Source organism: Streptomyces sp. NPDC057963, assembly GCF_042887155.1.
GTDB lineage: Bacteria > Actinomycetota > Actinomycetes > Streptomycetales > Streptomycetaceae > Streptomyces.
In genome coordinates, this window is the sequence record NZ_JBHVPX010000034.1 from 1 (window position 1) to 57,654 (window position 57,654).

The window sequence follows — 57,654 nt, forward strand, 5'->3', positions numbered from 1 at the left end:
AGTGCGGGTCTTGAGGGCATGGAGGTGCCGTTGCGGGTGGCCGTGATGGGCTGTGTCGTCAATGGTCCGGGTGAGGCCCGTGAGGCGGATCTGGGTGTCGCGTCGGGCAACGGCAAGGGACAGATCTTCGTGAAGGGCGAGGTCATCAAGACGGTGCCCGAGTCGAAGATCGTCGAGACGCTGATCGAAGAGGCCCTGAAGATCGCGGAGCAGATGGAGAAGGACGGCATCGCCTCGGGCGAGCCCGAGGTCTCCATCAGCTGAACCACGACGTGCACGACCGCGCCCCGCCGGAGGACCACCGTCCGGCGGGGCGCGGTCGTGAGCGGCCTCACCGAGCGGTCCGGACGCCGATCCCGGGGACGGGCGGCACGCATCAGCCTCTTTGGGTACAGTGCGGAAATCAGCAGACCGCATGGTGAGGCCCCCTCGTGTTGACGCAGACCACCACCCGGGTCCTCGAACCCAGCGACCTCGGCGCCGCTCTCGCCGTCCTGGAGAGCGAACCCGTCGCCAACGCCTTCGTGACCGCCCGGGTCCGCATCGCCGGCCTCGATCCATGGCGTCTGGGCGGCGAGATGTGGGGCTGGTACGCCGACGGCCGGCTGCGCTCGCTGTGCTACTCGGGCGCCAACCTCGTGCCGATCTGCGCCACCCCCGAGGCCGTCAGGGCCTTCGCCGAGCGCGCCCGCCGGGCCGGCCGCCGCTGCTCCTCGATCGTCGGTCCCGCGGAGCCCACCGCCCAGCTGTGGCGGCTGCTCGAACCCGGCTGGGGCCCCGCCCGCGAGGTCCGGGCCCATCAGCCGCTCATGATCACCGAGAGCCCGTCCGTCGAGGTCGCCCCCGACCCCCTGGTCCGCCGCATCCGCAAGGACGAGATGGACGTCCTGATGCCGGCCTGCGTGGCGATGTTCACCGAGGAGGTCGGCATCTCCCCGCTCGCGGGCGACGGCGGACTCCTCTACCAGGCACGCGTCGCCGAGCTCATCGGCTCCGGCCGCTCGTTCGCCCGGATCGACGACGGCAAGGTCGTCTTCAAGGCGGAGATCGGCGCGGCCACCCCGCAGGCCTGCCAGATCCAGGGCGTCTGGGTCGCTCCCGAACACCGCGGCAGGGGTCTCTCCGAGACCGGCATGGCGGCGGTCCTGCGCTACGCGCTGGCCGACGTCGCCCCCGTTGTCAGTCTGTACGTGAACGACTACAACACCCCCGCGCGCAGGGCGTATGCCAGGGTCGGCTTCCGCGAGACCGGCGCGTTCATGAGCGTGCTGTTCTGACCGGGCGCGGGCCGGTGCCACCGACCCGTACCGCCCGCCCCGTCCGGGCCAGTAGGGTCGGCCCATGGCAGCAGTTTCCGGGGGCGGCCCCCACACTCCCAGCGTCCGGATCGGACCGGTCGATCTCGCCGCGCGCGTGGACGAGGCGCTCGCCGTGCAGGCCGTCGCCTTCGGCCTGGTCCCGGAAGAGATCGAGGTGCGGCGCCACATCGTCCTCAGACACCTCGACCACCCCTGCGCCCGCGCCCTGGGCGCCACCACCCCCGGCGGCCGGCTCGTCGGCTTCGTCTACGGCATGCCGAACGAGCGCGGCCAGTGGTGGTCCACCGTCGTCGAGCCCTACCTCCGCGCCACCGGCTCCGCGCACTGGCTCGACGACTCGTTCGTCATCACCGAACTGCACGTCCACCCGGCGTTCCAGAACCGCGGCATCGGCCGCGCGCTGATCACCACCGTCACGGACGCCGTCGACGAGCCCCGGTCGATCCTCTCCGCGATCGACACGGAGAGCCCGGCACGTGGCCTGTACCGCAGCCTCGGCTACCGGGACCTGGCCCGGCAGGTGCTCTTCCCCAGCGCTCCCAAGCCGTACGCGGTGATGGGAGCCCCGCTCCCGCTGCGTCGCGACGGACAGGCGGGGCAGGGCCGGCGCCCAATCGATTTCCGCCCACCCGCACCGCCCGGCTAACCTCCTGCACATCACCCTTCCGAGCAGGAGTTCATCATGGCCCAGGTCCAGCGCATGTCCCGATTGATGATCAAGACACTGCGCGACGACCCGGCGGACGCCGAGACGCTCAACCACAAGCTGCTCGTCCGGGCCGGTTACGTACGCCGCACGGCGGCCGGGATCTGGACCTGGCTGCCGCTCGGCAAGAAGGTCCTGGAGAACATCACCCGCGTCGTGCGCGAGGAGATGGACGCCATCGGCGGCCAGGAAGTGCTGCTTCCCGCCCTGCTCCCCAAGGAGTCGTACGACGCCAGCGGCCGCTACGACGAGTACGGTGACCTGCTCTTCAAGCTCAAGGACCGCAAGGGCGCCGAGTACCTCCTCGGCCCCACCCACGAAGAGATCTTCACCCAGGTCGTCAAGGATCAGATCACGTCCTACAAGGACCTGCCCGTGATCCTCTACCAGATCCAGACCAAGTACCGGGACGAGGCCCGCCCCCGCGCCGGTGTGCTGCGCGGCCGCGAGTTCCAGATGAAGGACTCGTACTCCTTCGACACCACGGACGAGGGGCTCGTCGAGGCGTACCAGCTGCACCGCGCCGCCTACATCCGGATCTTCGAGCGGCTCGGCCTCGACCACCGCATCGTCTCCGCCGTCTCCGGCGCGATGGGCGGCTCGGCCTCCGAGGAGTTCCTGGCCCCCGCCCCCGCCGGTGAGGACACCTTCGTCGACTGCCCCGCCTGCGACTACGCCGCCAACACCGAGGCCGTGACCTTCAAGGCCACCCCCGTGGACGGCTCGGCGCACGGTCCCGTCGAGGAGCTGGACACCCCCGACACCCCCACCATCGAGACGCTCGCCGCGCACCTGGGCGTCCCGGCCGCCGCGACCCTGAAGAACCTGCTGGTCAAGGTCGACGGCGAGATCGTCGCCGTGGGCGTGCCCGGCGACCGCGAGGTCGACCTCGGCAAGCTCGGCGAGCACCTCGCGCCCGCCGTCGTCGAGCTGGTCACCGCCGAGGACTTCGAGGGCCGTCCCGACCTGGTGCGCGGCTACGTCGGCCCGCAGGGGCTGGAGAAGGTCCGCTACATCGCCGACCCGCGCATCGCCGCCGGCACCGCCTGGATCACCGGCGCGAACAAGCCCGGCACCCACGCGAAGAACGTCGTCGCCGGCCGCGACTTCGAGGTCGACGACTACCTCGACGTCGTCGTGGTCGAGGAGGGCGACCCGTGCCCCGCGTGCGGTGCCGGCCTCAAGCTGGGCCGCGCCATCGAGATCGGCCACATCTTCCAGCTCGGCCGCAAGTTCGCGGACGCCTTCCAGCTCGACGTGCTCGGCCAGAACGGCAAGCCGGTCCGGGTCACCATGGGCTCGTACGGCATCGGCGTGTCCCGCGCCGTCGCCGCGCTCGCCGAGCAGACCGCCGACGAGCAGGGGCTGTGCTGGCCCCGCGAGATCGCCCCGGCCGACGTCCATGTCGTCGCGGCGGGCAAGGCGCTCCAGACGGAGCTGGCCCTCGACGTCTCTCAGAAGCTGGCCGCCGCCGGAGTGCGGGTCATGGTCGACGACCGGGCGGGCGTCTCGCCGGGTGTGAAGTTCACCGACGCCGAGCTGATCGGCATCCCGAAGATCCTGGTCGCCGGCCGCCGCTCGGCCGAGGGCGTCCTGGAGCTCAAGGACCGCCGTACCGGCGAGCGCGAGGAGCTCACGGTCGACGAGGCGATCAGCCGCCTCACCACCCAGGGCTGACACCGCAAGCGAACAGGAGGCCCCCGCGCACCGCGCGGGGGCCTCCTGCGTTCGCGGACCGCTACAGCCAGCCGGCGAACTCCAGCGCCACCTCGCCCTCCTGGCGACGGCCGACCGCCAGCGCCCGGGTACCCGACTCCACCGCACGGAAGAGCGTCCAGCCGTGCAGCCGTTCCCGGTCCACATCCAGCGAATCGGCGAGCTTCCTGATCCGGCGACGGGCCGTCACCGCGCCGCCCGGGGAGGCGATCAGGTCCTCGACACGGTCGCGCACCAGGCGCGCCAGATCGTAGGCCCGCTCGCCGACCAGCGGCTCAGGCCCGACCGTCAGCCAGGGCATCCGCTCGCCCGCAAGCACCTTGCTCTGGCGGAAATTGCCGTGCAGCAGCAGCAGTTCGGGGGAGTGGGCGACCAGTTCCTCGCGCGCCGCGAGCGCCGCGGAGACCAGCGGTTCCAGGCTCGGGTCGGCCGCGGCACAGGCGCGCATCGGCTCCGTACGGCGCCCGGTCCGTTCGGCGACCGTCTCGAATCCATGGCCGGCCGGCGGCTCGACCCACAGCCGGCGCACCGTGCCCGCCGCCTCCAGCAGCGCCTTCGCCTCCGGCAGCGAGCGCAGCGACACCTCGGGGTGCAGCCGCTCCAGCAGCAGGGCGCCGGTGCCGGAGGAGAGGAGCCGTACCGCGCCCCAGCCGTTCCAGTGCGCGAGCGCCGCTTGCTCCAGCTCGGGTGCGGCCCCGGACGGAGCGATCTTCAGCGCGGCCGGGGTGCCGTCGGGGAGCGTCACCAGCAGGACCAGGCTGCTGCGGCCACCGGGGGCGGCGACCCGGTCCACGGTTGATTTCTGCCCGGTCGAGGACAGCGCTTCCTCGGTCAGTGCGGGCAGCCGCGCGAGCCAGTCGGCGGCGTCGTCCCCGTACGACTCGCCGAGCGCTCGCACCAGACGCTGCGGCGGTTCGAAACCCATACGTGCTTTGTTCCCTTTCAGAGCTTCTTCAGTGCGTCGCGCCGGACCTGCCGTTCGCGCCGTTCGCGCCGGACCCGTGCTTCGCGCCGGACCCGGCCTTCGCCCCGGTCCCGTCGGCGGTCCGCTCGGCGAGACCGGGAAAGGGTACGCCGCTGCCCCGCCAGCGGACCGCGCGCACCGCGGCCTCCCGCAGCGCGTCGGCCGCCTCCCGCCTGAGCGGCCCCTCGGCGGCCCGCACGAGATCGGAGTACACGGCCGCGACCCGGTCCTCCAGCAGGGCGGCCAGCCGTACCGCCGCGGCCGGGTCCGGCACCGCGAACGGCAGAGCGTACGCGGCCTGGGCCGCCACCGGCTCACCGCCCAGGTCGCGCACGGTCCGCACCAGCGCGTCGCGCCGGGCCCGGTGCGCGTGGTACGCCGCGGCGGCCTCGGCCCGGCGGCCGTCGGCGACCCGGCCGCCGACCACCCCGTACCCGTACACCGCCGCGTGCTCGGCGGCCAGCGCCGCCTGCGCCGCCCTCTGTGTCCCGGCGCTCATGACGAGGTCTCCTTGGCCAGTTCGGTCAGCAGATAGGCGTGGGCCGCGCCCGCCGCCGCGATGGACGCCAGCAGCCGGGCCAGCTCCGGAGGGGCCTTCAGCAGCGCCGCCGTATGGATGTCGGCGGTGCGGCGCTCCGCCGCGGCCAGTTCCTTGAGCGCGGACCCGGCGTCGGTCGCGCGCGTCCGCGCGAACACGAGCGCCTTGCCGCCGTCGGCCGCCAGTGCCTCGGCATGGGCCCGTACGGCGTCCCGCAGCGGCGAGAGCCCCGCGGCGGTCGCCGGATAGGCCCTTGCCACTTGTTCGTACCGGGCGAGGAGCTCCCTGCTGGTACCGGCGGCACTCGCCCGGAGCGACCTCTCCGTCCGCATGGCCGCGGCCTGCTCCGCCGCTGTCGCCCCGTCGGTGCCGGCGGAGCCCTCCCGCTGCCCGGACCCGCCGCCGCAGCCGGCCAGCACGGCCCCCACGGCGAGCGCTCCCGTCGCGGTGAGCGCACCTCTGCGCGTCGTCCCCGTGCGCCGCACTTGTTCTCCTCCGGGCTGGACCTGTCTTGACTGGATCTGTCCTGAAGTGATCACCGCAGGCGAGCGTACCCGCGGTCGCGGAGCCGGCGGACGCCAACACCCCTCGGGACCGGATACCCTTTGACCTGACACGCGAGATCCCCACAACAGCACACGCGGCCGAGGAGTCACCCGGATGAGCACCACCCAGAGCGAGAGGCTGCGCGGACTGCTCGAACCGCTCGTCAGCGCCGAGCAGCTGGATCTCGAAGAGATCGAGGTGTCCCGGGCGGGCCGCCGCCGGGTGCTGCGGATCATCGTGGACTCCGAGGAGGGCGTGGAGCTGGACGCCTGCGCCGAGCTGAGCCGCGCGATCTCCGAGAAGCTCGACGAGACCGACGCGATGGGCGAGGGCGAGTACGTCCTCGAAGTCAGCTCCCCCGGTGCCGACCGTCCGCTGACGGAGCACCGCCACTACGTACGTGCCACGGGCCGCCTGGCCAAGCTGCAGCTGCGCGAGGGCGGCGACCTGGTGGCCCGCATCCTCGCCGTGGACGAAGAGGGCCTCGACCTCGAAGTGCCGGGCGTCAAGGGCCGCAGGCCCACGTCCCGCCGGGTCGCCTTCGACGAGATCGCCAAGGCGCGCGTGGAGATCGAATTCAGCCGCAAGGACAAGAAGGAAGAGGAGGCGTAGCCGTGGACATCGATGTGAAGCTCTTGAAGGGCTTGGCACAGGACAAGGAGATCCCCTTCGACGTGCTCGTCGAGGCGATCGAGTCGGCCCTCCTCATCGCCTACCACCGTACGGACGGAAGCCACCGCCGCGCGCGCGTGGAGCTCGATGCGCGCGGCCACGTGACGGTGTGGGCGAAGGAGGACCCGGCCGACCTCGAACCCGGCCAGGAGCCCAAGGAGTTCGACGACACCCCGTCCGGGTTCGGCCGGATCGCCGCGACCACCGCCAAGCAGGTCATCCTGCAGCGGCTGCGCGACGCCGAGGACGACAGGACGTTCGGGGAGTACGCGGGCCACGAGGGCGATGTCGTCACCGGCGTCGTCCAGCAGGGCAAGGACCCGAAGAACGTCCTGGTCGACATCGGCAAGCTGGAAGCCATCCTTCCGGTGCAGGAGCAGGTGCCGGGCGAGGAGTACACCCACGGCCTGCGCCTGCGCACGTACGTCGTGCGGGTCGCCAAGGGCGTGCGCGGTCCGTCCGTCACGCTGTCGCGGACCCACCCCAACCTGGTGAAGAAGCTCTTCGCGCTGGAGGTCCCGGAGATCGCGGACGGTTCCGTCGAGATCTGCGCGATCGCCCGCGAGGCCGGTCACCGCACCAAGATCGCGGTCCGTTCGACCCGTTCGGGGCTGAACGCCAAGGGCGCCTGCATCGGTCCGATGGGTGGCCGGGTGCGCAATGTCATGGCCGAGCTGCACGGCGAGAAGATCGACATCGTGGACTGGTCGGACGACCCGGCCGAGATGGTCGCCAACGCCCTGTCGCCCGCACGGGTGAGCAAGGTCGAGGTCGTGGACCTCGGTGCGCGGTCCGCCCGGGTCACCGTCCCGGACTACCAGCTGTCGCTCGCGATCGGCAAGGAGGGCCAGAACGCCCGCCTCGCCGCCCGCCTCACCGGCTGGCGCATCGACATCCGTCCGGACACCGAGACCGACGCCGAGCGTGACGTCGCCGACCGCGAGCGGGCCGAGCGGGCCCGCGAGCGTTCGGAGCGCGGCTGACCCGGCGATCGCCGGGCGGGCGGCCCGCGCCGGACCACGGGCGCGGCCCCGGAAGGGGCTCTCCCGGGGGCCGGCGGCGCATGCCGCAGGGAATACATCGCGGCGGCATGCCGCTGAGAACACGACAACATCCGTTCGATTTTTGCCCCAAAGGGGTGAGGTCGGTGCGGGGAGGTAGACTTAAACGTGTCTGGCCGGACGCACGCCCGCGCTTGCCCTGAACGAACCTGTGTGGGATGCCGGGAGCGAGCGGCCAAGAGCGAGCTGCTGCGCATCGTCGTGGACGGGGACGCCTGCGTTCCCGATCCTCGCGGTACGCTGCCCGGCCGGGGTGCCTATGTACACCCCGTCTCCGTCTGTCTGGACCTGGCGGTTCGCCGCCGGGCCTTCCCCCGGGCCTTCAAGGCCAAGGGGCCGTTCGACGCCGCCGCAGTGCAGCGGCTCGTCGAGCGGGTGACACCGTAAGAAATTGAACGGCACGGGTCCCCGTGCGGTCAGGTACCTCGCGAGTTGGAAGTAGGTCGAGATTGCGATGAGCACTCGATGAGTACGCGATGAGTACGCCCATGAAGTAGCGACGGTCCGGCGGTAACCCGGACCTAAAAGGAGCGAAGTGGCTAAGGTCCGGGTATACGAACTCGCCAAGGAGTTCGGCGTCGAGAGCAAGGTCGTCATGGCCAAGCTCCAAGAACTCGGTGAATTCGTCCGTTCGGCGTCCTCGACGATCGAGGCGCCGGTTGTACGCAAGTTGACTGACGCACTGCAGGGGCCCGGCGGCAACGCCGGCAAGTCCGCTGCAAAGCCTGGCGCGCCCCGCAAGGCGACGCCCGCGAAGCCCGCAGCGCCCTCCCCGGCCGCTGCGGCACGTCCCGCTGCCCCGAAGCCCGGCGCCCCGGCCCCCAAGCCGGCCGCCGCAGCACCGGCGAGCAGCACTCCCGCGGCGCCCTCCGCGCCGTCCGCCGGCCCGCGTCCGGGCCCGAAGCCCGCGCCCAAGCCCGCTCCGGTGACTCCGGTCCCCGCTGCGGAGTTCTCGGCTCCGGCTCCGGCCCAGCCCGCTGCCCCGCAGCAGCAGGCCCCGCGTCCCGCGGGTGCCACCCCGGGACCTCGTCCTGCCGGTGGCCACACCCGTCCGGCCCCGGCCGGCGGTCAGCGCGACGGCGGCCGTGGCGGCGAGCGCGACGGTGGCCGCGGTGGCGACCGTCCGGCACGTCCCGCGGGCCAGGGCGCGCCGCGCCCCGGTGGCGCACGTCCGGCGGGTCCCCGTCCGGGCAACAACCCCTTCACCTCCGGCGGCTCGACGGGCATGGCCCGTCCGCAGGCGCCCCGTCCCGGCGGCGCCCCGCGCCCCGGTGGCGGCCAGGACCGTCCGGGCGCCCCGCGTCCGCAGGGCGGCCCGGGTGGCGCACAGGCCGGACGGCCTCAGGGCCCCGGCGGTGCCCGTCCGACTCCGGGCGGCATGCCCCGTCCGCAGGCTCCCCGTCCGGGCGGTGCCCCCGGTGGTAACCGTCCGAACCCGGGCATGATGCCGCAGCGTCCCGCTGCCGGCCCGCGTCCCGGTGGTGGCCCCGGCGGTGGCCGTGGTCCCGGCGGTGGCGGTCGTCCCGGTGGCGGTGGCGGCGCAGGTCGTCCCGGTGGCGGCGGCTTCGCAGGCCGTCCGGCCGGTCCCGGTGGCGGTGGCGGCGGTTTCGCCGGCCGTCCCGGTGGCGGCGGTGGTGGCGGCGGTGCGGGTCGTCCCGGCGGTGGCGGCGGCTTCGGCGGTCGTCCCGGCTTCGGTGGACGTCCCGGCGGCCCCGGCGGCCGTGGTGGCACACAGGGTGCGTTCGGCCGTCCCGGCGGTCCCGCGCGTCGTGGCCGCAAGTCGAAGCGGCAGAGGCGCCAGGAGTACGAGGCTATGCAGGCCCCGTCGGTCGGCGGCGTCATGCTGCCTCGCGGCAACGGACAGTCCGTCCGTCTGTCGCGCGGTGCCTCCCTCACCGACTTCGCGGAGAAGATCAACGCCAACCCGGCGTCGCTCGTCGCCGTGATGATGAACCTCGGTGAGATGGTCACGGCGACGCAGTCCGTCTCCGACGACACGCTCAGGCTGCTCGCGGACGAGATGAACTACGTCCTGGAGATCGTCAGCCCGGAGGAGGAGGACCGCGAGCTGCTCGAGTCCTTCGACATCGAGTTCGGCGAGGACGAGGGCGGCGAAGAGGCCCTGGTCTCGCGTCCGCCGGTCGTGACCGTCATGGGTCACGTCGACCACGGCAAGACCCGACTGCTGGACGCGATCCGCAAGACGAACGTCGTCGCGGGCGAGGCCGGCGGCATCACGCAGCACATCGGTGCGTACCAGGTCTCCTCCGAGGTCAACGGCGAGGACCGCAGGATCACCTTCATCGACACCCCGGGTCACGAGGCGTTCACCGCCATGCGTGCCCGTGGTGCGAAGTCCACCGACATCGCGATCCTCGTGGTGGCGGCGAACGACGGTGTGATGCCCCAGACGATCGAGGCGCTGAACCACGCCAAGGCGGCCGATGTGCCGATCGTGGTCGCGGTCAACAAGATCGACGTCGAGGGCGCGGACCCGACCAAGGTGCGCGGCCAGCTCACCGAGTTCGGTCTGGTGGCCGAGGAGTACGGCGGCGACACGATGTTCGTCGACATCTCCGCCAAGCAGGGCCTCAACATCGAGTCCCTTCTGGAGGCCGTCGTCCTCACCGCCGACGCCTCGCTCGACCTGCGGGCCAACCCGGAGCAGGACGCGCAGGGTATTGCGATCGAGTCCCACCTCGACCGCGGCCGCGGTGCCGTTTCGACCGTCCTGGTCCAGCGCGGCACGCTGCGCATCGGCGACACGATGGTGGTCGGCGACGCGTACGGCCGTGTCCGGGCGATGCTCGACGACAACGGCAACAACGTCGAGGAAGCGGGTCCGTCGACCCCCGTCCTCGTGCTGGGTCTCACCAACGTCCCGGGTGCGGGCGACAACTTCCTGGTCGTCGACGAGGACCGTACGGCCCGTCAGATCGCCGAGAAGCGTGCCGCCCGTGAGCGCAACGCCAACTTCGCCCGCAAGGGTGTCCGGTTCTCCCTGGAGAACCTGGACGAGGCGCTCAAGGCCGGTCTGGTCCAGGAGCTCAACCTCATCATCAAGGGCGACGCGTCCGGTTCGGTGGAGGCTCTCGAGTCCTCGCTGCTCCAGCTCGACGTCGGCGACGAGGTCGACATCCGGGTCCTGCACCGCGGTGTGGGTGCGGTCACCGAGTCGGACATCGACCTGGCGACCGGCTCCGACGCCATCGTCATCGGCTTCAACGTCCGCGCTGCCGGGCGTGCCCAGCAGATGGCGGAGCGCGAGGGCGTCGACGTCCGCTACTACTCGGTGATCTACCAGGCCATCGAGGAGATCGAGGCGGCCCTCAAGGGCATGCTCAAGCCGGAGTACGAAGAGGTCGAGCTCGGTACGGCGGAGATCCGCGAGATCTTCCGCTCGTCCAAGCTGGGCAACATCGCCGGTGTGCTGGTCCGGTCCGGCGAGGTCAAGCGCAACACCAAGGCGCGCCTGCTGCGCGATGGCAAGGTCATCGCGGAGAACCTCAACATCTCCGGTCTGCGCCGCTTCAAGGACGACGTCACCGAGATCCGCGAAGGCTTCGAGGGCGGTATCAACCTCGGAAACTTCAACGACATCAAGATCGACGACGTCATCGCGACGTACGAGATGCGCGAGAAGCCGCGAGGCTGACCCGTACCTCAACAGTCGGGGCCGGTCGACGGGTCATATTTCCGTCGATCGGCCCCGGCCGTTCCGTGTACGGTTCTTGTGTCCCTGCCAAATGCGCAGGGACACGAACCCGAACCGGCGGGACATCCGGACATACATGTATGTGGGGACACTGTCCTTCGATCTGCTTCTCGGCGACGTACGGTCGTTGAAGGAGAAGCGCTCCGTCGTCCGTCCGATCATCGCCGAGCTCCAGCGCAAATACGCGGTGAGCGTGGCGGAGGTGGGCGGTCAGGATCTCCATCGCAGGGCCGAGATCGGCCTCGCCGTGGTCTCCGGGGACACCGGACACCTCACAGACGTACTCGACCGGTGCGAGCGGCTGATCGCCGGCCGGCCCGAGGTGGAGCTGCTGTCCGTACGACGGCGGCTGCACAGCGACGAAGACGATTGAGCAAGGCAAAGAAGGAGACGGACCAGTGGCCGACAACGCGCGGGCGAAGAAGCTGGCGGACCTCATCCAGGAGGTGGTGGCCGAGAAACTGCAGCGCGGTATCAAGGACCCGCGTCTGGGGACGCACGTGACCATCACGGACACCCGGGTCACCGGTGACCTGCGGGAGGCCACGGTCTTCTACACGGTCTACGGCGACGACGAGGAGCGGGCGAGCGCGGCGGCCGGCCTGGAGAGCGCCAAGGGCATCCTGCGGTCGGCGGTCGGAGCGGCGGCGGGGACGAAGTTCACCCCCACGCTTGCCTTCGTGGCCGACGCCCTTCCGGAGAACGCCAAGGCGATCGAGGACCTCCTCGACCGGGCGCGTGCCTCGGACGCGCGGGTGCGCGAGGCGTCCTCGGGCGCCGCCTACGCCGGTGGAGCGGACCCGTACCGCAAGGCGGATGCCGAGAACGACGAGGACACCGCCTCCGAATGACAGCGCAGAACAGGACGCCCGATCAAGGGAGCGGGAGCGCAGCGACCTCGGGCAAGGACGGCGGCTGGCGACGGGAGGGCGGCCTTGTCATCGTCGACAAGCCGTCCGGCTTCACTTCGCACGACGTCGTCGCGAAGATGCGCGGCATCGCCCGGACCCGCCGCGTCGGCCACGCCGGCACGCTGGACCCGATGGCGACGGGCGTTCTCGTGCTCGGCGTGGAGAAGGCCACCAAGCTGCTGGGCCATCTCGCACTGACCGAGAAGGAGTACCTCGGTACGATCCGGCTCGGCCAGAACACCGTCACGGACGACGCGGAGGGCGAGATCACCTCGTCCACCGACGCGTCCGGGGTGACCCGTCAGGGCATCGACGCCGGGGTCGCGGCCCTGACCGGACCGATCATGCAGGTGCCGTCCAAGGTCAGCGCCATCAAGATCGACGGCAAGCGGTCCTACGCCCGGGTGCGCGGCGGCGAGGAGTTCGAGATCCCGGCCCGGCCGGTGACGATCTCGTCCTTCAACGTCTACGACGTCCGCGAGGAGGTCGCCGAGGACGGCACGCCGGTCGTCGACCTGGTCGTCTCCGTCGTCTGCTCCTCCGGTACGTACATCCGGGCGATCGCCCGCGACCTCGGTGCCGGGCTCGGCGTCGGCGGGCATCTGACCGCACTGCGGCGGACCCGGGTCGGGCCGTACGGACTCGACGTGGCGCGGACGCTCGACCAGCACCAGGAGGAGCTGACCGTGATGCCGGTGGCCGAGGCCGCCGCCTCGGCGTTCCCCCGCTGGGACGTCGACGAGAAGCGGGCCAAGCTGCTGCTGAACGGGGTGCGGCTGGACATGCCCGCCTTCCCGCCGGGGCCGGTCGGGGTGTTCGGGCCCGACGGCCGGTTCCTGGTCCTCGTCGAGGAGCAGAAGGGCAAGGCCAAGAGCCTCGCCGTCTTCGCCTGACCGGCGTCCCGGCTCCCGGGGCCCATCGTGGAGCGGGCCCCCTGTACCCGCTCCACGATCCCCCACCGGTTTCTGTCCACCGGGCGCGATGAATTCACCCCAACGGGCAGGCGCTCGGAGTGAATCAGGGGTGCATTCGGGGGCGCTTTTACTCCGAGTGGGTTCGTGCTGATCATCTCCGACCTAACGTCGGACCATGGGAAGCGGGCACCGGACAGCGCTGGTACGTATCTGCGATCCGGCCGGCCGGCAGCGGGGGACCGGATTCGTCGCCGACGACCGGGGCACGGTGGTGACCAGCCACGAAGCGGTCGCCGGTGCCACCCGGCACGTCCTGTACGGAACGGACGGCCGCAGCTGCTGCGTCGAGGCCGCCGACGTCACCGAACTGCCCGAGCTCGACCTCGCCCTGCTGCGCACCGGGGGACTCTCCGTGCTCGGGGTGGAGCCGACGCCGATCGCCTCGCGGAACAGGATCGAACCCGGCGCGTATGTGACGATCGCCGCCCACGGCCGGCGCGAGGCGCGGGTGCTCGGCACGACCCCGGTGACATACACCGCGCACGGCCGCACCCACCGGATCGGCGCCGCGATGGAGCTGGCGCTCGGTACGGACGGCCGGGACGCGCTGCGGCTCGGCGGCGCGGCCGTGGGCGGGCCCGTCGCCGATCCGGAGAGCGGCGCGGTCATCGCCGTGCTCGGCACCGCGCTGCGCGCCGGGCATCCCGCCGCCGGGTTGGCGGTGCCCCTGCAGATCGCGGGCGCCGACGGTCCGCTGGACGCGCTGCTGAGGCGCAACGCGACGGGCGTTCCCGGATACGGCCGCGACCTGAACCTCGCGGGCGCCCTGCACCTCACCGCGATGTCGCTCGGCTCGGCGGACGGCCCGGCCTCCTGCCCCGATCCGGTCGAACGCCCGGACGTCGTCGCGGAGTTCACCGCCTTCACGGCCCCCGGCCACCCCTCGCCCGCGCCGCACGGACCCGCCGTGGTCCTGGGCCTCGTCGGAGCTCCGGGCACCGGCCGTACCACCGAACTGGCCGCACTCGCCGCCCGCCGGGCCCTCGGCTCCGTGCCCGCCCCCACTCTCTGGTTGCGCGGCGCCGATCTGCTGGCCGACGACACCTCGGTCGCCGACGCGATCGCCCGTGCGCTCCGGCGGTCCAGTCGGATCGCGGGTGCCGCCGGTGCGCGGGGCGACCTGGCGAGCGCCACTGCGGAGCGGGTGGCCCGGCTGGCCGAGGAGTCCGGCAGCCCGCTGCTCGTCCTGCTGGACGGCCCCGAGGAGATGCCTCCCGTGCTGGCCCACGGGCTGGCCCGGTGGACGGCGGGCACGGTCGGCTGGCTGCGGGGGAACGGGGCGCGGCTCGTGGTCGCCTGCACGCCCGAGCACTGGGAGACGGCCGGTGCGTTCTGTCCGCCCGGCGCTCTGCACCACCCCGTCCGGCCGGCCGGACGGCTGCCGTCCGCGGTCCGCCTCGGCGACTTCACCGCCGGCCAGGCGGAACGGGCCCGGGAGCGGTACGCCATCCCGCCGGACGCGCTCACCCCCGGCCACGACCGGCACCCGCTCACGCTGCGCCTCCTCGCGGAGGTGCGCGAGGCGCTGCCCGGGGACGTCGCCGGGCAGCCCGGCACGGACGATGTCTTCGGCGCCCACCTGGACCTGATGTGCCTGCGCGTCGCGGTCCGCATCGCAGCCGTATCGGGCACGGCGCCCGGGGGCACCGCGGTCCGCCGCCTGGCCGCGCGGGTGGCCGGGCAGATCCACGAGGCGGCCCGCCGCTGTCTCGGCCCCGGCCAGGGGGAGGTGGACGGGGCGGCCTTCGAGGAGGTGTTCCCCTGGCGCACGGGCTGGGCGTCGGCCGTCCTCACCGAGGGCCTGCTCGTCCCGGCGGGCACGGGCTACCGCTTCGCGCACGAGGAGCTGGGGGACTGGGTGCAGGGCGCCCACCTGGATCTGGACGCCGCCCTGCACGCACTGGTCCACCGGTGGCACGCGGAGGAGCGGGCGGGGGAGGGGCCGGCGTCGGAGACGGGGACACGGGCGTCCTCCCCGGCCTCGGAACCGCGTGTTCCGCAGCCGAGGAGGCCGCGTGCGGCGCGCGGCCGGGGGACCGCGACGGAGGCCGGGGCGGCGAAGGGGCTCCGGGTGGGGCGCGGCTCGAAGCCCGCGCCGGAGCCCGCCGCGGAGGCTGCGGCAAAGAAGCGGCGGGACGGAGGCAGCCGCGTGCCTGCGGTGGACGCCACGGCGGAGGCCGAAGCGGCGGCCGGGGCGCGAGGGGGATTCGGCTGTGCACCTGGGCTGGGCGCCGGGGCGGTTGAGATGTGGCGGGCGGAGGACGGTCGCGCGCTCGCGGCGGACGCCGTGGCGGAGGCCGAAGCGGCGGCCGGGACGCAGGAGGGACTCAGCCGCGCGATCGAGCCGCCGGTGGGGCGCGGCCGCGTGACCGTGCGGGATGCCGCGGCGGAGGCCGGCCCGGGGGCGGGAGCGGCGGCCGGGCCGCAAGGGGGGCTCGGCGGACTGCCCGCGCCGGCGGCCGGGCCGCGCGTTCTGCCCGTGCCGCGTCATCGGTCCGGCCCGGTGATCCAGGCCCTGCTGCTTCTGGGGCGCCGCAGGGGGCCCGGCGCACTGGCGCACCGGCTGGCCGATCTCATCGAGGCCCTGGACCGGCTGTCACCGGGGCCGGAGACGCGTGCCGACGTCCCTCATGACGCCCGCTGGTGGGCGGCCCACCTGCTCTCGGAGACCCTGCTGCGGGTGCCTGACGCCCGGCCCCACCTCGGGGTGCTGCGGCTGCTCGCCGGCCGCGTCGTCCGGCGAGCGGGCAGCCCGGGGGCGTACGCGGAGTTCGGGCCGTGGTTCTGGCGGCGGCTGCGGCTGCCGGAGGCGGACCGGATCGACCTGCTCCGGCGTCTGGTCCCCGCGGACGGCCCGCGCCGGGTCGACCCCCGCGGTGAGGGAGACCGCGTCTGCGACGCGCACGACGACGGCGACGGCCGTGAGCGGTTCCTGGATGCCGTCGCGCGACGGCTCGCCGCCCAGCCCCGGACCGTGCAGCCGCTGCTCTGCGGCTGGTTCACCGACGAGCGCCCGCTGCCCGCCGAAGAGGGGCTCGCGATGCGCCCGACGGTGGCCGACGCGGCGCAGGCGCTGCTCTACGCCCGCCGGGACCTCGCCGTCGACGATCTGACCGACGCGCTCGTCTCGACCGCCCACCCCCGGGCCGAGGAACTGCTCACCACGCTGGCCGAGGACGAGCCCTCCGCGCTGTGCCGCGCCGTCGACCGCTGGTCCCGTGACGAGGACCGGCCCGCCCGCCGGGCCGCCGCAGCCTCCTACGCGCCGGTCACCGCCGCGCACGTCACCCTCGACGCCGACCGCGGGCTGCTGCGCGGGGCGGCCCTCGCGCTGCTGTCCCGCCCGGCCGACGCCGCGCTGCACGGGGCCGCGCTCACCCTTCTCGTCCAGGATCCGCTGAGCCGGGACCGACACCTCCCGCAGGCTCTGCGGGCCTTCGTCGCGGGCGAGCCGCACCTGTCGGCCGAGGCGTTCGTCGGCGCGCTGCTCTCCCACTCGCGGCAGGTGCTCACCGCGCTCCGGGAGCGGCTCACCCGGCCCGACGACGGCGCGGGCGAGGTGCTGTGTTCGCTCGCCGGGATCGACGCCCCCGCGCTGGCCCTGCACACCGCCGGACTCGTGCGGGCGTACATCGACAGCCACCCGGACGACACCGTGCACGCCGCGGCGTACATCGACCGGAGGCTGGAGCGCGGCCCCGCCGCCCGCGCCCTGCTGCTGCCCCTGGTGACCGGGCTGCTGCGGGACCGTCCGGTGCCGCCGCCGGTGCGCGGCGCGCTCGCGGGGGTGCTTGCCGCGCCGGGCAGCCCCGCCTCCGGGCAGCTGAGGGGAGAGCTGCTGGAGGTCCTGCTGGATTTCGAGCAGGGCGCCCACCGCGATCCGGCCGTGCTCGACGCGTTGCTGCGGGCCGCCGCGGCCGGCTCCGGCGCCCGTGCACCGGCCCGAACCCGCGCCCTGGTCCACCGCACCGGGATGCTGCTGGTCCGTACCCCCGACGGCGCGGTCCGCTTCGACCGCGGACTGGTCGAACTGGCCCGTGACGTGCCCGGATTCGCCGCCCTGGTCACCGGATGGCTGGCGGAGGCCCCGCAGGAGTGGGCGGCGCTCGTCGGTCCGAGTGCGCGGCGCACGGTGGAGGCCCTCGCGAGCCCGAAAACGATGCCGATGCGGGCCGCGGGGCGTGAGCATGGCAGTCTTAGACCTGCGTAACAGGCAATTTCATGGACACGGGTTCGGGCGAGGAGCGGTCACAGTGCAACGCTGGCGTGGCTTGGAGGACATCCCCCAGGACTGGGGACGCAGCGTCGTCACCATCGGCTCCTACGACGGGGTGCACCGCGGACACCAGCTGATCATCGGGCGGGCCGTGGAGCGGGCACGCGAGCTGGGCGTGCCGTCGGTCGTGGTGACCTTCGACCCGCACCCCAGCGAGGTCGTACGGCCCGGCAGCCACCCGCCGCTGCTCGCCCCGCACCACCGGCGTGCCGAGCTGATGGCGGAGGTGGGGGCGGACGCGGTGCTGATCCTGCCGTTCACCACCGAGTTCTCGAAGCTGGCACCGGCCGACTTCATCGTGAAGGTGCTCGTCGACAAACTGCACGCGCAGCTCGTCATCGAGGGCCCGAACTTCCGCTTCGGCCACAAGGCGGCCGGGAATGTGCAGCTGCTCACCGAGCTCGGCGCGACCTACGACTACGGTGTCGAGGTGATCGACCTGTACGTGAGCGGCGAGGCGGGCGGCGGCGAACCGTTCTCCTCCACCCTCACCCGGCGCCTGGTCGCCGAGGGCGATGTCGCGGGCGCCGCAGAGATCCTGGGCCGGCCGCACCGCGTCGAGGGTGTCGTGGTCCGCGGGGCGCAGCGCGGCCGCGAGATGGGCTTCCCCACGGCCAACGTGGAGACCCTGCCGCACACCGCGATCCCCGCCGACGGCGTCTACGCGGGCTGGCTCAATGTGAACGGCGAGGCGATGCCCGCCGCGATCTCGGTCGGCACGAACCCGCAGTTCGACGGCACCGAGCGGACGGTGGAGGCGTACGCGATTGACCGCGTCGGCCTCGATCTGTACGGGCTCCATGTCTCGGTGGACTTCCTCGCCTACGTACGCGGGATGCTGAAGTTCGACTCGGTCGAGGACCTGCTCGTGGCGATGGCCGCCGACGTGAAGCGGTGCAGCGAGCTGGTCTCCGCGTACGAGCGCGGCTGAATCGCTCCTTCCGCGCGACCGGGGCCGGGACCGTTCGTCCACGGTCCCGGCCCCGCTCCGCCGGACAGGCCTCGGATCACCGCGTCACGCCGGTGCCTTCGCGGCCGCGTTCGCCCAGTGGCACGCCACCTGGGTCTGCCCGCCGCCCGCGAGCACCGGCAGGTCCTTCGTACGGCACGCGTCCGCGACGCCCGCCCGCTCCGCCTCGCCCGAGGCCAGCACCTGGCAGCGGGCGTGGAAACGGCAGCCGGACGGCACCCGGGACGGGTCCGGCGGCTCACCGGTCAGAATCACCGGATCGGTCCCGGCCTCCGGGAGCACCGACAACAGCGCCTGGGTGTACGGGTGTTGCGGAGCGGTCAGAATCTGCTCCACCTCGCCCGTCTCCACGATCCGGCCGAGGTACATCACCGCGACCCGGTCGGCGATGTTCCACGCCAGGCCGAGGTCGTGCGTGACCACCAGCGCGGACAGGCCCAGCTCGTCCCGCAGCCGCAGCAGCAGGGCGAGGATCTCGCCGCGCACCGAAGCGTCCAGCGAGGCCACCGGCTCGTCGGCCACGATGAGTTCCGGCTCCAGCACGAGCGCGCCCGCGATGACGACCCGCTGGCGCTGGCCGCCCGACAGCTCGTGCGGGTAGCGCAGGAAGAACCGCTCGGGGGGCCGCAGCCCCGCCCGCGACAGCGCCTCGGCCACCGCCGCCCGCTCGTCCCCCGCGTACCCGTGGATCCGCAGGCCCTCGGCGACGGCGTCGTACACGGTGTGCCTCGGGTTGAGCGAACCGCTGGGGTCCTGGAGCACCAACTGGACCCGTTTGCGGTACGCCTTCAGCGCCCGGCTCGTGTAGTCGAGCGGCTGCCCGCCGAAGGTCACCCGCCCGGACGTCGGCGGGACCAGACCCAGCAGCGACCGGGCGAGCGTCGTCTTGCCGCAGCCCGACTCACCGACCAGGGCGACGATCTCGCCGGGCCGGATGTCCAGGTCGACACTGTCCACGGCACGCGCCGGGGCGGCCCCGCGCCGGCCGGGGAAGGTGACCTTCAGCCCTTCCGCGCTGAGCAGGGGAGTGGTGGTGGTCATGGTGTGCTCCTTGCTTCCTCGGCACCCGGCAGGACCGGGACCGCGGCCACCGCCCCCGGTTCCACCAGCACACAGGCGGCCCGCCGCTCCGGTCCCGCCTCCCGCAGCTCCTGGTCCTGCGTGGTGCAGGAGTCCAGGGCCACCGGGCAGCGGGGATGGAACGTGCAGCCGCCGGGCAGCGCCGACGGGTCCGGCGGATCGCCGGGCAGCCCGCGGGGCGCGAACCGGGAGGCCGGGTCGCCGATGCGGGGAAAGGCGCCGGACAGGGCCTTGCCGTACGGGTGGTGCGCGTTCTCGTAGACCTCGGACGCCGGGCCCTCCTCCACGACCCGGCCCGCGTACATCACCGCGAGCCGGTCGCAGGTGTCCGAGAGCACGGCGAGGTCGTGGCTGATCATGATCAGGCCGAGGTCCTGCTCGGACACCAACTGCTCGATCAGCCGCAGGATCTGCGCCTGGATCATCACATCGAGCGCCGTGGTCGGCTCGTCCGCGATGATCAGGCCGGGGTCGCAGGCGAGCGCCATCGCGATCATCACGCGCTGCCGCTGCCCGCCGGAGAGCTCGTGCGGATAGGCGTCCGCGCGGGCGGCCGGCAGCCCCACCTGCTCCAGGAGTTCGCCGGCCTTCTTCGCCGCCCCGGCCTGCGTCGCCTTCCTGTGCAGCAGGATCGGCTCGGCGATCTGGTCGCCGATGCGGTGCACCGCGTTGAGGGAGTGCATCGCGCCCTGGAACACGATCGACGCCCCCGCCCAGCGCACCGCCCTGACCTGGCCCCACTTCATGGCGAGGACGTCCTCGCCGTTCAGCAGGATCTCGCCGGAGACCTTCGCCCCGGCGGGCAGCAGCCGCAGCAGCGCGAGCGCCAGCGTCGACTTCCCGCAGCCGGACTCACCGGCGATGCCGAGCTTCTGCCCGGCGTCGACGGTGAGGTTCACGCCCCGGACGGCCTGTGCTCCGCCGCCGTACGTCACCGTGAGGTCCCGTACGTCGAGAAGCGGCGTCTTCCTGGTGCTCGTCGTACTCAACGGGCCACCCCCAGCTTGGGATTGAGCACGGACTCGATGGCGCGTCCGCACAGTGTGAACGCGAGGGCCACCAGGGCGATGGCGATGCCGGGCGGTGCCAGGTACCACCAGTCGCCCGCGCTCACCGCGCCCGCCTCGCGGGCGTCCTGGAGCATGCCGCCCCAGGAGGTGATGGTCGGATCGCTGAGGCCGAGGAAGGCCAGGGTGGCCTCCGTGAGGATCGCGCTGGAGATCACCAGCGTGGTCTGTGCGAGCATCAGCGGCATCACGTTGGGCAGCACGTGCCGGACCATGATGTGCCCGTGGCCGCCGCCCAGCGCGCGGGCGCGCTCGATGTACGGGCGGGACTCCACGGCAAGGGTCTGGGCGCGGACCAGCCGAGCCGTGGTCGGCCAGGTCGTGACGCCGATCGCGATGATGACCGTCCACATCGAGCGGTCCATCACGGTGGCGAGCGCGATGGCGAGGACCAGGGTCGGCATCACCAGGAACCAGTCGGTGATCCGCATCAGGACCGTCGAGTACCAGCCGTGGAAATGCCCCGCGACGATGCCGACGACCGTGCCGATGGCGACGCACAGGAACGCCGCGAGCAGGCCGACCGTCAACGAGACGCGGGCGCCCCAGACCAGCAGGGCCAGCACACTGCGCCCGAACTGGTCCGTACCGAGCGGGAATTCACCGCTCGGCGACTCCAGCGCACCGCCGGGCGCGCCGGTGACGCTCTGCGAGTCGGAACCGACGAGCTGCGGCGCGAACACGGCGATCAGCGCGATCAGGACGAGCGCCGCCAGACCCCACAGTCCGCCCCGGTGATTGCGGTACTCCCGCCAGAAACGGGCGAGGGAGCGCCGTTTGCGCGCGCGGGCCAGCGCGCGCGGGTTCTCGGCCGCCCCCGCCTTCGTGGGCGTGGGCATGGATTCGGTCGTCATCGGCCCACCCGGGGATCGAGCAACGGATACAGCACATCGGCAAGGGTGTTCGCCAGGACCACCGCAGTGGCGAAGACGAAGAACAGCCCCTGTACGAGGGGGAGGTCGGGCACGCTGAGCGCCTGGTAGAAGAGGCCGCCGAGGCCCGGCCAGGAGAACACCGTCTCGACCAGGATCTGCCCGGCGACCACATGCCCCAGGTTCACGAACATCAGCGTGAACGTCGGCAGCATCGCGTTCGGCACGGCGTGCTTGCGGCGTACGACATCGTCCCGCAGCCCCTTCGCGCGGGCCGTCGTCAGATAGTCGCTGCCCATCTCGTCGAGCAGTGAGGAGCGCATCACGAGCAGCGTCTGCGCGTAGCCGACCGCTACCAGGGTGACCACCGGGAGGACCAGGTGGTGTGCCACGTCGAGGACGTAGGCGAGCCCGCTCTCCCCGCCCGATTCCATGCCGCCCGTCGGGAACATCCCGGGGATCGGCCCGATGCCCACCGCGAAGACGATGATCAGGAGCAGGCCCAGCCAGAACGACGGCACCGAGTAGAGCGTGAGCGCGAACGCGGTGTTGAAGCGGTCGCTCAGGGAGCCGTTGCGCCAGGCGGTACGGGTGCCCAGCCAGATGCCGAGCGCGGTGTAGAGGACGTACGCCGTGCCGGTGAGCAGCAGCGTCGCCGGAAGTGCCTCGGTGATCTTGTCGATGACGGGGGCGTGGAACTGGTACGAGGTACCGAAGTCTCCGGTCAGCGCGTCGCCCACATAACTCGTGAACTGCTTCCAGAGCGGCTGATCGAGCCCGAACTGGTGCCGGAGCGACTGGAGTTGCTCGGCAGAGACGCGGCGTCCGCCGGTCATCTGCTTCACCGGGTCGCTGGGAATGAGACGGAAGAGGAAGAAGCTGGTGACCAGCACGGCGAACAGGGAGACGACCGCACCCGCGATCTTCGCCGCGACGTACTGGACATAGGCCTTGATGTTGCGCGCCCGTGGACCGCGGGCGGCCGACGGTCCGGCCTGGGCCGGACCGTCGGTGTCCGCGTCCGCGATCTGCACGAGCGCCGGGGTGCTTTCAGCTGTCATGGGGAACTCTCGTTACTCGTGCTGCACTTGGAGGAACCGCCGGGACGGCTTCTGTGCCGCCCCGGCCGGCCTCTCTCACCCGTCCGCGTGATTACTCGCGGTCGTCCGCGGTGGTACGGCGGCGCTTCGCGATGAACAGCCCGCCACCGGCGAGCACCAGTACGACGATGACGATGCCGATGACGACACCGGTGGAGTCGGAGCCGCCGGAGCTGTCCGCACCGTCGCTGCCCGCCGGAACGGCCGACCACCAGCCCCAGTACCCGTCCTGGCCGTAGATGTTGCCCGCCGCCTCGGGCATCGTCGTGATCGACTTGATCTGGTCGGTGCGGTAGGCCTCGACCGCGTTCGGGTACGCGATGACGCTCATGTACCCGGAGTCGTACAGCCACGACTGCATCTGCTTGACGATGTCCGCGCGCTTGGCCGGGTCGTACTCGGCGAGCTGCTTCTTGTAGAGCTCGTCGTACGTCTTGTCGCAGATGAAGTTGTCGGTGGCGGCGCTCTCCTTGGCCTTGGCCGGCAGTGCGTCGCAGGTGTGGATGCCGAGGACGAAGTCCGGGTCCGGGTTGACGGACCAGCCGTCGAAGGCGAGGTCGTACTCACCGGCGTACCAGGGCACGGAGACGTCGTCGCGGCAGTCGACCTTGAGGCCGATGCCGAGCTTGCCCCACCACTCCTGGAGGTACTTGCCGATCGCCTTGTCGTTCGGGTCGGTGGCATGGCAGAGGATGCGCAGGTCCAGCGACTTGCCGTCCTTGCCGACGCGCCGGTCGCCCTTGAGCGGGTAGCCCGCCTCGTCGAGGAGCTTGGCCGCCTTGGCCGGGTCGTAGGCGAGGCTCTGGCCGGCGGAGGGCTGCCAGAAGTACGTGGAGAAGCGCGGCGGGATGTAGCCCTGGCCCTCGACCGCGTGGCCCTGGAAGACCTTGTCGATGATGGTCTTGCGGTCGATGGACAGGAAGAGGGCCTGGCGCACCTTCTGGTCGAGAAGGGCCTTGTTGCCGTTGCCGAACTTCTTGCCGTCCTTGGTCTGCGCGCCCGGGTTGGCGGCAAGCGCGAAGAAGCGGCGGCCCGGACCCTCGTTGACCTTGATGTTCTTCTCGCCCTTGAGGGACGCGGCCTGGGCGGGCGTCAGCGCCGGGGAGCCGGCGACGAAGGAGACCTCGCCCTTGCGCAGCGCGGCGACCGCGGCGTCCTGGTCCTTGTACGTCTTGAAGACCAGTTCGTCGAACTTCGGCTTGCCGCGCCAGAAGTCCTTGTTGGCCTTGAGCTTCACATACTGGTCGACCTTGTAGTCGGTCAGGACGAACGGCCCGTTGCCGACGATCGGGAACTTCGTGTCGTTGTTGAACTTGGAGAAGTCACCGACCTTCTCCCACACGTGCTTGGGGACTATCGGCACGTCCAGCGCGGCCATGGTGGCCTGCGGCTCCTTGAGCTCGATGACCAGCTTGGTCGGGCTCGGAGCCGTCACCTTCTTGAAGTTCGTGACGAAGCTGCCGTTGGCCTGCGCGGCGCCCTCGTCGGTCATGATCTTGTTGAACGTCCACGCCGCGTCCTCGGCGGTGGCCTGCTGCCCGTCCGACCACTTGGAATTGGACCGGATGGTGTACGTCCAGGTCAGCTTGTCCGCGGACGGCTCCCACTTGGTGGCGAGGCCGGGGATCGCGTGGTTGTCCTTGGCGTCGTAGTTCGTCAGGAAGTCGTACATGAGCCGGCTGATGCTGGTGCTCATGAGCCGCTGGGCCAGGAACGGGCTCAGGGAGTCGACGCTCTGTGCGACGGCGACGGTCAGCGTCGACGGGCCGCTGTCGGCGGCCTGCGCCTGCTGCGGCGCGGCACCGAGGGGCACACCGGCGACGGAACCGGCGGTCAGCGCCAGAGCGGCGGCGCCGGAGGCCAGCAGAACACGCAGACGTGAGCGTGGCTGGGCAGAAGGTGGTGGAACTCTTTCAACCATGGTCAGGGACCTCGCGTCATGACTCGCACGGAGAAGGCGGGTTGATCTGTGGTTCGCCAGCTGGTGAAGCGAAGGTTTATCAGCGGGGGTCGAGCCGCGTCAACGGTCATCGAAACGGCGTGTGGGCTGCGGGAATGCGCGGAGGGCCCGCACCGTGGAGACGGTGCGGGCCCTCATTGGTTCAGACCTCTGATGCCTTACTGCTGAGGCGCTGGCGGCGGCTGCTGCTGCCATCCCGCGGGAGGTACGGGACCCTGCGGCCCGGGTGGGACCGGCTGACCGGGCTGACCGGGCTGCCCTGGCTGACCGGGCAGGCCGGGCTGCTGCTGGTGGGGCGGCGGCGGTCCGGCCGGGCTCGCCGCGGACTGGGCCTGGGAGGGCAACGACTGCTGCCAGCCATGCTGTTGCACCCCGGGGCCGGGCTGCGGCGGGTACGGCTGCCGGCCACCGTACGGCTGCTGCTGCGGCGGGTAGGGCTGCTGAGGCGGCTGCGGGGCGTACTGCTGCTGGCCGGGCATCGGCGGGGCGTACTGCTGCTGACTGGGCATCGGCGGGGCGTACTGCGGGGGCGGGGTGGAGCCGTTCGACGTCCAGAGCCCCTGCTGCTGCTGGGCGCGCGCGAAGTCCTCGGCGACCATCGCGGAGAGGTTGAAGTACGCCTCGCGGGTCTTGGGGCGCATCATGTCGAGGTCGACCTCCGCGCCGGCCGCCAGATGCTCGTCGAACGGTACGACGACGACGCCGCGGCAGCGCGTCTCGAAGTGCTGCACGATGTCATCGACCTTGATCATCTTGCCGGTCTCGCGGACGCCCGAGATGACCGTGATGGAGCGCTGCACCAGCTCCGCGTACCCGTGCGCCGACAGCCAGTCCAGCGTGGTCGAGGCGCTGGACGCACCGTCGACCGACGGCGTCGAGATGATGATCAACTGGTCGGCGAGGTCCAGCACGCCGCGCATCGCGCTGTAGAGCAGACCGGTGCCCGAGTCGGTGAGGATGATCGGGTACTGCTTGCCCAGCACATCGATCGCGCGCCGGTAGTCCTCGTCGTTGAACGTCGTGGAGACCGCCGGGTCGACGTCGTTGGCGATGATCTCCAGACCGGAGGGCGCCTGCGAGGTGAAACGGCGGATGTCCATGTACGAGTTGAGGTACGGGATCGCCTGGACCAGGTCGCGGATGGTGGCGCCGGTCTCCCGGCGTACCCGGCGGCCGAGCGTGCCCGCGTCCGGGTTGGCGTCGATGGCGAGGATCTTGTCCTGCCGCTCGGTGGCCAGGGTCGAACCGAGAGCGGTGGTCGTGGTGGTCTTGCCGACACCGCCCTTGAGGCTGATGACCGCGATCCGGTAGCAGGACAGCACCGGCGTACGGATCAGTTCGAGCTTGCGCTGCCGCTCGGCCTCCTCCTTCTTGCCGCCGAGCTTGAAGCGGGCCGCGCCGGACGGCATACGGCTGCTCTTCGCCTTCTGCTTGCCCCGGACCAGCCGGTCGGAGGAGAGCTCCACGGCCGCCGTGTACCCGAGCGGGGCGCCGGGCACGGAACGCTCGCGCTGGTCGTGGGTGACCGGGGTCGGCCAGGCGGCCCCGGTGCGTGGGTCGACGGGGGTGCGCGGGTCGACGGGCTGTCCCGGCGGCTGGGGCTGCTGTTGCTGCGGCTGCTGGGGGTGGACCGGCTGCTGGGGCGCGGGCGGCTGCGGGGCGGCCTGCGCGGGCGGATGAGGCGTGCCCTGGACCGGCTGCTGCGGAGCCTGGGGGACCTGCGGCGGGAGCGGCGTGCTCTGCTGCGCCGGCCACTGGGGCGCCTGAGGCGGCAGGGCGGCCTGCGGCTGCTGCGGGAAGCCGTAGCCGCCCTGTGCCGGTGGCTGTTGTGCGGCCGGAGCGGGCTGCTGCGGGAAGCCGTAGCCGCCGTGGGGCGGCTGGGGTGCCTGCGGCGCTCCGGCCTGCGGGAAGCCGTAGCCACCGGGCCCCTGGTCGGCCGGAGCCGGAGCCGAAACGGGCCACTGCGGCGCCGCCTGGGGCGCGACGGGCTGCGGCGCGGCGGGCTGGAAGGCGGGCGGCAGCGGCGGCAGAGCGCCCTGCGGCGGCGCGGGCGCCCAGGGGGTGGGCGCGGGCGCCGGGGTGTTGTGCGGTGCGGCGGCGGGCGGTGCGTCCTGGGGCGCCGCGTCCGTGACGGCGTCCGAGGGCGCGGGGCCCTCCGGCCCGTCGGCGGCATCGCCCGTGGTGGCATCCGGAGTCTCGGCGGGCGTCGCGGCAGCGGCATCGGAATCGGCGGCGGCAGCGCCGCCGTCGGCCTCCTCGGCGTTCCCGTCCGCCGCCTCCACGGAGCCGGGGCCTTCACTCTCGCCCGTACCGTCACCACCGGCCCCCGCGGAGGCGGAACCCGCACCCGAGCCGTCCGCAGCCACGTCCGCGCTTCTCGACGCCTCCTCGCGCTCCGCGATCTCCCGCTTCAGGGCGGCGGGCGAGAACCGCATGGTCGCGCCGCTCTCCACATCACCGCCACCGAACGGGTCCGTGATCCCGTCGGGAGCACCCGCCCCGTCCGCGGGAGGGGCCGTGGAGTCACCCGAAGCGGAATGAGCGGGAGCGGGAGGCGCGGGCGCCGGTGCGGACGGCGCCGGTACGGGAGGAGCCGGTACGGACGGAGCAGGTGCGGGCGGTGCCGGAGCCCAGTTGGGGTCGAAGCCACCCGCGGCCGGCGGCGCGGGCACGGCCGCCGGCGGCCCGTTGGGCGGCGGAGGCGGCGCCAGATGCGATCCGGCACCGCCCGACGAGTCCCCCGGCGCATTCTGCGTGTACCAGGCGGGCGGGGTGTAGTCGATGGTGAACTCACCCGTCATCTCGGCGGGCTCCGCGTCGGACGACTCGTCGACGGGCTTGTTCCAGCCCCCGCGGATCTCGTCCCGATCGCCGTTCACTTTGCCTCCTGGTGTGGTCGAGCACCCTTGTGCCGTGGTGGGTGGGGGCGACCGTTCCCGTTGTCCGATCCGCCCGGCTCTCCCCCTTGGGACGCGCATCGCCTGCCCGCAGGTTCTTCTGCCGCGCCCCGACCCACCCTAATCGTCATCGGGCTCACTGCGGCAGGCCGTTCCGCACGCCAGAAACTGTCCAGTAGGCAACGCACCGTCCTCAAGTGCCCCGAGTACGGCTGCATGCACGGTCCGAAGCGGTCAACTCGGTACATACCCAGGCATGCTGAGAGGGTGGCCGTCCTGTCCGGACCGCCACCCTCTCACCAGACTCCTGCCTACGTGAGGTCGAACTCACCGTCCCGCGCGCCCAGGACGAAGGCACGCCACTCGGCCTCCGTGTACCGCAACACGGTCTCCGGATCCAGCGACGAACGCATGGCGACTGCACCGCCCGGCAGATGGGCGATCTCGACCCGTTCCTCGACCTGCTCGGTCCCCGGTGCGCTCAGCCACTCCACATCCGAGATGTCGAGAGCGTAGAGCTCTTCCTTTTCCTGCTGGGTGCCCATGTCGGCGTCCCTTCGATCGAACCGTGTCGTTCCCCGGCCATCCTCCCTGGAAGCGGCAGGCGCGGGGGCGCGAACGAAACAGTATTCAGTCCATCCGGCGAGCGGCGCCCAGCAGACCGTTCTCGATATCGGTCGCGCCGGTGATCACCCAGTGGCGCTCGCTGCCCGCCACCCAGAGTGTGACACCGTCCGCCAGGGTGGGCAGGGCCTCGCTCTCGGCCCGGGTGAGCCCCAGGATCCGGCCGATCTGGTCCGCCTCGGTGGGCGAGACCCGCTGGATGCCCACGAGCGTCGACGCCCGCATCAACCGGGGCGCCACAGGGCTCAGATAGGGCAGCAGCGTCAGCACCGACTGCCAGGGCGAGGACACCACCCGGCCGCGGGGCGGGCGCATGCCGCAGTCGCGCACCACCACCACCGGGCTGCCCACGGTCGCCCCGGTCGGCGGGACCCGGCCCACGTCATGGAGGGAGACGCACTCGAGACCGGCACCCGCGGCCTGCGCCAGAGTGGCCCAGGCCTGGGTCCGCCCGGTCTCGACCGCCACCCGCGCCCCCGTGGCCGCCGCGCGCAGCGCCAGCACCTGCGCGGTCCACAGGCCGCCGATCAACAGGACGTCGTACGGTGCCGGGCGGTGGAACCCGATCATCTGCGTGCGCCCCTCGGCATCGCTGCCGATGATCACGCCGTCGTCCCCGACCGGCAGGGACAGCGCGCCCAGGTGCTCCGCCGCCAGGGTGTGCCCCGCGTGGCGAGGGCCGCGCAGGCCCCGCCTCGGCCCGGTGCGATTCGTCATCGTGCGCCTCCCAGCGGGAGCGTCGCCAGCACGCCCGGCAACTGCTCGCGGTCCAGTCGCACCAGGCCGACCTTGGCGTGCCGTGCGGCCTGCTCCAACGTCCTTCGCACCCCGACCAGTTCGGTGTCGGATCCACCGGTGATCCGTACGTGACCGGAGACGGACACATCGCCCTGGTGCGAACCGCGCCGCACCGTCAGGCTGAAGGTCGTCGCGTACGCGGGGACCTGCGTCAGCAGCGAGACGAGGCGCGGGAGAGGAGTCGCCGCCCGGCCCAACTCGGGCCACCGGTCCACCGCATAGGCGGTGTGCCAGCGGTCGTCGCACCGCCAGACCCTCGATGTCTCCATCGTCCGCCGCTGCGGCGCGGCATCCGGGCGCCCGGCGCGGGCCGACAGGATGGGATTGGCGCACGCGGATGTCGCCACGGCGGAGTGCAGCTCTTCCTGGTCCAGCACCACGGCCCGGAATCCGGCGCCGGTGATCCGGCTCGCCACGTGGTCCGCGACCCGGACCAGACAGCGCTGGGCTCCGCCGATGCCGCCCCCGCGCGCCTCGACCGCCTCCCGGCACAGTTCCGGATCCAGTTTCACCGCCACCCAGGTCATCCGCAGCGCGGGCGCCCCGGCCTGCTCCTGAAGGGGGGCATAGGAGAGCCGCGCCGCCGACTGCTGCGGCAGATGCTGCGCCGGAGCGGGGCGTACCTGCTGCACGAGCTGCGCGGACTCCAGCACGATGTCGTCCACCGCGAGGGCATCGCCCAGGAGGGACAGCGGGAGTGCCCGCGCACCGAGCGCCTGGCGGAGCGATTCACCGCTGGCCTCGACCCTCACGACAGCGGTCAGGAACGTGCCGTCGCCGAGCATGCCCACCGTGCGGCGGTCCCGGTCGACGTAGATGTACGGAGCGAATCCCGGCACGTTCTCCGCCACCGGCGCCAGCTGCGGCTCCGCGTCCGCGGCGGACGCCGCGGCGGTGCGCCTGCGATCGCGGAGGGAGAGTGCCGTCGACAGCCAGTCCTGCACGGCGCGGCCCCGGCGGCGTACCACCGCGAGAAGCACCAGCAGGCAGGCGACCGCGATGGTGGGCACCAGCCAGGGACCGCCGAGCGCGGCACCCACCGCGGCGACCGCCAGGGCCGCCTCGACGAGCACCATCTGCCGCAGTACGGGGCCGAGGCGACCGGTCCGCGAGGTCGGCCGCAGAGTCGTCGCCGCAGGGGCGTTCACCGACGGGGTGTTCACCGGTGGGGCGGATGGTGCGCCGGCCGGCTCGTTGCCGTGTTGCCTTCGGGAAGGGCCGGACGCTCGATGGGGAGACCGCCCCGTTCGCTCGCGCGTCGTTGCACCCATCGCCGCATTGCCCCCTCTATACCCGTTTACCGTTTCTTTTCACGGGCGTTGACCGGGCGATCACCCTACCTGAGCAGTGACGGCCACGTGCCAACAGGCATAGTAGGGGGCCCAGTCGACGGCGGGCGGCGACGACGTGTGTGGGAACCTGGTCGCCCACGGGGGAAAAGGGGCAGCGGACAGATGGCATCACGGCGGGACGAACTCAACGCCTACACCTTCGCGAAGCGGAGGTTGATCGCACAGTTCCTGCAACCCAACCCGAGCGGCTCGGAGGAGGGCGCACCGCGCCCCCTGCGCGCGGTGGTGCCCGGTGCGATCGTCGGCGTCGTCATCCTCGCGGCGTTCGGAGCCTGGGGGATGTTCAAACCCGTCGCACCCCAGAAATGGGACACCCCCTACGAGAACGTCATCATCGCCAGCAAATCCACCACGCGCTATGTGGTGTTGAAGACCGACGGCAAGACGCAGCTCCACCCGGTACTGAACATGTCCAGCGCCAAGCTCCTCCTCGCCCCGGACAAGGGCAAGGTCATCAACGTCGACGAGTCGGTCCTCGACAGCGGCAAGATCCCGCACGGCGCCACCCTTGGCATCCCGTACGCCCCCGACCGGCTGCCGGACAAGAACGAAGCCGGAGCGAAGAAGCGGTGGGCCGTCTGCGAGCGGCCCGGCGAGGGCGGCAGAGCCATCCAGAAGGCCGCGTTCGTCTTCTCGGAGCGCGACCAGAAGAAGACCGAGGGCGCGGGCCGACTGCACGGTGGTGACCTGATGTACGTCGAGGGACCGGGACCCGACAGGACCCGCTACATCGTGGACGCCGCCGGCAAGGCGTACAAGGTGAAGAACGACGAACTGCTTCTGCGCACCCTGGTCGGCGACGGCCGCGCCCCCCAGCGGGTCTCCGCCGCGTGGCTGGACACCCTGCACACCGGAGACGCCATCGACTTCCCGACCCTCCCCGGAACCCCCGGCGACGACGCGGGAATCCCGGGGAAGCTGCAGCCCGCGGTGAACAAGGTGGGGACGGTCCTCGCGGCGACATCCGGTACCAGGACCCAGCAGTACGTGGTCCTGCCCGGCCGGGTCGCCCCCGTATCGGACTTCGTCGCCAAGCTCCTGCTCAGCAGCCGGGCCCTGGTCAACCTCGGCCAGGACGGCAAGGAGAGGCCGGTCAGCGCCGGAGCGTTCGAGCCCGGCGAGGCCTTCGGACAGGACATGGACTGGCCCACGAGCAAGCCGATGCCCGTCAACTCCGCGAGCGCCGCGCCCGGCAGCCGCAACACCGTGTGCAACGTCCTGCGCGGTGTCGCCACGAAGGACGGGGCCAGCACGCTCAGCACATGGGCGGGCACGAGCTTCCCCGCAACGCTCCCCACCGGCTCCAGCAGCGCCTACGTCACCCCGGGATCCGGACAGCTCTTCCGGCAGTTCAAGGGGTCCAGCGCCGACTCCGGCCCCCTCTTCCTGGTCACCGACACCGGTCTGCGCTACGCCATGCAGTCCAACGGCGACAGCGTGCAGGACGACTCCGGCATCGGTGAATCAGGCTCGAAGGAGGAGAAGGCGCAGCGGCAGCAGGAGGCGCAACAGGCGCAGAACCGGCTCGGATACAAGGACGTCGTGCCCGCACCCGTCCCGGCGGCCTGGTCCTCGTTCCTGCCCACGGGACCACGCCTGTCGACCGGCGCGGCCCGTCAGCCGCAGGGTTCCTGAGGAGCGCATCCACATGACGACGCACCCCTCCCCGTACCGGCGTCCGCTGGCAGCCGCGGCCGCCACCGCCGTCCTCTTCGTCACGCTTCCCGTACTGCCCGCCGCCGCGGACGACTCGACCCAGTGCACCTTCCCCTCGAAGAAGTACGCGGGCCGCCCCTGGGCGTTGCAACGCGTCCTGATGGACGAGTTGTGGAAGCAGTCCACCGGCAAGGGAGTGAGGGTGGCCGTCATCGACACGGGCGTGGACGTCAAGAACCCGCAGCTCAAGGCAGCCGTGGACGCCAAGAGCGGACATAATTTCCTGGAGAAGGACCTCAAGGACGAGAACGGCAACAAGGTCGAGCGCGGCAAGGAGAACGGCACCACCGACAAAGTCGGTCACGGCACCAAGGTCGCCGGAATCATCGCCGCGCGAAAGGTGAAGGGAACCGGCTTCACCGGCCTGGCTCCGGACGCGACGATCATCCCGATCCAGCAGAACGACGCCGAGGGCCACGGGACGACCGATTCGCTGGCCGCCTCCATCCACTACGCAGCCGACGTGGCCCACGCGGACGTCATCAACATCTCCCAGGACACGGCCGACGCGGTCAAACCCACGGGCGCTCTGAAGCAGGCGGTGGACGCCGCCCTGGCCAGGGAGATCGTGATTGTCGCCTCCGCCGGCAACGACGGGCTGGGCGGCAACGTCAAGGAGACCTACCCGGCCTCGTACGAAGGCGTCCTGGCCGTGGCCGCGTCGGACCGCAACAACGAGCGGGCGGCCTTCTCCCAGTCCGGCGAGTTCGTGGGCGTGGCCGCCCCAGGCGTGGACATGATCTCGACGGTCCCCGACGGCGGACACTGCGCCGACAACGGCACCAGCTTCTCGGCCCCGTACGTCGCGGGCGTCGCCGCCCTCATCAAGGCCAAGCACCAGGGCTGGACGCGGAAGCAGATCGTCGCCCAGATCCAGCAGACGGCGGAACGCTCGGTCGCGGGACACGACCGCCTGGTCGGCTGGGGCGTCGTCGACCCGGTGCGTGCCCTGACCGAGGACGACAAGCCCATCGAACGCCCTGTGGCGAACGAGGGGGTCAGCAAGGGCGAAGCACCCACGGCCGCCGAACTCCACCTGGGCGAAACGGCGGACGAACGCAACGCACGCCTGGCGACCTACGTGGTGGTGGGCGGGGCAGTGCTGGTCGCCGCGATTGCGGGTGCCGCCGTGGCCGTGCGCGACGCCCGACGGCGGTCCAGGCGTCTGGGAAGGGCGGGCAATGCCTGACAAGGCCGTGAGCCGGGAATCCGTCTGCGGAAGTTACGTGATGGACAAGACAGTTGGTCCTCTCGTAACCAGTGGCTAGAGTTTATGAAATGAGGCCAGACTTGTTCACGCGGGTGCGATAGCAACGAGTGAACAAGTCTGAGCAAACGGGGAATCGGGGAGGGGCGGGATCGTGACCGATCCAGGTGATGGCGGGGGAGGCCGGGGCGACCTCCGGCGCGGTGTTGGCGCACTGGAGAAGTTCAGGGGGCGTGTCAATACGCTCCTTGCGGACCTTGAGGGTTCGGCAGCCGGTAAGTCGAAGATTGCGGCGCAGACGGTGTCGCGTGCCGCCCTGAGCGGTCAGAACGCGTGCTTCGCGGAGGCAGACGGGCTGTACACGCAGTACAACCGCGTCCACGAGGCGCTCGTCTCGCTCTCCAAGTCGCTCGGCGACCAGATCGAATATCTGAGCCTCGGCGTGCACGCGGCGGCGGTCGGCTTCGACAACGTGGACGACGACGTGCGGCGCCGGTTCTACGAGATCCAGGTCCGCCTGGACAAGGAGCACGACAATGCGCAGGCCGAGAAGGGCGGCAAGCCTGAGCCTCGGAATGCCGACAACCAGAGCGATTCGGGGTGGGCAGCCGAATGAGTGATGCGAAGAAGCCGGAACCGAGCGCCAAGGAACAGCACACGCAGGACCAGCAGCGCGTCCAGGCCCAGTTGATCGTCACTGACGTCAACCGGCAGGTCCAGCACGTCATGGAGTCCTTCGGCTTCGGACGTTCGAGCTCCTCAGGACGGACTTCGTTCGAGGGCCACGAGCTCAACGCGATGATCGACCTGATCGAGAACTCCAATCCGGAGCACCTCGAAAACGCGGGTGAGGCGCTCTTGAATGCAAGGACGGCCATCAAGGAGGCCGCGGACGAACTGAGCGACTTCATCAAGGAAGTCGACTGGGAGGGCGAGTCCGGAATTGCCTTCCGCGACTGGGGCAACGGCCTGGTCGCCCACGCCACGAAGCTGAGCGATTTCGCGCAGGCCGCCGGGACACAGATCACGGTCGCAGGCACGGGACTCGCCTCGGTGCGCAAATCCCTGCCGCCGCGCGACAACCGTCTGGACCGCAAATCCGTCGAGGACATCGAGGCCCCGAAGCGGATCGATGGCAACCCGGAGTACGTCGCGGCGGTGAAGGTTGAGAAGAACCGCCAGGAGGCCATCAACCAGGCGAACCGACTGGCGTCGTACTACTCGGTCTCGGAGGAGACGCTGGCGGCGCAGGAACCTCCGCGGTTCGACAAGCAACTTGATGTTGCGATGCCGCGGCCGCGGGGTCGCGATGAGACGCCTCTCGACTCCGGGAGTTCGGCAGTGGGCTCTGGGGCGGTGAGGAACGGCACGCCACGAGTGAGCTCCGAGCACGCCGTCACGGGCAGTGCAGCCATCACCGGCACTGGCGGTCATGCTGCAATTGAGGCGCTCGGAACTGCCCCCGTGCTGGACAAGAGCACCTCGACGGAGATCGACAGCGTGACTACGCCACCGGCCCCCGTGACAGTCTCCGACACGTCCCCCATGCCGTCGGCCACAGGTCCTACAGGCCCGAGTACAAACTCGACTCCGCCCATGACGAATGTTCTTGTGAACCCCGTAACAGGCAGCTCGCGGCGCTCCACGGCATCAACCGGACTGCCCAGAGCAATCGGGCAGCCCGGAAACGGTGCGACCAGGACCGGCGGCCCCAAGAGCGGTGGCCCTGCTGCGAATGGGCGAGCCGGGACACCGGTTGGACGTCCATCCCCCATGGGGGGTGGCTCGGCCTCAGGAACGTCCGGGCGCTCCGGTGGGAGCGGGAGCCAGTCACCTGTTGCTGGTCGGACTGGTGCGACTGGTGGTAGACCCATGGCAGGAGGTCATGCGGGCACCTCTGGGTCTTCTGGTGCGCGTACTGGCCGGGCAAACGGCATCGTAGGTGGGACTCCGCAGCGGGCCGCTACAGGCGCGGGCAAGGCTGGTGGGGCTCGTGGAGTTCCGCGCGGAACGGTCATCGGCGCCGAGGGCGTAGCGCAAGCGCGCGGCTCTGCCGGTGGCGCAGGTCAGCGGGGAGTCATCGGAACCGGCGGAGCGAGCGGTGCGCCCCGCCCCGGTGGGCGAGGCACTTCCAGCTCGAACGGGGTCGTGGGTACGCCTCGTGGCGGTGCTGCCGGATCCGGCAGCGCAAGGGGCTTTACCGCTGGAGGCGCGGGTCTCGTACGTGGGCCCGCAGGCCGACGGGACTCTGACGACGAGGAGCAGGACGGCGGCACGCCGCGTCCGGACTACCTGACGGAAGACAGAGAGACGTGGGAGGCCGGACGGCGTGGAGTCGTACCGCCGGTGATCGAATAGGTACACGGAAGGTTCGGAAGTCAGGATGACAGCAGGAATGAGCCAGACCCGGAAGCGCCGCATGCCTCTCGGATTTCGAGGACGCCCGCTCAGCGCGATGGCTGTGGCTGCTGCCTTGAGTGTGGGATTCGCAGGGGCTGCTCCCTCCGCGCTCGCAGCAGATGTGCAATCGAAGCAGTGGTACCTCAGCGCGATGCAGGCGGAGGAGATGTGGAAGGTCACCACGGGCGAAGGCATCAAGGTTGCTGTCATCGACACCGGCGTCAATGCGTCGACGCCGTCCCTGAAAGGACAGGTCCTGAAAGGGTTTGACGCTACAGGAGCCGACGGCGATGAGTATGACGACTACCGTGGGCATGGAACCACCATGGCTGAGCTGATTGCCGGAACGGGCGAGGGCGGCGGTCTCCAAGGTCTCGCCCCAGGTGCGAAGATCATCCCGATGCGGATCACCGACACGGAGTTCCAGAATGAGCATTCGGTGAATGCACATGACTCCGAGGACGCTATTCGAGCTGCAGCGGACAGTGATGCGCAGATCATCAGCATGTCGTTCGGTAGCGATTTCCCAGGCAGGGAAGAGCGAGAAGCTGTCAAGTACGCTCAGGCTAAGGGAAAGCTGTTTTTCGCGAGTGTGGGAAACAATGCGGAGAACACTAACAAGGATCAATACCCTGCCGCGTACCCGCAGGTTGTTGGTGTCTCCTCGGCTGACCGTGAGGGCAAGGTGGCCGAGTACTCTCAGAACGGGAGCATCGTGGATATCGCCGCTCCTGGCAACGATATTCCACGTTGGTGCGACACCACATTTCGGCGCTACTGCGACGGCGATGGCGGCACCAGCGCAGCCACAGCCATCGCATCCGCCTCCGCAGCCCTGGTGTGGTCCGCCCACCCCGACTGGACTGCGAACCAGGTCCTCAACGTTCTCTTCGACACAGCAGGCCGTGACTGGGAGAAGGGCACGCTCAGCAAGTACCTCGGCCACGGCCTGATCCGCCCTTCCATGAACATCCTGAAGGGCAAGGGAGCCCCCGGCGCCCCGGACATCAGCCCCCTCACCAAGGAAAAGACGTCCGGCTCCTCGGCCTCCACCGCCCCGTCTGCACCAGCTTCGTCACAGCCCGAGAAGAAAGAAAAGGCTGACGACGCCGTCGTGGCAGGCTCCAGCAAGGAGAAGGACGACGGCAGCCCGCTCGGCCTGATCATCGGCGGAGCGGCAGCGGTGGTCGTGCTCGGCGGCGGAGCCTTCGCGCTCGTCCGTAAGCGCCGCACCGCCTGACTGGCCGTAGGTTCTTCACCCGTACCCACCGGCGAGTAAAGCCGGACCGAATAAGAGCACCAGGAAGGAAGCCGAAAACATGGCCGATCAAAAGCTCTCAGATGCCGCTCTCCTCAAGCTGGAGGGCGAGCTCTCCACGCGGTTCGACTCCGTGAAGGGCCAGCTGAAGACGCTGCAGGCGACGATCGACAGCTTGGAAGGCGCTTGGAAGGGTATCGGCGCCGGCGCCTTCAACACGAAGCAGGACGAGATCAACCGGAAGATGGTCAGCATCGCCCATCGGCTCCTCAACTACCAGGAGGCCATCAAGGCGGCGCGCACCATTTCGGGCAACACCGAAGACGAGATCAAGCAGGCCCTCCAGGGCGTCGACGTCGTCAGCGGTTACTCGGGTGATGCGACCGCGGAGGCCAGGACCTCGAACCTCAACAGCTTCTGACCTGGCCGCACCTGCACCACGTACGAGGCCTTACCACTAAACCTAGATAACACGGGAGGACCGCATGCCGAACAACAACGACGGCACGATGGTTGTCACTTACTCGAGCCTGGATCTCGCAGCCAGTGCCATTGACCGGCAGAGCAAGCAGCTCCAAGAGGACCTTGCGTCGATCAAGCGGATGATTGCCAACGTGTCCGAGCTCTGGGTGGGCGAAGCCAAGAGTGCCTATGACACCGCTCAGCGCGGCTGGGACAACGACGCCACAGCGATTCACACCGCCCTGAGCGAGATCTCCAAGAAGGTGCGCGAGGCTGGAACGGCCTACCACGCTGGCGACAAGCGGGCGAGGGCCAACTTCGAGTAGTTCTCGACGAGACGCGGTCAGGGTGGGCACGCACGGGAGGTGCCCACCCTGACTTGTGTCTCGAACGCCAAGCCGAGGTCGCGGAGTGTCGGCGCTGGGCGACCTGAGTGCGGGCGCGTGGGCGGGAGGGAACCCCCTGCCCACGGCCGCCTCGCGGGAGAGCGGGCCGTGGGCGCGGGTGTCAGGCCGTGCAGCCGAGAGCCTTCTTCACCTTCGGTACGAAGTCGAGGGTGAAGGCCTGGATGTGCTTGCGGCGTTCGGTAACACCACCGCCCGTCTTGAGACTGATGGTGACCAGTACGACGAGGTGGTCCGCGGTCGGGGCCGCGCAGCCCGTACTGACCATGGCGTTGTAATCGCCCACCGCTCCCAGGCCCTCGAACGGCAGGTTCTTGATCTTTTCCCGATTCCGGAATCGGAAGCTGTCCAGATCCCCCATGGGGTCGTAGAGCTTGTCTACCTTGTCCACTTCGAGGTTTGCCACCAGCCAGTCGTCCACCGAGATCTCACAGCGCCCCTGGCTCTTCCCTTTGGTATCGATGAGGGAATCACCGACGACCTTGAGTTCATTGCCGTCGACCAAAAACGGGTCGATCTTGCGTTCGTTCAGCGGGATCCCGCAGGCCTTCTTCGGCACGGCGTACCCCCGTCCGCCGCCGCACGCTGTGAGGGACAGTGCGACGCAACAGGTGACCACCGAGGCGGCGACGCGTCGCGTGCTCGTTCTCATCAATGGTCCCCCGCGACGCCTTCGGCCTTGTCGTTTCCGTCATTGGCTGAGGCGCCGATGGAGGAGTACACGCCGTGCCCCTTGGAGTACCCGTCGTGCGCCGGGTCCTCGGCCCAACTCTCGTTCTTCGCGTACCAGATGTCCGCCAAGGCGCGTAGCTCGTCGTTGCGGGCTTCGTAGGTGTCCTTGTGGTTGGCATTGGCCGTGGCGTTGATCTCATTCTGCTTGTCCTCGAGCCAGGCCGCGGTAATCGCGTCCACGCCGCGCTGCACCGCGTCGCCGGCTGGATGCCAGGGGGTGAGCAGGCCACCGACAACGTGGTATGCCCACATCTTCTTCCACGAGGCGTCGGTCAGGTCGCCGTCCTTCTTGTCGTTCGTCGCTTGGTACCGCGCCTCCTCCAGGAAGCCGATCGTGCGGCCGGCCTTGTCCAAGCTGTCCTCCGGATTCTTTGTCTCCGTGTTGATGTCGGCGACGATCGCGCCGTGCATCTGCGTCACGAGCTCGGCGTAGGAGTCCTTGTTGCGGGAGATCTGCTTGCTGACCTCCATGAGCTGGTTGACGTCCAGTCCATGCGATCCCAAGGGATCGCTCATCGCTTCGTGCACGGTCTTGCTGTGGCTGCCGAGGGCGTACGCCATGTCGTCGCGTATTTCCGACGGAAAATCGTTGCCCGTCGCCGCGAGGAACTTCAGAGACCGCTTCATGGCCTCATCTTGCTCGGGAGTGTGTGGCAGGAATTCCGACTTCGGAGCGTCTGGGCTGGACACGCCTGACACCGCCGCGAACATGGCCTTGCCAGCCGCGTCCTTGCCCTCGTTCGGGCCGTCGTTCAGTGGTGAGTCGTCGAAGTACGGGCGGTCCTTCAGCACCCACTGCGCGTTGTCCTGCGGCTCCTTCGTGTTGAAGAATTCCGTCGAGGCGTCCGGGCTGTTGGAGAGCGCCGTGAGGAAGCCCGTCATCGGGTCGCGGCCGAAGTCCTCGTCGCCGATGAAGTTCAGCTTCGGCTTCGGCTGCTGGTTCCAGAAGTGGTCCGGCAGCCTCATCTCCTTCTCCTTGGCGACCAGTTCGTTGCCGTACTTGTTGAGGAACTGGTCGTCGTAGTCGCCCGTGCGCATGAGGTTGCTCATGATCTGGAAGCCCCAGACGTCACCCTGGCGGGTGTTGTACCGCTCGCCCGAGAACTTCAGCATGTCGTTCTCCCACTGCCGCATGGCAGGGCTGTCCGACTGGGTGGCGCCGCCCAGGACGTATCCCAGGTTCTTCTGGAACTCCCCGAGATGGTCGAGCTGCGTGCGGGCCAGGCCATTCGGGCTGTCCGGGCTCGAAAGGTCCGCCCAGAACTCCAGCGTCGCCTTCGGGCCCAGCTGCGTGGCGAACTTCTCCTGGAACAACGGGTCGTTCTTGTACGAGGCAAGCAGACCGTTCAGCTTCTGGAACTCCTCGGGCGACATCTCGTCGCCCTTCTCCTTGATCAGCTTGGCGGCTTCCTCGGCCTTGCGCAGGGCCTCGATCGCGGTGTCGCGGTCGGTGTACGAGGCACCTGAGAAGCCGACCTCGGCCTGGTCGACGATGGCGCGCAGCACGGTCGCCGCCGTCGTGTCGCTCTCCGTCGCCCGGTTCAGGATGAGCTGCACATCGTCCCGCAGGTGGTCCGCGTCCTGCGGAGAGTGGTCCGGGACCTCGTGGCCCTTGGCGGCGCGGTCCGGGTGGATGAGCATCGTCACGGTGAAGCCGCCACCGCCGATCTGGGCCACCGTGAGGTTCTTCTTGCGGCCCCGCTCCAAGGCCTGGTCCAACTGCTCCTTGTAGCTGACCAACTCGTCGCGGGTGTCGTTGAGGATGTTGTGGATGGTCTTCGCCTGGGTGTGGGCGTCGGAGAATTCCCCCGCCGTCTTGGTGATGAACTCACGCGAGACGGTGGCATTCACACCGGCCCAGTTGGCCTTGTCCGCCTTCGCCTTCAGGTTGTCCCGTGCGTCCGTTTCCAGCGTTGCGAGTTTGTCCACCATCCCCTTCCAGGCAGTGATGGCCTGGCCGAGCTGGCTGAAGTCGCCCCGGCGCAGCGTTTCGAAGTCCATCAGCGCTGCGTCCTCTCCGTGAACCCGTCGTCCAGCGTCGATATGCTGCTCACGATGCCGTAGATGTAGTACTCGTCACCGGCGTGAGCGCCCTTGGTGAAATCCATGTGATTGGAAATGTGCGCGCAGGCGTCCAGCAGGGTCTTGAGCTGCTTCTCCCAGCGATCCTGCACATGGTCGAGCGCGCCGCCCAGTGCGAAGCCCTGGGTGCTCAGATCCTTTGCGGCCGTCTGGCTGATGGACCAGGCGTCACGGCCGTTCTTGCCCAGATTGTCGAAGAGCTTGAACGCGGCGTCACCGACGGCCGCGAGGTCCTGCTGATCGACCTTCAGGTCACCTCCGGGAGCGGGCGTGCCGCCCTCGTCGGGTACGTGGTTCAGCTGCATCGCCGCGGAGCGGTTCTCGGCAGCCGCCGTCTTGAGCTGCTCCCACTCGTCCCAGGTCATCAGACCCCTTTTCCCCGTGCAGTCCGTTGCGCCGAGCTGGATGAGAAGACTTCGATCCTTCACTCGAAAAATCGACCTGACGATCGAACTTGACGGGAGTTTAGCGTCAGCCTCACCGCCGTTCGATCTTCATGCCGTGTCAGTCCTGCCGGTCCTGCCGGTCCTGCCAGTCCTGTTGGTCCCGATGGCCGGCGGTGCGGTCGTAGGACTGCGTCGCCTGCACGCCCGCACGCCCGGACGCCCGGACCGCCGGACTGAAGAACCGCCGAACTGAACGAATCAGTTCCGTCCAGGGGCGGCAGCCGGGCGAGCCGCCGCCCCCTTCCCGGCGTGGAGAGGCGCGGAGTACGAGGCAGGCGGGAACAGCCGCACAGGCCGCCCCGACTGCCCCGCCCGACGCGCGTGCGGCGCTACCGCTCCCCGTCCATGAGCCCGGACTGCACCAGCGGATTCCCCCGCCGCCTCGTGACGAAGACCCCGCGCCCCGGAGGCATCGGGCGCGGTCGCACGTTGCCGAGGACGTCCCCCTCGATGGGATCGCCCGAGAGCATCAGGCCCTGCGCGCCCAGCTCCATGATGCGCTGCATGAACGGCTCGTACAGGGCCCGTCCGGCCCCCGCCGTGCTGCGGGCGATGATGAACCGGACGCCGACGTCACGTGAGAACGGCAGCATCTCCGTGAGCTTGGCCAGCGGGTTCCCGCTGGACGTGGAGACCAGGTCGTAGTCGTCGACGACCACGTAGACCGTCGGCCCGCTCCACCAGCTGCGTTCGCGCAGCTCCTGCGCCGTGACGTCGGGCGACGGCGTACGGCGCTTCATCAGGTCGTACAGCGCGTCCATGTGGTGCTCCATGTTGTTGGACATGGGCACGTACTCGGCCAGGTGCGTCGCAGGGGTGACGTCCAGGAGCGCTCGCCGGTTGTCGATGACGAAGAGCTTGCAGACGTTCCCGTCGTACCTCTCGGTCAGCTGCTTGATGAGCAGCCGCAGCAGATTGGACTTGCCGGACTCGCTCTCGCCGAACACCAGGAAGAACGGGTCGCGCTCGAAGTCGAGGAAGACCGGCTCCAGGTTGTTCTCGTCGATGCCGAACGCGATACCCCGCTCCGGTTGCGCGTGGCCCGCGGGCAGTTCGCGCACCGGGAGTTCGCGCGGCAGCAGCCGGACCGCCGGGGCGGGCGCCGCGGTCCAGTGCCGGGCGACCTCCTGGTTCATGGCCGCCGTCGCCTCGGAGAGGTCGCTGTCGGAGTTGATGCCGTCGATCCGCGGTACCGCGGCCATGAAGTGCAGCTTCTCCGGCGTGAGACCACGACCGGGCACGCCCGCCGGCACGTTGACCGCGGCCTTGCGGTCCAGTTCGGAGTCCATGACGTCGCCGAGCCGCAGTTCGAGCCGGTTCATCAGGTGGTCCTTGAGGTTGGCCCGGACCTCCATGGAACGTGACGCCGTGACGATCAGGTGGATGCCGTATCCGAGGCCGCGCGCCGCGATGTCCACGGCCGCCGCTTCCAGGCCCTCGTAGTCCGTACGGAAGTTGCCCCAGCCGTCGATGATCAGGAAGACGTCGCCCCACGGCTGGTCCGTGGCCGAGATGTCGCCGCGCGCCCGGAGCCTGCGGAAGGTGGCGATGGAGTCGATGCCCGCGCTGCGGAAGTACTCCTCGCGCCGCGCCATGATCCCGTACACCTCGGAGACCGTGCGCCGCACCCGCTCCGGGTCGAGCCGGGAGGCGATCCCGCCGACGTGCGGCAGACCGGAGACCGAGGCCATCCCGCCGCCACCGAAGTCGAGTCCGTAGAACTGGACCTCCTGGGGCGTGTGGGTGAGCGCGAAGCCCGCGATGAGTGTGCGCAGCAGCGTGGACTTGCCGGACTGCGGACCACCGGTGATCTGCATGTGGCCCGCAGCACCGGAGAAGTCCCGGTAGAGCGTGTCGCGCCGCTGCTCGTACGGCTTGTCGACCACGCCGAGCGGTACGACGAGGCGGCCCGAGCCCTCGAATCCCGGCTGGGTCAGCCCACGGCCCTCGACCGCGGAGAGCCCCGGCAGGAGCTCGTCCAGCGACGGCGGGTTGTCCAGCGGAGGGAGCCACACCTGGTGCGCGGAGGCCCCCCGGCCCTCCAAGCGGCGCACGATCACATCGAGCACCGTGTCCGCCAGGGCGTCGTCCTCCGGCGTACGCGCGTCGGGCACCGAGGCCCCGGTCTCCGGGCTCGGCTGCACGTACTGCACCGGCACCGGAGCCGCCGTGAACACCACCGGCCTGCGGTCCACCGGCAGGGGACCGGAGGACACGGCCGACTGGGCGCCCGAGCGGTACACCCCCGAGACGTACGCGGCCTTGAAGCGCACCATCTCGTCCGTGCCGTACTTCAGGTAGCCGGAACCGGGGACGTTGGGCAGGTGGTAGGCGTCGGGCACGCCCAGCGCCGACCGGGACTCGCCCGCCGAGAATGTGCGCAGGCCGATCCGGTACGAGAGATAGGTCTCCAGACCGCGCAGCCGCCCCTCTTCGAGGCGCTGCGAGGCAAGCAGCAGATGGACGCCCAGCGAACGGCCGATGCGTCCGATCTGCACGAACATCTCGATGAAGTCGGGCTTGGCGGTGAGTAGTTCGCTGAACTCGTCGATGACCAGGACGAGGGAGGGGATCGGCTGCAGCGGGGCGCCCGCGGCGCGTGCCTTCTCGTAGTCGTGGATGTTGGCGTAGTTGCCCGCGTCGCGCAGCATCTCCTGGCGCCGGTTGAGCTCACCGCTGATGGAGTCGCCCATCCGGTCGACCAGCGTGAGATCGTCCGCGAGGTTGGTGATCACCGCTGCGACGTGGGGCATCTGCGCCATACCGGCGAAGGTGGCGCCACCCTTGAAGTCCGCGAGGACGAAGTTGAGCGTCTCCGAGGTGTGGGTGACGGCAAGGCCGAGGACGAGAGTACGCAGCAGTTCGGACTTTCCGGAACCGGTGGCGCCGACGCACAGGCCGTGCGGCCCCATTCCCTCCTGGGCCGCTTCCTTGAGGTCCAGCATCACCGGGCTGCCGTCCTCGCCGACGCCGATCGGGACGCGCAGCCGCTCCGCCTGGGAGCGGGCCCGCCAGGTCCTGCCGACGTCGATCGAGGCCGCGTCACCGAGGTTCAGCAGATCGGTGAATTCGAGATTGGCGAGCAGCGGCTCGTCGTCGTCCCCGCCCGAGGCCACATGGAGCGGTGCCAACTGCCGGGCCAGTGCTTCGGCGGCCTCATGACCGAGCAGGTCGGGAAGGCCGTCGTAGACCAGCCCGTGCCCGGACTCCAGCCGCAGCGAATGGGGGTGCACCACGACGGACAGGCCGCCGCGCGCCCCGTCGACCTCACCCGGCACGACCTCGACGACCGTCACACCCTGGAGGCCCTCGGCCGCGGCGAGCGCCGACACCGGCGACACGGACTGGCCGTCGAGCACGACGACGACATGGGGCTGGTCCATGAGCGGCTGGCCGTCGGGCTGGAAGCGCGGCCGGCCGTCGAGCCGGCCCGCGAGCATTTCCTCCAGCTCCGCCATGCTCGTGGTGATCAGACGGCGGCCGCCGGCGCCGTCGATGAAGTCCGGGGCCTGGGCGTGCGGAAGCCACTTCGCCCATTCCCAGTGCGGGGCGGCGTCCCGGCCCGTCGCGAAGGCGATGATCAGATCCTCGGGAGAGTGAAGCGAGGCGAGCGCACCGACCATCGCGCGGGCCGTGGAACGGACGGACTCCGCTTCGCCGCTGATCGTCAGGTGGTAGAAGGCGCGCAACGAGACGGCCATGGGCAGGCCGTCCAGCGTGCTGTGGGTCGTCAGGAACTGCTGCATCGCCCCCGCCGTCAGCGGCTCCAGCTCATCGACCGGCGCGGTCTCGGGCGCGATGAGGGGGGTGGCGAGTTCCTGACTGCCCAGGCCGATGCGCACCTGCGCGAAGTCGGCGTCACCGACACGGCGTTCCCACACGCGGCTGCCCTCGGCGACGAGCGCCCACAACTGCTCCGGGGAGGGGTGGAGATAGAACTGCGCGTCGCGCTGTTTGCGGGCTGTCTTCAGTACGGCGCGCCTGGTTTGCGTCAGATACTTCAGATAGTCCCGCCGCATGTCGGCGAGCTGCCCCTGGGTGCCTCGCCGGAAGCGGACGAGCGTCGCAATGGCCATGGCGACCGTCGACCCGATCATGATCATTCCCATGATCCGCATGATCGGGTTCGGGGTCATGAAGAAGAAGACGACGGAACCACCCATGCCGAGCATCGGCAGCAGCTGCATCATCACCCCCTCCTGCTGACCGCGAGGAAGCTCGGGCGGAGGTTGCAACTGCACCTGCTCGTCCGGCACTTCGGAGGGCAGGGCCCGCGGTGGGCGCTTGACGACGATCTGGCTCACAGCTCACCAATTCCCTTGCCGGACAGAACTGTTCGTATCGGCGCCCCCGTGGCGACGGGCTCCATCCGCGGGAGGATCCTACTGGCGTACGAGATGACCCGAGAGCGATAGGGTGTCGCGACGCGTGTAAGCATTCGCTAACTACCGCAAGGAAACGGTCAATCGGGGCGCGAGCGAGGCCCGCGTCCCCGAGGTTCGTTTCAGGAGAACGATGTGGGGGAGCAGCAGGTGACTATGACGGCCCAAGCGGCGGCCACCGGGCAAGGCCGGCCGGGTCCCGGAGTTCCGGCCGGCAACGGAACCGGTTTCTGCCGGGTCACGGTCGTCGCGCCCGACAGCCGCGTCGATGTGGCGCTGCCCGAGGACATCGCGGTCGCCGACCTGTACCCGGAGATCCTCCGGCTGTCGGGGCAGAGCCCCGCCCAGGGCGCTCCGGTCGGCTACCACCTGGTACGCCGCGACGGCACCGTCCTCGACAGCGGGCGCACCCTGGCCAGTCAGCGCATCCTCGACGGCGAACTCCTGTCCCTGCGCCCCTTCTCCGAGTCCCTGCCCCCCGCGGTCTTCGACGACGTCTCCGACGCGGTCGCCTCCGCCGTCGTCCGGGACCGCACACTCTGGGGCGACAGCCTCATGCGCGGAGCCGGCCTCTTCGGCGGGTCGGTCCTGCTGGTCCTGCTCGGTTTCGTGCTGTGGACCTCCGACGTCCGGCACGACATGCACGGCCTGCCCGGCGTCCTCGCCGCTGTCGTCGCCGTACTCGCTCTCGCGCTGGCGTGCGTACGTGCGCGCGTGTACGACGACCGGGGATCGTCCACGGCCCTGGGCATCGGCGCGCTCGCGAACGCGGCGGTCGCCGGTGCCGGGCTGCTGTCGCTCGGCGAGGGGCAGGGCATCGGCAGGCTCCAGTTCCTGCTCGCCTGCGCCGCCGTGCTGGTGGCGGCGGTGATCCTCATGATCGTCGCCCCCGGCGGGGACGGTCTCTTCGTCGCGTTCGTGTTCGCCGCCACCGTCGGCCTGCTGGTGACCTTCGTCGCGATCATGACGGGCATGAAGCCTGCCGAGACCGCGGCGGTGTGCGCCCCGCTCTCCGTGGGTGTCCTCGCCTTCCTGCCCGGTCTCTCCACCCGATTCGCCCGCCTTCCCATCGGCTTCGAGCCGCCCCGTACCACCGTGGGTGACTACGGGACATCCGAATCGGCGCCGCAGGGCCCGGTCGACGCCGACCGCATCGCCGCCCAGGCACGGCGCGGCCACGAACTGCTCGTCGGCCTGGTCGGCGGCTGCGCGCTGGTGGCCGTGGGCGCCGCGGCTGTCCTGGGATTCTCGGGCAACGTGTGGGGCCAGTTGCTGGCGCTCGCCACCGGGGTCGCCATGCTGATGCGTTCCCACCTGTTCCGTTACACGGCCCAGGTCGGCTGCGCCCTGGCGGCGGGTCTCGGCGCACTCGTGCTCCTGGGCCTCGGCCTGTCCCTCCATCCGCCGGCCGAAATGCTGCGCGAGGCAGTCACCGGGGACAGCAGCGCGCTCGACATCCGTACGATCTGGCTCACCGCGGCCGTCGCGGGCGCCGCCGCCCTGATCACCGCCATCGGGCTGATCGTGCCGCGCAAGGGAGTCACTCCGTTCTGGGGGCGCTTCCTGGAGATCGCCGAAGCGTGTGTGCTCCTGACGCTGATGCCCCTGTGCCTCGCCGTTTTCGACCTCTTCCACTCGATTCGCGCCCTCACCAGCTGACCCCGCGGGCCCGCCCGGCGAAACCCGTCACCGGCCGGGCACGATCAGACCCGTCCGGTGACGGAGGGCGAAGCGGCCGTCGGACTCCGGGGCCGCCTCACCTCCGACCGAACCGGCTCCGCCGGACTGGTACGCTGTGTGACGGCCGTTTGTGTACGCGCTCCCGGATCATCCTGAGAGCTGCGCTCATCGGACCTTCGTTCCCGAGTAACGGAAGCCCCCCTGCGATCAAGACCAGGGGCACTCGTGGACGCATCGAACATCAAAGAGGAGTACGCGTGCCGCTCGACGCCGCTACGAAGAAGCAGATCATGTCCGAGTTCGCCCAGAAGGAGGGCGACACCGGATCCCCCGAGGTCCAGGTCGCGATGCTCTCCCGTCGCATCTCGGACCTGACGGAGCACCTCAAGACCCACAAGCACGACCACCACTCCCGTCGTGGTCTGCTGATCCTGGTCGGGCAGCGCCGCCGCCTCCTTCAGTACCTGGCCAAGAAGGACATCCAGCGCTTCCGCGCCCTGGTCGACCGCCTCGGCATCCGCCGCGGTGCGGCCGGCGGCGCCAAGTAGTACGCCGTGAAGGGAGCGGTTCCCACCACTGAGGGGGCCGCTCCCTTTGCTGTACGTACGATTGTACGTACGGACGCATGTGCGAGATGTGGCGGGCCCGCCCGCACGGCCGGAATGCCAAGCCGAGCCGAATCTCAGTAACCTGGTCGAAGAACGACCCGCAGAACGAACCACGACGAGCGAGAAGCAGACCTCCCCGCCGCCGGTCCTCGGTAGTGGCCCCCGGACTCATCGACCCGGGTGCTTCGATCGAAGACCGGCCCGCCGATGGAGGGCTTCTCCGCTACCGTCCCCCGCCACACGGGCGCGGGGGCGATGAAGACGATATGTATCGGAGAAAACGCTAGTGGAGAACGAGACCCACTACGCCGAGGCCGTTATCGACAACGGAACCTTCGGCACCCGCACCATCCGCTTCGAGACGGGCCGCCTGGCCAAGCAGGCCGCCGGCTCCGCCGTCGCGTACCTGGACGACGACACCATGGTGCTGTCGGCCACCACCGCTTCCAAGAAGCCCAAGGACCAGCTCGACTTCTTCCCCCTCACGGTGGACGTCGAGGAGCGGCAGTACGCCGCCGGCAAGATCCCCGGCTCCTTCTTCCGCCGCGAGGGCCGGCCCTCCGAGGACGCGATCCTCACCTGCCGCCTGATCGACCGCCCGCTGCGCCCCTCCTTCAAGAAGGGCCTGCGCAACGAGATCCAGATCGTCGAGACGATCATGGCGCTCAACCCCGACCACCTGTACGACGTGGTCGCGATCAACGCCGCCTCCTGTTCCACGCAGCTGGCCGGCCTGCCCTTCTCCGGCCCGGTCGGCGGCACCCGTGTCGCCCTGATCAAGGGCCAGTGGGTCGCCTTCCCGACGCACACCGAGCTCGAGGACGCCGTCTTCGACATGGTCGTCGCCGGTCGCGTCCTGGAGGACGGCGACGTCGCGATCATGATGGTCGAGGCCGAGGCCACCGAGAAGACCATCCAGCTCGTCAAGGACGGCGCCGAGGCCCCGACCGAAGAGGTCGTCGCCGCCGGTCTGGAAGCCGCGAAGCCCTTCATCAAGGTCCTCTGCAAGGCCCAGTCGGACCTCGCCGCCAAGGCGGCCAAGCCCACCGGCGACTTCCCGGTCTTCCTGGACTACCAGGACGACGTCTTCGAGGCGCTCGCCGCCGCCGTCACGTCCGAGCTGGCCCAGGCGCTCACCATCGCCGGCAAGCAGGACCGCGAGGCCGAGCTGGACCGCGTCAAGGAGATCGCTGCCGAGAAGCTCCTCCCGGCCTTCGAGGGCCGCGAGAAGGAGATCTCCGCCGCGTACCGCTCGCTGACCAAGAAGCTGGTCCGCGAGCGCGTCATCAAGGACAAGGTCCGCATCGACGGCCGCGGTGTCACGGACATCCGCACGCTCGCCGCCGAGGTCGAGGCCATCCCGCGGGTGCACGGCTCGGCGCTGTTCGAGCGTGGCGAGACCCAGATCCTGGGCGTCACCACCCTCAACATGCTCCGCATGGAACAGCAGCTGGACACCCTCTCCCCGGTGACCCGCAAGCGCTACATGCACAACTACAACTTCCCGCCGTACTCCGTCGGTGAGACCGGTCGCGTGGGCTCGCCCAAGCGCCGCGAGATCGGCCACGGTGCGCTCGCCGAGCGCGCCATCGTGCCGGTGCTGCCGACGCGCGAGGAGTTCCCCTACGCGATCCGCCAGGTCTCCGAGGCGCTGGGCTCCAACGGCTCGACGTCCATGGGCTCGGTCTGCGCCTCCACCATGTCGCTGCTGAACGCCGGTGTGCCGCTCAAGGCCGCTGTCGCCGGTATCGCCATGGGCCTGATCTCCCAGGAGATCGACGGCAAGACCCACTACGTCGCCCTCACCGACATCCTCGGTGCGGAGGACGCCTTCGGCGACATGGACTTCAAGGTCGCCGGTACGAAGCAGTTCGTCACCGCGCTCCAGCTCGACACCAAGCTCGACGGCATCCCCGCCTCGGTCCTGGCCGCCGCGCTGAAGCAGGCCCGCGACGCCCGCCTCCACATCCTCGATGTGATGAACGAGGCCATCGACGTCCCGGACGAGATGTCCCCGAACGCCCCGCGGATCATCACCGTCAAGATCCCGGTGGACAAGATCGGTGAGGTCATCGGCCCCAAGGGCAAGATGATCAACCAGATCCAGGAGGACACCGGCGCCGACATCACGATCGAGGACGACGGCACCATCTACATCGGTGCCGCCGACGGACCGGCCGCCGAGGCCGCCCGCGCCACGATCAACTCGATCGCCAACCCGACCATGCCGGAGGTCGGCGAGCGCTACCTGGGTACGGTCGTCAAGACCACCACCTTCGGTGCGTTCGTCTCCCTCATGCCGGGCAAGGACGGGCTGCTGCACATCTCGCAGATCCGCAAGCTCGCCGGTGGCAAGCGCGTGGAGAACGTCGAGGACGTGCTCGGTGTCGGCACCAAGGTCCAGGTCGAGATCGCCGAGATCGACTCCCGCGGCAAGCTCTCCCTGATCCCCGTCGTCGAGGGTGAAGAGGACGAGAAGAAGGACGACGCCGCCAAGTGACGTCCCGTAGTTCCGTGACGACGGCCCGCGCCTCCTCGAAGGCGCGGGCCGTCGCCCGTACCCAAACGCTTCTCAAGGGCACCAACGGCATCGGTACGGTCCGCCGCACCGTCCTCCCGGGCGGCCTCCGGGTCGTCACCGAGACGCTGCCCTCCGTCCGCTCCGCCACCTTCGGGATCTGGGCCAACGTCGGATCACGCGACGAGACCCCCACCCTGAACGGCGCGACGCACTACCTCGAACACCTCCTCTTCAAGGGCACCGCCAAGCGCAGCGCCCTCGACATCTCCGCCGCCCTCGACGCGGTCGGCGGCGAGATGAACGCCTTCACGGCGAAGGAGTACACCTGCTACTACGCGCGGGTCCTCGACACCGACCTGCCGCTGGCCATCGACGTCGTCTGCGACATGCTGACCGGCTCGCTGATCACCGCCGAGGACGTCGACGCCGAGCGCGGCGTCATCCTCGAAGAGATCGCCATGACCGAGGACGACCCGGGCGACTGCGTGCACGACCTGTTCGCGCACACCCTGCTCGGCGACACCCCCCTCGGCCGCCCGGTCCTCGGCACCGTCGACACCATCAACGCGCTCGACCGCGGCCGGATCGCCCGCTTCTACAAGAAGCACTACGACCCCACGCACCTGGTCGTCGCCGCCGCGGGCAACATCGACCACGCCACGGTCGTACGGCAGGTCCGCAGGGCCTTCGAGCGCGCGGGCGCCCTGTCCCGCACCGATGCCGTCCCGGTCCCGCCGCGCGCGGGCTCGCGCACCGTGCGCACCGCGGGCAGCGTCGAGCTGCTGAACCGCAGGACCGAACAGGCCCACGTCGTCCTCGGCGTCCCCGGCCTGGCCCGCACCGACGACCGCCGCTGGGCGCTCGGCGTCCTCAACACCGCCCTCGGCGGCGGCATGAGCTCACGCCTCTTCCAGGAGGTACGGGAGAAGCGCGGCCTCGCCTACAGCGTCTACTCGTACACCTCGGGCTTCGCCGACTGCGGACTCTTCGGCGTGTACGCGGGCTGCCGGCCCAGCCAGGTCCACGACGTCCTCAAGATCTGCCGGGACGAGCTCGACCGGGTAGCGTCCGAAGGACTGAGCGACGAGGAGATCGGCCGCGCCATCGGTCAGCTTTCCGGCTCCACCGTCCTCGGCCTGGAGGACACCGGCGCGCTGATGAACCGCATCGGCAAGAGCGAACTGTGCTGGGGCGACCAGATGTCGGTCGACGACATGCTGGCCCGGATAGCGCAGGTCACCCCCGACGACGTGCGCGCGGTCGCGGGCGAGGTCCTCGGACACCGCCCTTCGCTCTCCGTCATCGGCCCGCTCAAGGACAAGCAGGCCGACCGCCTCGACGAAGCGGTCTCCTAACCCCACCCGTAAGGAAGCAGAGCAATGAGCAAGCTGCGCGTGGCCGTTCTCGGCGCCAAGGGCCGTATCGGATCCGAGGCGGTACGAGCGGTCGAGGCCGCCGACGACATGGAGCTGGTGGCCGCCCTGGGCCGCGGCGACAAGCTGGAGACCCTCGCGGAATCCGGCGCCCAGGTCGCCGTCGAGCTCACCACCCCCGCGTCGGTGATGGGCAACCTCGACTTCTGCATCCGGCACGGCATCCACGCCGTCGTCGGTACGACAGGCTGGTCCGACGAACGGCTCGCGCAGCTGAACACCTGGCTCACCGGCTCCCCGGAGACCGGCGTGCTCATCGCGCCGAACTTCTCCATCGGGGCCGTCCTCACGATGAAGTTCGCGCAGCAGGCCGCCCGCTACTTCGAGTCCGTCGAGGTCGTCGAGCTGCACCACCCCAACAAGGCCGACGCCCCCTCGGGCACCGCCACCCGCACCGCGCAGCTGATCGCCGAGGCCCGGCGGAAGGCCGGCTGCGCCCCGCAGCCGGACGCCACCGCCACGGCCCTGGACGGTGCCCGCGGCGCGGACGTCGACGGGGTCCCGGTCCACGCGATCAGGCTCCGCGGCCTGCTCGCCCACCAGGAAGTGCTGCTCGGCGGTGAGGGGGAGACCCTCACCATCCGCCACGACTCACTGCATCACAGCAGCTTCATGCCGGGCATCCTGCTCGGCGCACGCCGCGTGGTGACCACTCCCGGCCTCACGTTCGGCCTGGAACACTTCCTCGACCTGAACTGACTGAGCCCCCGCCATGCGCGCAAAGATCACTTACTTCGTCACCGCTGCCGTCCTGGTCTTCTACTTCGTCCTGGTCGGCAGCCGTGGCGTCCTGCTCATCGAGCACGGCACCCTGCTGACGGTCACCTTCGGCGTCGCCGTGCTGATCCTGCCGGTGATCGGGGTCTGGTTCCTCTGGAAGAACACCCAGTTCGTGGCGCGGGCCAACGCGCTGGCCGCGGAACTCGACGCGGAGGGCGGTCTGCCGGTCGACGAACTGGTCCGTACCCCGTCCGGCCGCATCGACCGCGCCTCGGCCGACGCCGTGTTCGCACGGCGCCGTGAGGAGACCGAGGACGCCCCGGACGACTGGCGCTGCTGGTTCCGCCTGGCCGTCGCCTACCAGGACGCCAGGGACACCCCACGGGCCCGGAAAGCCATGCAACGCGCCATCGCCCTGCACACGAAGCCGGCCCTCGGACGGGTCACACCGGCCGAATAGGGCCCGTCCGGCGTTCGAGAACGGCCTTCGGGCCCGTCCGGCGCTCGACGAAGCGGTCACCGGACGGGCCCGTCACCCCTCGCCTCAGCCCTGCGCGTACTCGTCCGCCCACGCCTCGACCGTGTCGGCAGCACGGTCGAATGCCTCGCCCCGTGCCAGAAAATCCGCGTTGCTGTCGGTGAGCAGGGGCGCAAGCGCCTCGCCGCCCTGGCGTACGACGATCAGCGCCTGCCCCTGCACCGTGCGCGGAAACCCGAGCCACTTCACCGGCTGCTGCACGGTGCGGACGGCCGCGACCCGGTTCCACGGCACGGTCGTCGTCATGAGGAAGCCCACCCGGCGCACGCCGTGCCGGCTCACCCAGGCGCCGGTGCGCAGCAGCCGCAGGGCGCAGACGATGACCACGAACGCGAGCCCCAGACAGGCGGCGGTACCCGGGAGCGCCCCGGCGAACGCGATGACCATCCCCGCGAGCAGGACGAACGACGCGATCAGCAACAGGGAGGCCGCGGCCGCCACCCGCCAGGGGCCGGGGCGGTACGGGCGCCGCCAACTGTCGTGGTCGTCGAACGGCAGCGCGATGTCCTCAGCGCTCGCGTCAAACGCGCGGTCGGCCGTCAGGAAGGGCAGGGGCACGACTGATCCTCACTCACAAGCACGCTCGATTGCTGTGCCCGGTGAGGCTACCGAGGAGGTCACCGCCCCGACCACCCCAGGGGGCCTGTACGAGTCAGCGCCCGTGGGCGGCCTCGGTCTGCTGGGAGTGCGACGCGCTCTGGGCGGGGCTCAGAGCCGGCAGGCCGAGGATCAGCGACCCCACCAGACCTGCCGCCACGGTCAGCCCGATGAGGGAACGGCCGGCCAGCTGCGAGACGCTGGTGCGCTCACGCGGGGGCGGGGTGACGTTACTGCGGAATCGGTCGGCGTCGGCTACGAACGAGAACGGGACGGATTCACGCCGGCGGAACATGAGGAAACTCTCCTTGAACCCTGTTGCGGATGCTGCTAATGAGTCAGACGCGCAACAGACCCGTTCGGTGCCCCGAATCGCCGAATTCGTGGAAGAAATCCCGGGACGGACCTTCCGGCCGCCGTTGTCGGAGGCGGCCCGTAGAGTGGGCGCCGCCCGAGCGACGCAATTGGAAGGACCCCGCCGGTGACCGAGACCCCCGAGCCCGCAAAGCCCAGCTTCCGCAGCGATGTCACTGTTGACCTGGTGAAACACGCCGCTGGCGACTCCGACGTCCTGTTCGCGGCCCGTGTCTCCACGGCCGGTGAGCAGTCCCTGGAAGAGGTCACCAAGGACCCTGAGCGCTCCAAGGGGCTCATCAACTTCCTCATGCGCGACCGGCACGGCAGCCCGTTCGAGCACAACTCGATGACCTTCTTCATCAGCGCCCCGATCTTCGTGTTCCGCGAGTTCATGCGCCACCGCGTCGGCTGGTCGTACAACGAGGAATCCGGCCGCTACAGGGAGCTGGAACCGGTCTTCTACGTCCCGGGGGAGTCCCGCAAGCTCGTCCAGCAGGGGCGCCCGGGGAAGTACGAGTTCGTCGAGGGCACCCAGGCCCAGCAGGAGCTCACGGGCCGCGTCTTGGAGGACTCGTACCGCCAGGCGTACGAGGCGTACCAGGAGATGCTCGCCGCAGGAGTGGCCCGCGAGGTCGCCCGCGCCGTGCTTCCCGTGGGCCTGTTCTCCTCGATGTACGCCACGTGCAACGCCCGCTCGCTGATGCACTTCCTCGGCCTGCGGACCCAGCACGAACTGGCCAAGGTGCCCTCCTTCCCGCAGCGGGAGATCGAGATGGTCGGCCAGCAGATGGAGGAGCACTGGGCCCGGCTCATGCCCCTCACCCATGCAGCCTTCAACAAAAACGGACGGGTAGCCCCGTAAGCGGTGTCCGTATTGCGGCGTTTCGTGAAGTTCATCTAGGCTGATCAAACGGACCCGGCACTGCTTGAACCCCCGAGCAGGCAGTGCCGGGCTCCTACTGTGTGTCCCCCCGAGGGGACATTGAGCGCTGAGCAACGAGTAGCGTGTTACCCATGGCTCCGATCTCCACTCCGCAGACCCCCTTCGGGCGGGTCCTCACCGCTATGGTCACGCCTTTCACGGCGGACGGTGCACTCGACCTCGACGGTGCCCAGCGGCTCGCCGCCCATCTGGTGGACGCAGGCAATGACGGCCTGATCATCAACGGCACCACCGGCGAGTCCCCGACCACCAGCGACGCGGAGAAAGACCAGCTCGTAAGGGCCGTACTGGAAGCCGTGGGAGACAGGGCCCATGTCGTCGCCGGCATCGGCACCAACGACACCCGGCACAGCGTCGAGCTCGCCCGAACGGCCGAACGCTCCGGCGCCCATGGCCTCCTCGCGGTGACGCCGTACTACAACAAGCCGCCGCAGGAAGGCATCTTCCGCCACTTCACGGCCGTCGCCGATGCCACCGGCCTGCCGGTGATGCTCTACGACATTCCGGGCCGCAGCGGAGTGCCGATCGACACCGAGACACTGGTGCGGCTCGCCGAGCACCCGCGTATCGTCGCCAACAAGGACGCCAAGGGCGACCTCGGCCGCGCCAGCTGGGCCATCACCCGGTCCGGCCTCGCCTGGTACTCCGGCGACGACATGCTGAACCTGCCGCTCCTCTCGGTCGGCGCCGTCGGCTTCGTCTCCGTCGTCGGCCACGTCGTCACCCCGGAGCTGCGCGCCCTCATCGAGGCGTATCTCGGTGGCGACGTGCAGAAGGCCACGGAGATCCACCAGAAGCTCCTGCCGGTCTTCACCGGAATGTTCCGCACCCAGGGCGTGATCACCACCAAGGCCGCGCTGACCCTTCAGGGCCTCCCCGCAGGCCCGCTGCGCCTCCCCCTGGTGGAACTCACCGCACAGGAAACGGCGCAGCTCAAGATCGATCTCGCCGCCGGTGGGGTAGAGCTGTAACCACAGACTTCACAACTGAATAAGCCAAGAACACTCGCAAGAGCGAAAACAACAGACAACAGCAAGTGCACGAATGACATGCGCGCCACGTGCCCAAGCGGTACGTGGCGTGCGTGGTAAGGAGAGTCTTTTGAGTCATCCGCATCCTGAACTCGGCACCCCGCCGAAGCTCCCGAAGGGCGGCCTCCGGGTCACCCCCCTCGGCGGCCTCGGTGAAATCGGCCGCAACATGACGGTCTTCGAGTACGGCGGCCGCCTGCTCGTCGTCGACTGCGGAGTCCTCTTCCCGGAGGAGGAGCAGCCCGGTATCGACCTGATCCTGCCGGACTTCACCACGATCCGGGACCGCCTCGACGACATCGAGGGCATCGTGCTCACGCACGGCCACGAGGACCACATCGGTGGCGTCCCGTACCTGCTGCGCCTGAAGCCGGACATCCCTCTCATCGGCTCCAAGCTCACCCTCGCGCTGATCGAGGCCAAGCTGCAGGAGCACCGCATCCGTCCGTACACCCTCGAAGTCGCGGAGGGCCAGCGCGAGCGCATCGGCGTCTTCGACTGCGAGTTCGTCGCGGTCAACCACTCCATCCCGGACGCTCTCGCGGTCGCCATCCGCACGCCTGCGGGCATGGCTGTCGCGACCGGTGACTTCAAGATGGACCAGCTCCCGCTGGACGGCCGGCTCACCGACCTGCACGCGTTCGCCCGGCTGAGCGAGGAAGGCATCGACCTTCTTCTCTCCGACTCGACGAACGCGGAGGTCCCCGGCTTCGTACCGCCGGAGCGGGACATCTCCAATGTCCTGCGCACGGTCTTCGCCAATGCCCAGAAGCGCATCATCGTGGCGAGCTTCGCCAGCCACGTACACCGCATCCAGCAGATCCTCGACGCGGCCCACGAGTACGGCCGCCGGGTCGCTTTCGTCGGCCGGTCGATGGTCCGCAACATGGGCATCGCCCGTGACCTGGGCTATCTGAAGGTCCCCGCGGGCCTGGTGGTCGACGTCAAGACCCTCGACGACCTGCCGGACGACGAGATCGTGCTGGTCTGCACGGGTTCCCAGGGCGAGCCGATGGCCGCGCTGTCCCGTATGGCCAACCGCGACCACCAGATCCGGATCGTCCAGGGCGACACGGTGATCCTGGCGTCGTCCCTGATTCCGGGCAACGAGAACGCGGTCTACCGCGTGATCAACGGCCTGACCCGCTGGGGCGCGAACGTGGTCCACAAGGGCAATGCCAAGGTCCACGTCTCGGGCCATGCCTCGGCCGGCGAGCTGCTGTACTTCTACAACATCTGCAAGCCGAAGAACCTGATGCCGGTCCACGGCGAGTGGCGCCACCTCAGGGCCAACGCCGAACTGGGTGCTCTCACCGGCGTGCCCAAGGACCACATCGTCATCGCCGAGGACGGCGTCGTCGTCGACCTCGTCGACGGCAGGGCCAAGATCGTCGGCAAGGTCCAGGCCGGCTATGTGTACGTCGACGGCCTTTCGGTCGGGGACGTCACCGAGACCTCCCTCAAGGACCGCCGGATCCTGGGTGAGGAAGGCATCATCTCCGTCTTCATCGTGGTCGACAGCTCCTCCGGCAAGATCACGGGCGGCCCGGACATCCACGCCCGCGGCTCCGGCATCGACGACTCGGCATTCAGCGCCGTCGTGCCGAAGATCGAGGAAGCGATCAACAGGTCCGCCCAGGACGGTGTGCTGGAACCCCACCAGGTCCAGCAACTGGTCCGCCGCACCGTGGGCAAGTGGGTCTCCGACACCTACCGCCGACGCCCGATGATCCTTCCGGTCGTCGTCGAGGTCTGATTCCGACAGGCGCGAACTCCGGAGCGGGGCCCCCGATTTGCATCGGGGGCCCCGCTCCAGTACGTTTACGGCTCCGCCTGACCGGGAAGTACCGCGCACACTCGTGTGCCGTGAACGACCCGAACGTGGCGGGAATTCCGACTCAGAACTTCTGATAAAGTCGGATCCGCCGAAAGGCAAGGCCACTCCAAAGGCCGCCGGAATTCAAATTCGGACCGGAAACGGAACGGAAAAGAATCTGGTAAGGTTGGAACCGCTGGAAA

The 57,654-nt window shown here is 70.1% G+C and carries 47 protein-coding genes; 29 read left to right on the forward strand and 18 right to left on the reverse strand.

What is annotated here, in order from left to right:
* The 4 genes from ACFVT1_RS37710 to ACFVT1_RS37725 form a co-directional block, all read left to right on the forward strand.
* A partial coding sequence (locus ACFVT1_RS37710) for a flavodoxin-dependent (E)-4-hydroxy-3-methylbut-2-enyl-diphosphate synthase (protein ID WP_389804437.1) occupies positions 1 to 264 on the forward strand: 264 nt, incomplete at its 5' end.
* 167 nt (positions 265 to 431) lie between these two features.
* A complete protein-coding gene (locus tag ACFVT1_RS37715) occupies positions 432 to 1,277 on the forward strand; it encodes a GNAT family N-acetyltransferase (RefSeq protein WP_389804440.1) in 846 nt (281 codons plus the stop codon).
* A gap of 64 nt (positions 1,278 to 1,341) precedes the next feature.
* Positions 1,342 to 1,965: a GNAT family N-acetyltransferase gene (locus tag ACFVT1_RS37720; RefSeq protein ID WP_362209711.1), complete on the forward strand. Its 624-nt coding sequence runs from the start codon at positions 1,342 to 1,344 to the stop codon at positions 1,963 to 1,965.
* Positions 1,966 to 2,001: 36 nt separating this feature from the next.
* The gene (locus ACFVT1_RS37725) at positions 2,002 to 3,702 is read left to right on the forward strand and encodes a proline--tRNA ligase (RefSeq protein ID WP_389804443.1); all 1,701 of its coding nucleotides are present in this window, start codon (positions 2,002 to 2,004) and stop codon (positions 3,700 to 3,702) included.
* Between the two features lie 61 nt (positions 3,703 to 3,763).
* Here ACFVT1_RS37725 and ACFVT1_RS37730 read toward each other — a convergent pair whose 3' ends face one another.
* Genes ACFVT1_RS37730 through ACFVT1_RS37740 form a run of 3 tightly spaced genes read right to left on the reverse strand, consistent with a single transcriptional unit; the run spans position 3,764 to position 5,728 of the window.
* Positions 3,764 to 4,666 carry an aminoglycoside phosphotransferase family protein gene (locus ACFVT1_RS37730; protein ID WP_389804446.1) on the reverse strand — a complete coding sequence of 301 codons (903 nt, stop codon included), beginning with the start codon at positions 4,664 to 4,666 and terminating at the stop codon, positions 3,764 to 3,766.
* A 28-nt stretch (positions 4,667 to 4,694) separates the two neighbouring features.
* A complete protein-coding gene (locus ACFVT1_RS37735) occupies positions 4,695 to 5,204 on the reverse strand; it encodes a ferritin-like domain-containing protein (protein WP_389804448.1) in 510 nt (169 codons plus the stop codon).
* A complete protein-coding gene (locus ACFVT1_RS37740) occupies positions 5,201 to 5,728 on the reverse strand; it encodes a hypothetical protein (protein WP_389804450.1) in 528 nt (175 codons plus the stop codon). The genes ACFVT1_RS37735 and ACFVT1_RS37740 overlap by 4 nt, the downstream gene beginning before the upstream one ends.
* Positions 5,729 to 5,903: 175 nt before the next feature.
* On the opposite strand from ACFVT1_RS37740, the gene rimP reads away from it, so the two are divergent.
* The 9 genes from rimP (at position 5,904) to ACFVT1_RS37785 (ending at position 18,329) form a co-directional block, all read left to right on the forward strand.
* Entirely contained in the window at positions 5,904 to 6,401 is a 498-nt protein-coding gene (rimP, locus tag ACFVT1_RS37745) for a ribosome maturation factor RimP (protein ID WP_362209697.1), read from the forward strand.
* A gap of 2 nt (positions 6,402 to 6,403) precedes the next feature.
* Complete coding sequence (nusA, locus tag ACFVT1_RS37750) at positions 6,404 to 7,444, forward strand: transcription termination factor NusA (protein ID WP_362209695.1); 1,041 nt, start codon at positions 6,404 to 6,406, stop codon at positions 7,442 to 7,444.
* A 186-nt stretch (positions 7,445 to 7,630) separates the two neighbouring features.
* Entirely contained in the window at positions 7,631 to 7,909 is a 279-nt protein-coding gene (locus tag ACFVT1_RS37755; protein WP_389804454.1) for a YlxR family protein, read from the forward strand.
* Between the two features lie 148 nt (positions 7,910 to 8,057).
* Positions 8,058 to 11,177 carry a translation initiation factor IF-2 gene (gene infB / locus ACFVT1_RS37760; protein ID WP_389804456.1) on the forward strand — a complete coding sequence of 1,040 codons (3,120 nt, stop codon included), beginning with the start codon at positions 8,058 to 8,060 and terminating at the stop codon, positions 11,175 to 11,177.
* Positions 11,178 to 11,313: 136 nt separating this feature from the next.
* Positions 11,314 to 11,610, forward strand: coding sequence for a DUF503 domain-containing protein (locus ACFVT1_RS37765; RefSeq protein WP_362209687.1), 297 nt, complete (start codon positions 11,314 to 11,316; stop codon positions 11,608 to 11,610).
* 25 nt (positions 11,611 to 11,635) lie between these two features.
* The gene (gene rbfA / locus ACFVT1_RS37770; protein ID WP_389804460.1) at positions 11,636 to 12,088 is read left to right on the forward strand and encodes a 30S ribosome-binding factor RbfA; all 453 of its coding nucleotides are present in this window, start codon (positions 11,636 to 11,638) and stop codon (positions 12,086 to 12,088) included.
* A complete protein-coding gene (truB, locus tag ACFVT1_RS37775; protein WP_389804463.1) occupies positions 12,085 to 13,041 on the forward strand; it encodes a tRNA pseudouridine(55) synthase TruB in 957 nt (318 codons plus the stop codon). The genes rbfA and truB overlap by 4 nt, the downstream gene beginning before the upstream one ends.
* A 196-nt stretch (positions 13,042 to 13,237) precedes the next feature.
* The gene (locus ACFVT1_RS37780; RefSeq protein ID WP_389804466.1) at positions 13,238 to 17,332 is read left to right on the forward strand and encodes a trypsin-like peptidase domain-containing protein; all 4,095 of its coding nucleotides are present in this window, start codon (positions 13,238 to 13,240) and stop codon (positions 17,330 to 17,332) included.
* A gap of 43 nt (positions 17,333 to 17,375) precedes the next feature.
* Positions 17,376 to 18,329, forward strand: a complete 954-nt coding sequence (locus ACFVT1_RS37785) for a bifunctional riboflavin kinase/FAD synthetase (protein ID WP_389804468.1) — start codon at positions 17,376 to 17,378, stop codon at positions 18,327 to 18,329.
* 84 nt (positions 18,330 to 18,413) lie between these two features.
* Here ACFVT1_RS37785 and ACFVT1_RS37790 read toward each other — a convergent pair whose 3' ends face one another.
* The 9 genes from ACFVT1_RS37790 to eccE all read right to left on the reverse strand — a co-directional run bounded on the left by ACFVT1_RS37790 (position 18,414) and on the right by eccE (position 30,037).
* Complete coding sequence (locus tag ACFVT1_RS37790) at positions 18,414 to 19,409, reverse strand: oligopeptide/dipeptide ABC transporter ATP-binding protein (RefSeq protein ID WP_389804471.1); 996 nt, start codon at positions 19,407 to 19,409, stop codon at positions 18,414 to 18,416.
* Positions 19,406 to 20,437: an ABC transporter ATP-binding protein gene (locus tag ACFVT1_RS37795; RefSeq protein WP_389804473.1), complete on the reverse strand. Its 1,032-nt coding sequence runs from the start codon at positions 20,435 to 20,437 to the stop codon at positions 19,406 to 19,408. Before ACFVT1_RS37795 ends, ACFVT1_RS37790 begins: the two co-directional genes overlap by 4 nt.
* Positions 20,434 to 21,369 carry an ABC transporter permease gene (locus tag ACFVT1_RS37800; RefSeq protein WP_389804475.1) on the reverse strand — a complete coding sequence of 312 codons (936 nt, stop codon included), beginning with the start codon at positions 21,367 to 21,369 and terminating at the stop codon, positions 20,434 to 20,436. Before ACFVT1_RS37800 ends, ACFVT1_RS37795 begins: the two co-directional genes overlap by 4 nt.
* On the reverse strand, positions 21,366 to 22,448 hold the full coding sequence (locus tag ACFVT1_RS37805) for an ABC transporter permease (protein ID WP_389804477.1): 1,083 nt from the start codon (positions 22,446 to 22,448) through the stop codon (positions 21,366 to 21,368). The genes ACFVT1_RS37800 and ACFVT1_RS37805 overlap by 4 nt, the downstream gene beginning before the upstream one ends.
* Before the next feature lie 91 nt (positions 22,449 to 22,539).
* Positions 22,540 to 24,408, reverse strand: a complete 1,869-nt coding sequence (locus ACFVT1_RS37810; RefSeq protein ID WP_389804480.1) for an ABC transporter substrate-binding protein — start codon at positions 24,406 to 24,408, stop codon at positions 22,540 to 22,542.
* A 197-nt stretch (positions 24,409 to 24,605) separates the two neighbouring features.
* A complete protein-coding gene (locus tag ACFVT1_RS37815) occupies positions 24,606 to 27,326 on the reverse strand; it encodes an SCO5717 family growth-regulating ATPase (protein ID WP_389804483.1) in 2,721 nt (906 codons plus the stop codon).
* A gap of 329 nt (positions 27,327 to 27,655) precedes the next feature.
* Positions 27,656 to 27,889 (reverse strand): DUF397 domain-containing protein, encoded by a 234-nt coding sequence (locus ACFVT1_RS37820; RefSeq protein ID WP_362209654.1) that lies wholly within the window; start codon positions 27,887 to 27,889, stop codon positions 27,656 to 27,658.
* Positions 27,890 to 27,974: 85 nt separating this feature from the next.
* Positions 27,975 to 28,685, reverse strand: a complete 711-nt coding sequence (locus ACFVT1_RS37825) for a hypothetical protein (protein WP_389804485.1) — start codon at positions 28,683 to 28,685, stop codon at positions 27,975 to 27,977.
* Positions 28,682 to 30,037: a type VII secretion protein EccE gene (eccE, locus tag ACFVT1_RS37830; RefSeq protein ID WP_389804488.1), complete on the reverse strand. Its 1,356-nt coding sequence runs from the start codon at positions 30,035 to 30,037 to the stop codon at positions 28,682 to 28,684. Before eccE ends, ACFVT1_RS37825 begins: the two co-directional genes overlap by 4 nt.
* A gap of 183 nt (positions 30,038 to 30,220) precedes the next feature.
* Between eccE and eccB the strand changes: the two genes are divergently transcribed.
* The 7 genes from eccB to ACFVT1_RS37865 all read left to right on the forward strand — a co-directional run bounded on the left by eccB (position 30,221) and on the right by ACFVT1_RS37865 (position 37,487).
* The gene (gene eccB, locus ACFVT1_RS37835) at positions 30,221 to 31,753 is read left to right on the forward strand and encodes a type VII secretion protein EccB (protein WP_389804491.1); all 1,533 of its coding nucleotides are present in this window, start codon (positions 30,221 to 30,223) and stop codon (positions 31,751 to 31,753) included.
* 13 nt (positions 31,754 to 31,766) lie between these two features.
* Positions 31,767 to 33,023 (forward strand): type VII secretion-associated serine protease mycosin, encoded by a 1,257-nt coding sequence (mycP, locus tag ACFVT1_RS37840; RefSeq protein WP_389804494.1) that lies wholly within the window; start codon positions 31,767 to 31,769, stop codon positions 33,021 to 33,023.
* A gap of 172 nt (positions 33,024 to 33,195) precedes the next feature.
* Positions 33,196 to 33,657 (forward strand): hypothetical protein, encoded by a 462-nt coding sequence (locus tag ACFVT1_RS37845; protein WP_389804497.1) that lies wholly within the window; start codon positions 33,196 to 33,198, stop codon positions 33,655 to 33,657.
* Entirely contained in the window at positions 33,654 to 35,399 is a 1,746-nt protein-coding gene (locus tag ACFVT1_RS37850) for a hypothetical protein (RefSeq protein WP_389804499.1), read from the forward strand. Before ACFVT1_RS37845 ends, ACFVT1_RS37850 begins: the two co-directional genes overlap by 4 nt.
* Positions 35,400 to 35,424: 25 nt before the next feature.
* Positions 35,425 to 36,681: a S8 family serine peptidase gene (locus tag ACFVT1_RS37855; protein ID WP_389804502.1), complete on the forward strand. Its 1,257-nt coding sequence runs from the start codon at positions 35,425 to 35,427 to the stop codon at positions 36,679 to 36,681.
* Positions 36,682 to 36,760: 79 nt separating this feature from the next.
* Positions 36,761 to 37,120, forward strand: coding sequence for a WXG100 family type VII secretion target (locus tag ACFVT1_RS37860; protein ID WP_389804505.1), 360 nt, complete (start codon positions 36,761 to 36,763; stop codon positions 37,118 to 37,120).
* A gap of 64 nt (positions 37,121 to 37,184) precedes the next feature.
* Positions 37,185 to 37,487, forward strand: coding sequence for a WXG100 family type VII secretion target (locus ACFVT1_RS37865; RefSeq protein WP_362209630.1), 303 nt, complete (start codon positions 37,185 to 37,187; stop codon positions 37,485 to 37,487).
* A 181-nt stretch (positions 37,488 to 37,668) separates the two neighbouring features.
* On the opposite strand, the gene ACFVT1_RS37870 is transcribed toward ACFVT1_RS37865, so the two are convergent.
* From ACFVT1_RS37870 to eccCa, 4 genes are all read right to left on the reverse strand, one after another.
* Positions 37,669 to 38,124, reverse strand: a complete 456-nt coding sequence (locus ACFVT1_RS37870; protein ID WP_389804509.1) for a hypothetical protein — start codon at positions 38,122 to 38,124, stop codon at positions 37,669 to 37,671.
* 92 nt (positions 38,125 to 38,216) lie between these two features.
* Positions 38,217 to 40,298 (reverse strand): hypothetical protein, encoded by a 2,082-nt coding sequence (locus ACFVT1_RS37875; RefSeq protein WP_389804512.1) that lies wholly within the window; start codon positions 40,296 to 40,298, stop codon positions 38,217 to 38,219.
* The gene (locus ACFVT1_RS37880) at positions 40,298 to 40,744 is read right to left on the reverse strand and encodes a hypothetical protein (protein ID WP_389804514.1); all 447 of its coding nucleotides are present in this window, start codon (positions 40,742 to 40,744) and stop codon (positions 40,298 to 40,300) included. The genes ACFVT1_RS37875 and ACFVT1_RS37880 overlap by 1 nt, the downstream gene beginning before the upstream one ends.
* Before the next feature lie 410 nt (positions 40,745 to 41,154).
* Positions 41,155 to 45,129 (reverse strand): type VII secretion protein EccCa, encoded by a 3,975-nt coding sequence (gene eccCa / locus ACFVT1_RS37885; RefSeq protein ID WP_389804517.1) that lies wholly within the window; start codon positions 45,127 to 45,129, stop codon positions 41,155 to 41,157.
* Between the two features lie 234 nt (positions 45,130 to 45,363).
* Here eccCa and eccD point away from each other — a divergent pair, with 234 nt between their 5' ends.
* The 6 genes from eccD (at position 45,364) to ACFVT1_RS37915 (ending at position 52,629) form a co-directional block, all read left to right on the forward strand.
* Entirely contained in the window at positions 45,364 to 46,866 is a 1,503-nt protein-coding gene (gene eccD, locus ACFVT1_RS37890) for a type VII secretion integral membrane protein EccD (protein ID WP_389804540.1), read from the forward strand.
* 278 nt (positions 46,867 to 47,144) lie between these two features.
* Positions 47,145 to 47,435, forward strand: a complete 291-nt coding sequence (rpsO, locus tag ACFVT1_RS37895) for a 30S ribosomal protein S15 (protein WP_003965855.1) — start codon at positions 47,145 to 47,147, stop codon at positions 47,433 to 47,435.
* Positions 47,436 to 47,781: 346 nt separating this feature from the next.
* Complete coding sequence (locus ACFVT1_RS37900; protein ID WP_389804519.1) at positions 47,782 to 49,995, forward strand: polyribonucleotide nucleotidyltransferase; 2,214 nt, start codon at positions 47,782 to 47,784, stop codon at positions 49,993 to 49,995.
* A complete protein-coding gene (locus ACFVT1_RS37905) occupies positions 49,992 to 51,371 on the forward strand; it encodes a M16 family metallopeptidase (protein ID WP_389804522.1) in 1,380 nt (459 codons plus the stop codon). The genes ACFVT1_RS37900 and ACFVT1_RS37905 overlap by 4 nt, the downstream gene beginning before the upstream one ends.
* Positions 51,372 to 51,395: 24 nt before the next feature.
* The gene (gene dapB / locus ACFVT1_RS37910; protein WP_389804525.1) at positions 51,396 to 52,148 is read left to right on the forward strand and encodes a 4-hydroxy-tetrahydrodipicolinate reductase; all 753 of its coding nucleotides are present in this window, start codon (positions 51,396 to 51,398) and stop codon (positions 52,146 to 52,148) included.
* A gap of 13 nt (positions 52,149 to 52,161) precedes the next feature.
* A complete protein-coding gene (locus ACFVT1_RS37915) occupies positions 52,162 to 52,629 on the forward strand; it encodes a hypothetical protein (RefSeq protein ID WP_362209606.1) in 468 nt (155 codons plus the stop codon).
* Positions 52,630 to 52,713: 84 nt separating this feature from the next.
* Here ACFVT1_RS37915 and ACFVT1_RS37920 read toward each other — a convergent pair whose 3' ends face one another.
* Together ACFVT1_RS37920 and ACFVT1_RS37925 are read right to left on the reverse strand one after the other, a co-directional pair.
* The gene (locus ACFVT1_RS37920) at positions 52,714 to 53,265 is read right to left on the reverse strand and encodes a hypothetical protein (RefSeq protein ID WP_389804528.1); all 552 of its coding nucleotides are present in this window, start codon (positions 53,263 to 53,265) and stop codon (positions 52,714 to 52,716) included.
* Between the two features lie 94 nt (positions 53,266 to 53,359).
* Entirely contained in the window at positions 53,360 to 53,599 is a 240-nt protein-coding gene (locus ACFVT1_RS37925) for a hypothetical protein (RefSeq protein WP_389804531.1), read from the reverse strand.
* Between the two features lie 186 nt (positions 53,600 to 53,785).
* Between ACFVT1_RS37925 and thyX the strand changes: the two genes are divergently transcribed.
* From thyX to ACFVT1_RS37940, 3 genes are all read left to right on the forward strand, one after another.
* Positions 53,786 to 54,523, forward strand: coding sequence for an FAD-dependent thymidylate synthase (gene thyX, locus ACFVT1_RS37930; RefSeq protein WP_389804534.1), 738 nt, complete (start codon positions 53,786 to 53,788; stop codon positions 54,521 to 54,523).
* A gap of 152 nt (positions 54,524 to 54,675) precedes the next feature.
* On the forward strand, positions 54,676 to 55,575 hold the full coding sequence (gene dapA / locus ACFVT1_RS37935; protein WP_389804537.1) for a 4-hydroxy-tetrahydrodipicolinate synthase: 900 nt from the start codon (positions 54,676 to 54,678) through the stop codon (positions 55,573 to 55,575).
* A 130-nt stretch (positions 55,576 to 55,705) separates the two neighbouring features.
* Positions 55,706 to 57,391, forward strand: a complete 1,686-nt coding sequence (locus ACFVT1_RS37940; protein ID WP_362209592.1) for a ribonuclease J — start codon at positions 55,706 to 55,708, stop codon at positions 57,389 to 57,391.
* Positions 57,392 to 57,654: the final 263 nt, after the last annotated feature.

What these genes read in the sequence shown, in the direction of transcription:
- ACFVT1_RS37720 (WP_362209711.1), top strand. Translation starts at nt 1,342, where the DNA reads ATGGCAGCAGTTTCCGGGGGCGGCCCCCACACTCCCAGCGTCCGGATC.
- ACFVT1_RS37725 (WP_389804443.1), top strand. Translation starts at nt 2,002, where the DNA reads ATGGCCCAGGTCCAGCGCATGTCCCGATTGATGATCAAGACACTGCGC.
- ACFVT1_RS37730 (WP_389804446.1), bottom strand. Translation starts at nt 4,666, where the DNA reads ATGGGTTTCGAACCGCCGCAGCGTCTGGTGCGAGCGCTCGGCGAGTCG.
- ACFVT1_RS37735 (WP_389804448.1), bottom strand. Translation starts at nt 5,204, where the DNA reads ATGAGCGCCGGGACACAGAGGGCGGCGCAGGCGGCGCTGGCCGCCGAG.
- rimP (WP_362209697.1), top strand. Translation starts at nt 5,904, where the DNA reads ATGAGCACCACCCAGAGCGAGAGGCTGCGCGGACTGCTCGAACCGCTC.
- ACFVT1_RS37765 (WP_362209687.1), top strand. Translation starts at nt 11,314, where the DNA reads ATGTATGTGGGGACACTGTCCTTCGATCTGCTTCTCGGCGACGTACGG.
- truB (WP_389804463.1), top strand. Translation starts at nt 12,085, where the DNA reads ATGACAGCGCAGAACAGGACGCCCGATCAAGGGAGCGGGAGCGCAGCG.
- ACFVT1_RS37780 (WP_389804466.1), top strand. Translation starts at nt 13,238, where the DNA reads ATGGGAAGCGGGCACCGGACAGCGCTGGTACGTATCTGCGATCCGGCC.
- ACFVT1_RS37790 (WP_389804471.1), bottom strand. Translation starts at nt 19,409, where the DNA reads ATGACCACCACCACTCCCCTGCTCAGCGCGGAAGGGCTGAAGGTCACC.
- ACFVT1_RS37800 (WP_389804475.1), bottom strand. Translation starts at nt 21,369, where the DNA reads ATGACGACCGAATCCATGCCCACGCCCACGAAGGCGGGGGCGGCCGAG.
- ACFVT1_RS37805 (WP_389804477.1), bottom strand. Translation starts at nt 22,448, where the DNA reads ATGACAGCTGAAAGCACCCCGGCGCTCGTGCAGATCGCGGACGCGGAC.
- ACFVT1_RS37810 (WP_389804480.1), bottom strand. Translation starts at nt 24,408, where the DNA reads ATGGTTGAAAGAGTTCCACCACCTTCTGCCCAGCCACGCTCACGTCTG.
- ACFVT1_RS37820 (WP_362209654.1), bottom strand. Translation starts at nt 27,889, where the DNA reads ATGGGCACCCAGCAGGAAAAGGAAGAGCTCTACGCTCTCGACATCTCG.
- ACFVT1_RS37825 (WP_389804485.1), bottom strand. Translation starts at nt 28,685, where the DNA reads ATGACGAATCGCACCGGGCCGAGGCGGGGCCTGCGCGGCCCTCGCCAC.
- eccE (WP_389804488.1), bottom strand. Translation starts at nt 30,037, where the DNA reads ATGGGTGCAACGACGCGCGAGCGAACGGGGCGGTCTCCCCATCGAGCG.
- eccB (WP_389804491.1), top strand. Translation starts at nt 30,221, where the DNA reads ATGGCATCACGGCGGGACGAACTCAACGCCTACACCTTCGCGAAGCGG.
- mycP (WP_389804494.1), top strand. Translation starts at nt 31,767, where the DNA reads ATGACGACGCACCCCTCCCCGTACCGGCGTCCGCTGGCAGCCGCGGCC.
- ACFVT1_RS37850 (WP_389804499.1), top strand. Translation starts at nt 33,654, where the DNA reads ATGAGTGATGCGAAGAAGCCGGAACCGAGCGCCAAGGAACAGCACACG.
- ACFVT1_RS37855 (WP_389804502.1), top strand. Translation starts at nt 35,425, where the DNA reads ATGACAGCAGGAATGAGCCAGACCCGGAAGCGCCGCATGCCTCTCGGA.
- ACFVT1_RS37860 (WP_389804505.1), top strand. Translation starts at nt 36,761, where the DNA reads ATGGCCGATCAAAAGCTCTCAGATGCCGCTCTCCTCAAGCTGGAGGGC.
- ACFVT1_RS37865 (WP_362209630.1), top strand. Translation starts at nt 37,185, where the DNA reads ATGCCGAACAACAACGACGGCACGATGGTTGTCACTTACTCGAGCCTG.
- ACFVT1_RS37875 (WP_389804512.1), bottom strand. Translation starts at nt 40,298, where the DNA reads ATGGACTTCGAAACGCTGCGCCGGGGCGACTTCAGCCAGCTCGGCCAG.
- ACFVT1_RS37880 (WP_389804514.1), bottom strand. Translation starts at nt 40,744, where the DNA reads ATGACCTGGGACGAGTGGGAGCAGCTCAAGACGGCGGCTGCCGAGAAC.
- eccD (WP_389804540.1), top strand. Translation starts at nt 45,364, where the DNA reads ATGACGGCCCAAGCGGCGGCCACCGGGCAAGGCCGGCCGGGTCCCGGA.
- dapB (WP_389804525.1), top strand. Translation starts at nt 51,396, where the DNA reads ATGAGCAAGCTGCGCGTGGCCGTTCTCGGCGCCAAGGGCCGTATCGGA.
- ACFVT1_RS37915 (WP_362209606.1), top strand. Translation starts at nt 52,162, where the DNA reads ATGCGCGCAAAGATCACTTACTTCGTCACCGCTGCCGTCCTGGTCTTC.
- ACFVT1_RS37925 (WP_389804531.1), bottom strand. Translation starts at nt 53,599, where the DNA reads ATGTTCCGCCGGCGTGAATCCGTCCCGTTCTCGTTCGTAGCCGACGCC.
- dapA (WP_389804537.1), top strand. Translation starts at nt 54,676, where the DNA reads ATGGCTCCGATCTCCACTCCGCAGACCCCCTTCGGGCGGGTCCTCACC.